Raw genomic sequence first — 53,816 nt, 5'->3', positions numbered from 1 at the left:
TACTTTCTGCATTAGTGGACATCATAGAAATCACCCGTTTTCTTTTTATTATATATCAAAAAGCCCTCTAAATCACCATAGGTTGGTGATTTAGAGGACTTTGTCTTCAGTCTGAAGCTGGCCATTAGCCAGCTTTTACTTTTTCTATTATTCTGCTTCTTCTGAAGAATCATCTTGATCATCAGATGCTTCTTCATTCTGATCGTCTTCATCGTCTTCATCGTCTTCATTGTCTTTAGAATCAAAAGCTGGTTCTAAGTGTCCTTCTTCCGCTAATTTATCGACAAATTCACGTACTTCAGGAGATGAGAAAGCTTTTTGTAATGCCTTAGCTGCTTCACTATCTTTATTTCCTTCACGAACTGAAAGAATAATAGCAAAAGTGTTTTCATCATCTTTTTCTAAGAACAAAGCATCTTCAGGTTTTAAATCAATTGAAGCAATATAAGTTGGGTAGTTGAAAACTAATTCAACGCCATCCTCATAAGCACCTGTTAAGTTTAATAAGTCAACACTTGTAAACTCGAAGTTATAAGGATTTTCAGTAATGTCATCTACTGTCGGGAAAAGACCTGCTTCATCATCTAATTCAATTAAGTCATTTTGTTCAAGGACGAATAATGCACGTGCCTCATTTGTTGGATCTGAAGGAATAGCCACTTCTGCGCCCTCTTCGATATCTTCCATTGACTCATAAACAGGTGAATAGAACCCAACAACAGCGTTATATACTGGTTGAATGGCTACTAAATCTGCTTCACGCTCTTCATTGAACATTTCCATAAATGGAAGGTGTTGTGCAAAACTTCCAAAAGCTTCATCATTAAACACTGCTTCATTGTATTGAATATTATCAGAAACCTCTACTAATTCAATAGAGTAAGGCTCTTCAATTACATCCGCTGCAATTTCAACGATATCAGTCATCGGTGGCATATGAGAAGCAATCTTTAATACATTATCTTCTTGTGCCGAAACGGATAGTAGACCGCTTAAAGCTAGTGACACTGATGCAAAAGTAACAAAGCTCTTAAATAAATTTTTATTAAACATCTAATTCCTCCTATTATCTCTTATCTAACTTACGCGCAATTTTTAAACCTAACCATTGTAGAATTTGAACAATGATTATGATTAGAATAATCGCAAAATACATGATATCCGTTTCATACCTCTGGTAACCATATCGGATAGCAAAATCTCCTATCCCACCGCCGCCAACTACCCCCATAATGGTCGAATAAGATAGAAAGGATACAAAAGCAGTGGTAAATCCAATAATTAAAGATGACCGTGCTTCAACAAATAGAAATTGAGTGACTAACTCCCAAGTATTCGCTCCAAGGGAATCAGCTAATTCCACCACGCCTTTAGGAATGTCATGCAAAGACTGTTCCACGAAGCGAGCATAAAGGGCAATGGCAATCAACATCATCGGAAAGGATGCTGCAATCGGATCGCCAGTTGCTCGCCCATAAACCATTCGAATAAGGGGTTGCATTGCGACAACAAGTAACAAAAAAGGAAAAGAACGAACAATATTTACAAATAGGTTTAAGCTAGAATTCAAAAAATAATCCTTTCTTGCTTTACCCATTCGCTGACCCGGACTAGTCAAAAATAAAAGAGTACCTAAAGGAAGACCTAACAAAATAGCTGCTGCTGAGGAGAAAAAAAGCATAATACTTGTTTCTTGAAGACTTTCCCATAATTTTGGCCAATATTCAATGACGCGCACTATTATTTCTTCCAACATCTTAGCTTAGGACCTCCTTCACTTTATCATAATAACTTCCTACTAGTTCTTGGTCACGGTCGGTCAAATTATCAACTATATCTATTAAACCACCTTTTTCCATAATTGCCACTCTGTCGCAAAGTTGCCTTACAAAACCCAATTCATGGGTCACCACTATAATTGTCATGTCGAATTGTTGATGTGCTGCTTTTAATATTTGAACAATTTCATTCGTTCGCATGACATCCAAAGCAGAGGTCGGCTCATCACAAAGCAAAATTTTTGGTTTAGTAATTAACGCTCTTGCAATACCAACTCTTTGTTTTTGCCCCCCCGACAACTGACCAGGATATTGATCTTTTTTATCAGCTAGACCAACAAAATCAAGAACAGAATCAAGAGACAGGGCATTTGAATATTTAAACAATTTAAGGGGTAAGGTGATATTTTCACCAACTGTTTTATTATTCAATAAATTAAAATGCTGAAAAATCATACCTACAGACTTACGATGGAGTCGCAGTTCTTCCTTGCTGAGTTGCAATAGATCTTGTCCATCAATTAATACCTTTCCTTTATCTGGTTTTTCTAAAAGATTAATAAACCTTAAAAGAGTCGATTTTCCAGCACCACTTTCTCCTACCAAACCAAAAATTTCCTTATTTTGGATCGTTAGGGAAATACCATCAACCGCTTTAACTTGTTTATTATTCAAATAGTAATGTTTAGCAACATCAAATAATTCGATCACAACCAATCACCACCTTTCTGCCACAAGTCATAAGAGCATTATAACATAACTTTTTGATATTTCACATTAAATGAAGATTAAAAGATATTGTGAAAATATAAATTGAAACGTTGGTATAAATGCTTTTATTTAACTTTTTATTGTGATTGGTTTAAATTTAATTTAAAAATGTGCACAAAAAAAGTAGTGGAGAAATATTCACTACTTTAAATATAAACTTATTATCTATATAGCTTACGATCGAATAAACGAGGGGCTGCTTGATAGACTAGGAATAGAATGATTGCCGAAGCAAAAGATGTTAATAAGGCACTCGCTCCATTCATGATAAATGAGAAGACTAAGGGTGACATCCCTTCAGGTGCATAAGATCCCCAATAAATATAGCCAGCCACAAAGTGCCAGAAGAAACGTGCAAATGTTCCAATGAAAGTTGCTAAAATTAAAGGCCAAGCTTTATTTTCAGACTGATAAAAACGCTCAGACATTAAGCCCGCAAAACCACCAAAAGCAAAAGCAAGGAGGTATTCAATTAATACCTGACTAACGCTTAAAAAATATACATTCCCTAGGGGGAAATGTAGCAAACCCCATAGAAAGCCGCAAAACAGCCCCCATTTAAATCCTCGTTTTAAGGATAAAATTGTCAATGGTACCATGCCTAAAGAAATCGTTAATGAAGCACCGAAATTTGTCGGTAATAAAGACAGGACCACTGCGATAGCAGCAAAAATAGCTGCTTCTACTAGAAGTAAAACATTTTTATTCTTTCCCATAAAAAAACTCCTTACATTTTTGCAAAGTAAAGAGAAAAGGCATAAAGTCCCTATTTCAAAGTAATTCCTACGCACGTTTGACCGTGATCAGGTTCAAGGGTCTGGAACAAGTCCACTCTCAGCTTCAAGGCTCCCCTTTACTTTACGATTATTTAACTGCCATTATTTTAGCATTCAAATGTTTGCTTGTAAATTAATTCTTTTCAATTTTCATTTTAAAAAAGCTAATATTTCTTGACCGTTTTTGAAATATAAATTGATGATTGCTTCTAATAATCTATCACTTAACGTCTTAAATCGATTCGCTCACTGATAAAATAGATAATTATTCCTCCAGCCAATAGAGATAAGCCTTCACTAACCATCATACTTACAAGTCGGGTTATAAAAGTTTCCCAAGGAGCTCCTAAAAAAACAACTAACAAGGCAATATTAACCATCGATATAGTCATGGATAGGCCAATAATTAAATATTTGAAAAACAGCGACTTATTAATTTCATCTTTCTTACTATCAATTAAAGGAAATAGTTTTTCAATGATAGAGCAAGCTAAATGTAAAAAAATAAAGCTAGTGAGCGAGCCAATGATCATATCCCAAATACCGTAAGAAAAATAATTGACAATAAAAACGCCTAAAGTAACTCCTAAAATATAACGTTTATTATAAAGGGCTAAAAAATTCAATCCCTCACTGATACGAATTCCCAATCCAAAGGAAAGAGGGGAAATTATCAAAGTCAACACAATGTAACAAGCAGCAACTAATGCTATTCGCGTTAAATCATTAGTAGTATATTTTTTTTTCATATTAGTCTCCTTTATAGAGCAGGCTCTAGTAATTACTATGACCAAAGGACTGAGGGTGGCTTGATCCACCGAAGAATCATAGTGTTCATAAAGAACAGACCGTAGTATATCATAAGTAGATTGCACAAGTAAAGACTCAGATTCCTAATAAAAAAGCCAAGAATCGGTCTATTTTCGACTAATTCTTGGATAAATTATTAGTAGTTTCTATTCAGCGATAATATCTCTTAACTTATCTTTTGCTCGTCTCAAAGCATTTTTGACTCGATTTTTATCAATGCCTAAATACTCAGCAATTTCTCTTGGTTTCATTGATAAATCACTATAACAGAAGATAATCTGTCTTTCAAAAAGACTTAGCTTAGCAAGATAACGTTCTTTTTCTTCATTGACAATAACTTGTAATTCGGGAGTAGTTGCTAATTGATAGTCATAGCTTAAGCTCTTATGACTAATACTATCACCAATTTCAAGCTGATCGCGTTCAGCGTCCATTCCAAAGCGAATGGTCTGAGCTTCTTTGGAATTGCGACGGAGTAAATTAATCAGGTAATTATACAATGATCTTTGAAAATAAGGGGCAAAATAACCACCATAAGCAGGATCATAATGTTGAATTACCCGATACATCAGGATAACTCCTTCTTGAATAATGTCTTCTGGTTCATAGCCATCCACTGGCATTTGATAAGCAAATTTTTTTAAGAGGGGAATAAAACGTTCAACTAGTAACATAAATGAAAACTCATCAGCGATATTTTCTTTCAAGCGCATAATCAACATTTCATTGGTCAAATGGTCAAACTCGTTCATTTCATCTCTCCATTATTCATTCTTGTCATCATCTAAGCGAAATCTTAGATCATCTAATAGCTTCAATTGGTCAAGCTTCCAAGGGCTCCGCCGCCTGATTAACTGTGAATAGTGGTCTTCAACTGTTTGTCGAACTTGTCTTTTATTAAATTGTAACTGCATATAAAGCTCATTAGCAGACATTCGCATGGCACCTTTTTGAAAAATTAGCCATTGCTCTGCCATATCGCTTGTCGCAACTACCACACGATTAAGAGGAGAAATCCAATGAGCTACTTCTCTTTCAATATAGGAATCAGCTGTTTCCCCTTCTTGTGTAAAAACAACTTCGACTTGATAGTGTTCATAAATTTGTGTTATTCCGGGAACAAATTGTGCATCAAAGACAACGATAATTTTGAGGTCTCGGTATTTTCGATATTCTGAAAGCTCAAATAATAATTGATCGCGCGCTTGATTTAACTGGTCCATTTTTTTAAGTTGGGTAAGTTCTGGCCATGCACCAATCATGTTATAACCGTCAACAAATAAAATTTCCTGACGTTTATATCGCATGATAATCCCTACTTTCCAATACGGTGGCGTGCTACTTCATACATCAAGACTGCACTTGCAACAGATGCATTCAGACTTTGCACATGCCCAACCATCGGAATAGTAACGATTCCATCTGCTGATTTTTTTACAAGTTCAGAAACCCCTTGACCTTCATTACCAATTACTAATGCAATTGGTCCATGTGAATCCCACTGACGCATATCTTCTCCAGCCATATCCGTCGCAAAGATCCATATTCCCTTTTCTTTTAACTGATCCATAACCTGTTTAATGTTAGCTACTCGGATCACTGGAACATGTTCAATGGCTCCAGTAGATATTTTTGCAACTACATTGGTTAATCCAACTGAACGTCTTTTAGGGATTATCACCCCATGAACGCCTGTAGCGTCTGCCGTTCTTAGAATAGAGCCCAAGTTATGTGGATCGACAATCCCATCTAAAATAAGAATAAAAGGATCCTCTCCTCTTGAAGCTGCTAACTGAAGAGCATCTTCTAGTTCAGCGTAATCAAAAGGAGGAATAGTTAGAACAACACCTTGATGATTTTCACCATCAACCATTTCATCTAGCTTCGACTTTGGCACTTCCTGGAATACAATTCCTTTAATTTTAGCCATTTTTATTATACTAGATATTACTTCTCCTGCAATCCCTATTTGAATAAATAATTTATTAACTTGCTTTTTTGTTTCTAAATAAGCTTGAACAGCATGTTTACCGTAGATCGATTCACTATTTTCAAAAGCTTTTGAGTCTACCAAAGGCTCTTTGAAAGAATTTATATTGGAGCGTTTTTTCTTATGAAAATCCGCTGTATGATTTTTCTTTCTCATTATTAGGCTCCTTCTTCATTAATATATTGAATCGCTAGTTGAATTAAATGATAGCAACGCTCTTCTTGTCCACTTAATTTAAGCCAACCCAATAATGCCTCAAATCCGCTAGCTTGACGGTAATCACCGATCGAAGCATTTTTAGCTTTTGTATTGGCCTTATGATTGCGCCCACGTTTATAGATTTGAATTTCTTCAGCTGTTAAGAAATCGTCTTGCTGAATCCAATGATGCATCACTTTCGCTTGCCCCTTAGCCGAAACATATTTGATGGCGGCTTTGTGCAATTTATTGGGATGCGTTTTTCCTAATTCAATCACATGCTTGCGTATCTCTACTTCAAAAACAGCATCTCCTACATAGGCTAAGGCTGCGCCATTTAGCAAAGAATACTTATCTGGTGTATTTTCATTTGTCACTTTTATCCTCTTTTCCACCTTGTTCCTTGCGGAGTATCATCTAATAAAATATTTTGCTCTTTCAACCAATCACGAATTTCATCCGCTCTTTGAAAGTTTTTCTCTTTACGCGCTTGATTTCTTTCCTCAATTAAATTTTCAATTTCGCTATCAAGGACTTCTGTCGAATTTAATTCCAAACCGAAGATCCCTAAAAGTTGATACATCAATTGATTGATTTCTTTTAACAATTGAAGCGCCACAGCTTCTTGATCAAGATAGCGATGAATTTGCTTACTCATTTCAAAAATAGCTGATAAAGCATTAGCCGTATTGAAGTCATCTTCCATCGCTTGATTAAAAGCATCCACGCCTTCTTTGATTGCTTCTCTTACTTCCTGTTCTCTATCAAGACTAGCTTGTCCACTTCCTAAATGATCCATTCGATAGGCTAAGCGATCCATCAGTTCTTTCAAACGTTCAACTTCACGACTTGCAGTAGCGATGGCATTAGCATCATAACGGATAGGACGACGGTATTGCACACTAGCTAAAAGATAGCGTATAACCATTGGATCGTATTCTTTAATAATATCCCTTAGAAGCACAAAATTACCTAATGATTTCGACATTTTCTCTCCATTGGATCCCATAGTTACAAACCCATTATGTAACCAATATTTAGCAAATGGATGAGAATAATCAGAATGGGCTTCGGACTGAGCGATTTCATTTTCATGATGAGGAAACTGTAAGTCTTGACCACCCCCATGAATATCAATCGTTTCACCCAAGTATTTCGTAGCCATTACCGAGCACTCAATATGCCATCCGGGTCTACCTTTACTCCATGGCGATTCCCAAGAAACCGCACTTTTTCCAGCTGCCTTCCATAAAGCAAAATCAATCGCATTTTCCTTTTTTTCACTCTCTTCATCAGTAATTCGTTGACTAGCGCCATCACGCAAATCGCTGATAGACTGGTCCGATAATTGGCCATACTTCTCAAATTTAGCTGTCCGATAATAGACGTCTCCTTGGCTTTCATAAGCATAGCCCTTATCGATTAAAACTTTAATAAAATCAATGATTTCTGGGATATTTTCCATAACACGCGGGTTATTGCTGGCGGGCTTAACATTAATCGCACGCATATCTTCTTTATAGGCAGCAATATACTTATCAGAAAGCTCTTTGGCTGTTAATCCTTCCTTTTCAGCTGCCTTAATAATTTTATCATCCACATCAGTAAAGTTACTGACAAAATTCACTTCATAACCGCGATACTCTAAATAACGACGAATAGTATCAAAAGCAACAGCAGAACGTGCATTACCAATATGAATATAGTTATATACTGTTGGCCCACAAAGATAAAAGCTCACTTTTCCTTCTTCTAGGGGAATAAAGTTTTCCTTTTGACGTGTTAAGGTATTAAATAATTGAATAGCCATCTTATGAACCCTCTTTCTATCATTAAACTTGAGGCTTATTATATCATTACTAGCACTTACTTTCGAATAAATATATTGGCATTTAATGAGTCCATAAAGAATTAAAAAAGCCGGAAATATTCCCGGCCAATAATTTATTGCACTTTTATGAGAAAATCATTTCAACAAGCTCTTCTGCTTCAACATTTCCTAAATATTTTTTAAGATCCATATTTTCTAGGGCCTTTAAAATACTTTGACGTTCAAATTTAACGCCAGTTATAGCATTTTCTACATCTTCAATTTCACCAAGTCCAAAGAAATCACCATAAATTTTGGTATCGGTAATCATGGCATCTTTAATGTTGAAGCGCATATCTACAAAACCGAAAGGGAATTTGTGAGAGGCTTGAATATCAAATTTTGGTGAGTGACCGTAGTTCCAATCCCAATTACCAAAACGCTCTTCACGAATTTGATAAACCTTTTCCCAGTCTTCTTTTGTCAAATGATATTCTTTAACATCTTCGCGTTTTTCAACATTAAAGATTTCTAATAAGACAAGGTCTCTGAATTGCTCAGTAGTTAACTCTTTATACTTATCATCCACATAAGGCTTTAAGTTTGTCACCCGTGAGCGTACTGACTTGACACCTTTAGATTCAAACTTTGCTTTGTTTGGTTTTAATGCATTATTGACTTCGTCTAAATCAGAATCGAATAAAATCGTTCCATGAGCTGTCATACGCCCACGTTTAGCATACATTGCATTACCAGAGAACTTCTTGCCATCTACTAGTAAATCATTTCGGCCTAACAATTCAGCTGAAGTGGCTCCCATCTTATGTAAAGCATCAATGACGGGTTGAGTAAATGCTTTAAAATCTCTAAATGTTCCATCATCATCTTTGATAAAGCAGAATGAGAAGTTTCCTAAATCATGGTAAACGGCTCCCCCACCTGACATACGGCGAACTACTCGAATATTATGTTCATCAACATAAGCTTGATTAATTTCTTCAAAAGTGTTTTGATTACGGCCAATAATAATCGAAGGTTCATTAATGTAGAAAAGTAAAATTGGCTCATCAACTAAGCGATTCTCTACTAAATAAGTTTCCAAAGCAATATTGACACTCGCATCATAGTTATTTTCATTATCTACGAAATACATAAGTAGCCTCCTTCAAATTTGTGCATATTTATTATGACATTCCATTATTTAAAGCTCAAGAAAAAGCTCTCAAACAAAAGTGGAAACCATCGGTTTCCACTTTGTATTCACTAAAGCGATAAAACTTGCTGAATATGGTCTAAGGCTTTTTTCTTGCCTAGTACTTCAATCATATCCGGCAATTCTGGACCATGCATTTGACCAGAAACCGCAATTCGGATTGGCATAAAGAGGGTTTTCCCTTTAATACCAGTTTCCTTTTGAATTTCCTTAGTCAATGGTTTGATATTGCTAGCTACAAAATCTTCATCTGACAAAGCCTGTAATTTGCTTTGCATAGCTTGAACGACTGTTGAAGCACTCTCAGCTTGCATAATTTCTTTTGCTTCCTCACTCAGCTCTAACTTATCATTGAAGAATAAGCTAGATGCTTCAACAATCTCAGCACCATAAGAAATTTGCTCATGGTATAAGCTAACTAGCTTTTTAACCCAGGCTAATTCTTCTGCATTAGGATCAGCACTTACTTTTCCTGCTTTTTGTAAATGAGGTAATGCATAGTCTACCACTGTCTCAAGATCTGCTGCTTTCATGTAAGTGTTGTTAATCCATTCTAATTTCTTCTTATCAAATGAAGCAGGAGAAGTTGATAGACGTTCTGGGTCAAATTGTTCCACTAACTCTTGTGGCGAGAAGATTTCTTCTTCACCTTTTGGTGACCAACCTAATAAGGCAATAAAGTTAAACAAAGCCTCTGGTAAATAACCTAAGTTACGGTATTGCTCAATAAATTGTAGGATTCCACCATCACGTTTAGATAACTTTTTATTAGTTTCGGCATTAATAATTAATGTCATATGACCAAATTCTGGATATTCCCAATCAAAAGCATCATAAATCATCATTTGTTTAGGGGTGTTCGCAATATGGTCATCTCCACGTAAAACATGAGTGATCTTCATCATATGATCATCCACAGTTACAGCAAAGTTATAAGTAGGCATACCGTCTCTCTTTTGAATTACCCAATCGCCTGAAATATTTTTCGATTCAAAGCTTACAGGCCCTTTTACAATATCATCAAATTGATAAGTAACATTTGCTGGTACTCTAAAACGAACAACAGGCTGACGGCCCTCAGCTTCAAAAGTTTCTTGTTCTTCCTTGGTTAAGTGGGCATGTTTTCCCCCATAATGAGGCATTTCTCCACGAGCCTTTTGTTCTTCTCTTTCTGCTTCTAACTCTTCTTCAGTCATATAGCATTTATAAGCCAAGTCACGAGCTAATAAGTCATCAATCAAGGGTTGATAGATATGCAAACGCTCTGATTGTCTGTAAGGACCATATTCACCAGGATTAACCGGGGATTCGTCCCAATCAATACCTAGCCAAGTTAGATTGTCTAATTGGCTTTGTTCACCATGTTCTAGATTACGTTTTGTATCTGTATCTTCTGTCCGAATGATAAACGTTCCATCTTGTGAACGTGCATATAGATAATTAAACAAAGCTGTTCTCGCATTCCCAATGTGTAAATCGCCCGTAGGGCTTGGTGCATAACGCACACGAATTTTATCGCTCATTGTATTTCTCCTTTAATTCCATCTAGTCTACAAAAGCTATTGTACTCCTTCATCTAATGAGATTCAAATGCTCTTAATTTTCAAAAATTTTAGCAAAAATCATTCTACCAGCAGCTGTTTGCAAAGATGAAGTAACTACTACATTTAAATGCTTATTAATATAATTTTGGCCATCCTCAACCACTACCATGGTGCCATCATCAAGATAGGCCACCCCTTGGCGGCGTTCGGTTCCTGCTTTTATAATTTGAACTTGCATTTCCTCACCAGGTAACACTTCTGGTTTTACCGCATTGGCTAACTCATTAATGTTCAAGACAGGAACATTTTGAAATTCTGAAACTTTATTTAAATTGTAATCATTGGTTACCAAGATCGCATTTAAATCTTTAGCTAGCCTTACTAATTTCGCATCAACTTCTTCGATATCCGCATAGTCTCCTTCAAAAAAATCAATATTTATTTTGGAAGACTTTTGTAAAAGGTTTAGAATATCTAACCCACGTCTACCTTTTGCCCTTTTTAAAGAATCAGAAGCATCTGCAATATGTTGCAATTCAGATAAGACAAATTTTGGAACTAATAAACTTCCTTCTATAAAGCCTGTTTGAACCACTTCTGCTATTCTTCCATCAATAATTACACTAGTGTCTAATATCTTCAATCTTTGACCTGCTTTGACTTCGCTTTGTTTAGGTTTTTTATTCAATTCAAAAGAAGCAGATTGTAGTTTTTGGCCAGATTTTGTAAAGAGATGTAAGACTTCATCTCGGCGATTGATCATCATTTGATAACCAATCATTCCCCCTAAAACAGTCAGAACAAGCGGCATTGTACTCGATAAGAAAGGGATATCTAAAGACCCAATCGGCAACGAAAGTAAATAACCGATTAATAATCCTAATAAAATGCCTAAAGCACCGAATAACAGATTTGGCGTTGACTGCTTTTCCAAAATAGATAGTAATTTATGAATTAATTGTTCAAAAAGCGGCGCAAGTAAAATACCTAATAACATAAAAATAAGTCCGAAAATCATACTATTCACAAAAGGATTGATTAATAATTGATGGTATAAGCGAAGACTACGCCAAATTTCTGCTCCTAAAGTATAGCCAAAACTTAAGCCAACAATCATTGATACACTAATCGTCATTTTTTTTATCATTTTTTCACCTCCTTTGTAAGAATTTTCAATTATTTAGGAAAAACGATTAAAATAGCTTGTTTGATCGTTTTAACTGGGATGACTTCAATCGATAGGTCCAGTTGTTTTAGATGCGATTGATTATTATAAGGGATAAAAACACGCTTAAAGCCTAATTTACTTGCTTCCTTAATTCGTTCTTCAATCTGATTGACTCTTCTAATTTCTCCAGTTAGACCAATCTCACCAATAAAGACATCATCTACTCTCACTTCTCGATTCCAATAGCTAGAAGCAATACTTACAGCTATGGCTAAATCAATGGCGGGTTCATCTAAGCGAACCCCTCCAGTCGTTTTAAAAAAAGCATCTTGGTTTTGAACTAAAAGACCACAATGTTTCTCCATGACTGCTAATAAGAGCGATATACGTTGGTACTCTATTCCTGATGCGGTGCGTTTAGCGTTACCAAACACCGTCAGAGTCATTAATGATTGGATTTCAGCTAATACCGTTCGCGTCCCTTCCATGGCAGCAACAACTGTGGATCCGGTAGCACCTTCTATCCTCTCCTCTAAGAATAACTCTGAGGGGTTGGTTACTTCTACTAAACCTGTATCAATCATTTCAAAGACGCCAATCTCATTGGTAGATCCGTATCGGTTTTTTACAGCCCTTAAGATTCTGAAGCGATTATGTTTTTCACCTTCAAAGTATAAAACCGCATCTACCATATGTTCCAACATTCTAGGTCCCGCTATATTGCCTTCTTTAGTTACATGGCCAACTATAAAAATAGCAATTTTATGGTCTTTGGCTATTCGCATCAAAATATTAGTCGCTGCCCGTAACTGAGAAACAGATCCCACTAAGCCTTGATTGTCTGGTGATACCATCGTTTGAATAGAATCGATGACTACGATTTCAGGATTCACTTCTTGAATTTGAGTCACAATATTACCCAAGTCCGTATCAGATAATAAATAAAAATCTTTACCACTTAATGCCAGTCTTTCAGCTCTGAGTTTAATTTGGGTTAAACTTTCTTCACCAGAAACATAAAGGACCCGCTGTTTCAAATTAGCCAAGCGAATGGATACCTGAAGTAATAAAGTCGATTTCCCAATTCCAGGATCGCCTCCAATTAAAACTAAACCACCTGGAACAATTCCCCCGCCTAATACTCGATCAAACTCTCCCATTTTTGTATTAATTCTTTCTTCAACTTGACTTGGAATTTGATCCAATTGAGTGGCTTTGCCGACCATTGATTGTGATGTATGAGTCAAAGTAGTTGAAGTAGTGGTTGTAGGGACCAATTGTTCTTCCATTTGATTCCAACTGCCACAATTTGGACATTTTCCTAACCACTTAGGTGACTCATAGCCACAAGCTAAACACTCATACATTACCTTATTTTTTGCCATTCAATCACTCCCTTAACCAGATGACCCAAAACCACCCTGTCGATCACTATTAACTACTTGATCGTCATCTACTTGTAGAAATTTAGAAAAAATTCCTTGAGCAATCCTTTCACCCTTATGAATGGTTCGATCCTTCAAGCCATAATTAATAAGTTGAATATATATATGTCCTTCATTTTTTTCATTATTATAATAATCTTGATCAATAATACCAATACCATTAGGTAGGGTTGTTTGGTGCTTATAACTTCCCGACGAGCGATTAACAATCTTCAAATATTCGTTTTCCATCATGTAGGCCTTTAAACCCGTTGGAACTAAAGTAGCCTGCCATAAGTCATCTTCCTTCATGGTTTCCTGACCCTTAATCATTAAAAAGGTATTATGTATTAAATAATAAACAGACTGTTTCCAAAAGGAAGGAAGTACAACCGTTTCGGCAGCTTCAATGTCATAGCCAGCTGAGTACTTGGTTTGCCGTTGAGGAATTCGAATCGCTTTATCCTTATACGAACGGATAACTTCAAAGCCCCGATTTTTCTTTTCCATTTTATTCACATCCTTTCATTCCCATGCTAAATAAGCCGTTTATATGAAAACGCTTAATAATATTATACGTGATTCTTTTAGATATATCTATCTTTAATAGTTTTAAATTTATCTTATTTCACTAGTCCCATATAGCTTTTTCATCAATCCAAACAGATACTGAAGCTTGATTAACTGGGAAAAATCCTTTTCCTTGCTCATCTAATTCTACTTTGCCTGAGTGATTATTTAGATAATCAACATAAATAGCTCCTGCATTCAATTCACCCATACTCATCTCTTTAAAACCTGCCTCACTATTTGTCATCACTACTGCTATCCCGTAGGGATGTTCTTGTGTTCCTAGACAAGTCCAGCCTACGGTATTTCGATGGTCAAAGTAATCCACTTGCTCTCCGTAAGTATGATATTTTCGCAAGTGTAGTAAAGGATCGATTTGCTCTTGATAGGATGGGGACTTCTCTCCATTTTGTACTCCATAATAATCGCCATAAAAGAGAGTAGGAAGTCCTTGCTGACGCAAAAGAATTAAAGCATAGGCATGTTGTATAAACCATTCTTCGACTTGAGACTCAAGAGATTGTCCTAGTTGTGTGTCGTGATTATTAACAAATGTTACACTGACTAATGGATTGTCCTTAACTAAGCTTCCTGCAAAAATTTTACTTAAATCATACTGATTACCCGCTTGACTGGCTTGGTATAAATTCATATGTAAGCCTACATCAAAGAGATCTAACTGATAATTAATCGATTCTAAATAATCTAATTTTTTTTCAAGATCAGGATTCCAATATTCACCAATTAAATAAAAATCATCACCTTGTGTAAAATTAATTTCTTCACAGAGTTCTTTTATATAGTGAGAATCAATATGTTTTAATGCATCGAAGCGTAAACCTTTAACTCCCGTTTCATTCACCATCCATTTTAACCACTGTTTGATATGTTCGTTTACTTCAGGATGAGAAAAATCAATATCAGCAAACATCAGATAATCATAATTACCATAGGTACTATCTACCGATTGATCATCAGCCCAACCTTTTTCGTCGCCTAAAATTAAATAAACACCCTCTTCATTATTAGTCGCATCATAATCAATGCCACTAAAATGGTACCAGTGCCATTCAAAATCTGAGTATTTATTCGCTCTACCTGGAAAATAGAAATGGGTCCAACCTTCAATTTCATAAGGATCAGAAATCATTTCTTGACGGTTTTCAGGATTCACTTTCATCACATGAAATTTTTCTTTACCATCTGCATAAGCCTTATGATTAATCACAAGATCAGCAATTGGTAGAATATCTTTTTGTTTGAGTAATTGAATAGCCTTCAATAAGTCTTCCTTTTTACCATACTTAGTGCGCACATTTCCTGCTTGATCAAACTCGCCCAAATCCCAAAGATCATAGACTCCATATCCCACATCATTAATAGAAGTGGCTTTACAAAAAGGAGGAAGCCAGATATGATCCACACCTATTTCATACAAGTGATCTACATCATTTTGTAAGTTTATCCAATGTTTTCCTTCATTAGGCAGATACCATTCAAAATACTGCATCAATAAGTTATTTTTTTCCACTGTACTCTCTCCTTTATATACTCTTCCATTAAAACACAGGACTTAAAAATAGTCACAAATAAGCTCTTAGAGATTCTCATTTAAAATTTAAATTTACCTAATTGCGATATGATTACAAATTTTTTAGTTTTGTTTTTCGATAGGTTTCCCTTATAATTTATGCTATCATAAACAAGAATTTACGGAGTAATGCTCCATTGAGGAGGAAAACCATGCATTCATTTCAAGACAAAATAAATCGTCTTGCAGCCTTCTTATCCCTTATAACCATCCTATTAAGTCTAAGCTTAACTTTCTACTTAAACCATCTTTCTACAAAAGAAAATACCAGTCCAGAGAAAGTTACAACATCCAATCAAGCACTAATTAAAAAAAAATTACCGAGTGTAAAAAATGAAACCATTAATGAAGAAACAGCTACAGAAGAAGAAAAAATGCTGGCCCTTGAATTAAATAAATATGGTTCCAAAACAGCTTCCATTCAAGATGTTCAAGAATCGATTGCTGATATTATAAGAACAGATTATCAAGGAAATATTATGAGTGCTCAACAAGATATTGTACAAGCCATCAATGAGAACCAGATGAGTATTGAAAGAGAAGGAACCCTCTTTCTCCCTGATCAGCCTTCCTTCGCTAGTAAAAACTCTTATTTACAAATGGATGTTCCATTAATTTTACAAAAGTCACCCCTTTATTCAGACATCGATTATGGCGCTAGTCAACAAGATACTTTAGGTGACAATGGTTGTGCAATCGTATCTTTAGCCATGGTATATTCTTATCTATCCAACCGATTGGTTGAGCCAGAAGAAGTGCTTGAATGGTCCGGTCACGATTATTTTTTCGAAAATGAGGGTACCTCCTGGACTATATTTTCAGATTATGCAACCGATCATGGATTTAATTTTTATAATCATGGTAATAATTTTTACTCTGCTATGGAAGCTGTTCAAAAAGGCCAAGTGGTGATTGCATCTGTCAAACCTGGTTTCTTTACCGATGTAGGTCACATTATCGTAATTCGTGGCTATGAACCTGGCTATGTCTATGTCAATGATCCCAATGATAATCCTGAAAAAATGTATAGTTTCCAGCCCATTAATGAGCAAATTTTGCTAGATGAAGGATTAAACTACTGGTCTTTTTATAATGATTAAATTTAATTTCATAGAAATAAACCGTTAGGAGTTTTCAATCTTTATGAATAATTACAAACTTGCTTCCAAAGGTGCAGTGATTGGAATTACAGTTTATTTATTACTGACAACAATCAAGTTAACTACCGCTTCAATCTTTAAAGCAAATTCTTTACAAGCTGATGGTCTGAATAACTTATCAGACATTATTGCCTCTTCTGCTGTGTGGATTGGATTATATTTAGCAAAGAAGCCTGCTGATCATAACCATAAATTTGGACATGAAAAATACGAAATTATATCCAGTTTCATTGTCTCTTTGCTAATGTTCACAATTGGCTTTCAAGTAATTCTTTCAGGAATGAGTCAACTTTTTTCCAAAGACTATTCACAAACAAGCCAACAAGTTCTTCTTACTACACTTCTTTCAATCGTAATTCTGACTTTAACGAAGTCCTATTTAAAAAAATTAGCCACCCAATCAAATTCTGTCGGTTTAAAAGCTACTGCTAAGGATATGCAAGGTGACTTACTTATTTCAATAGCAACTCTTATCGGAAGTTTATGTGTCAGCTGGGGCTTTCCTATTATCGATACGTTTCTTTCAATTACAGTGGGCATTATTATTATACTGTCTGCCTTTGAAGTCTTTAAAGAATCGACTTTTACTTTATCAGATGGATTTGACCCTGAAACATTATTAATTTATGAAAAATGTATTCTCTCCCACCCTGATGTGATTGCTATTAATTCCATTCGCGCAAGAATGGCTACACAACTGATCTATTTAGATGTTACCATTGCTTTAGATCCGAGTATGTCCGTCTATCAATCACATTGTATTACAGAAGAAATCGAAGCTATCTTACAAGATCAATTTCAAATTAAAGATATTGACATTCATGTTGAACCCTATGAATAAATTAAAGCGGCTGGAACAAAAGGGCTTCTCAGCCGCCTCAAAATTTTCAGCGAGCCTAGATTGGAAAGTGACTTTCCAATCTAGGCTCGCTACTTTGCGTATTTACGTAGATTATTGACCACAAATATCAGCTTGACTTCGATCTTCACCTTATCTTTATCGCAAAGGGAGTGGCGAGTAAAATCTAACTTCGCTTTTTCTTTTACGTTTACAAACGCTTCTCAATCGTAACGAGGGCTTCCAGGAAGGTGTCGGCTTGATCGAAAGACATGGTTTATATTTTTAAAGAAAAAGTCCGATTAACGATTGTCTCGTTGACCGGACTTTCTTTAATTATTCAAGGCTTTTGTCCCAGCCCCTTTATTTTTTGTAAAATTATGCTCGCGTTCTTTCTATTATGACAGCATTTCCTTGTCCGCCACCTATACATAAGGTCGCTAATCCTCTTTCCACATTACGTATCTTCATTTCGTGAATCAGGGTGACAAGAATTCTCGCTCCACTACAGCCAATTGGATGCCCTAAAGCAATAGCTCCTCCATTAACATTAATGATTTCGTCCTTAATTCCTAATTCTCGATTGACTACTAAAGATTGGACTGCGAATGCTTCATTTCCTTCGATTAAATCCATATCTTCAATGGTTAAACCGACATTATTTAAAGCATTTTGAGTAGCTGGAATAGGTCCTGTTCCCATTAAAGAGGGTTCAACGCCTGCTTTACCTATTGAACGAATACTAGCCATTATTTCTAGTCCTAACTCTTTCGCTTTACGCTTAGACATTAGGAGTAAGACAGCAGCACCATCATTAATAGTTGAGGAATTGCCTGCAGTCACAGTCCCATTCTCTTTAAAAACTGGCTTCAATTTTTCTAAGTCGGCAAGAGTTTGTCCCATGCGAATATTTTCATCCTCTTCAAAAACAACTTCTTGACCACGCTTCATTTGGACAATAGGAATAATTTCTTGCTTAAACCGACCAGAAGAATAAGCTTTTTCAGCTTTCTTTTGACTGCTTAACGCAAATTCATCTTGTTCTTCGCGACTGATTTGATATTTTTCAGCCAAGTTTTCAGCGGTTACTCCCATGTGATAACCTTCAAAAGCATCAGTCAAACCATCAAAAACTAAAGTATCCACTACCCTATCATTGCCTAGCTTGGAGCCCCAGCGATGATTGGAAAGAATATGAGGGGCTTGACTCATATTTTCACAACCCCCCGCCACCACAATTTCATTTTCACCTGTCATAATAGACTGGCTAGCTAACATAACAGCTTTCATTCCGGATCCGCAAACTTGATTGATAGTTGTAGCAGGTGTTTTGAAACTAATACCAGATTGAATAGCTATTTGACGAGCAACGTTTTGACCTAAACCTGCGGACAAGACATTTCCCATGAAAACTTCATCAACTAAAGAAGGATCGAGAGTGATATTATCAAGCATCCTTTTGAGTAACTGACTAGTCATTTCCACTGCCGAAACATCTTTCAAACTGCCGCCAAATCTTCCTATAGCTGTTCGATTTGCTGAAACAATCACTACTTCCTCTAAATTCATAAAATCCTCCTAAATTTCTTACTGCGAATAAAATTAGCTAAATAACCTTTGCAACCATGACTTTGACTTAATTGATTCGTTTTGTTCATCATCTTCATCCGAAGAGGATTGAGCTACTTTATCTTCTATTCCCAGATGTTCAATAGTCTCTATTAAATGATTATTCTTCTTTTCTGTCAAGAGCATTAGCTGCTGTTGCTGGTCGACTAATTGCAGTAAATCATTAATTTGTTTATTTTTTTCTTTTAGTTCATTAATAAGAACATTTCTTTCTTTTTCATCCTTCAACCATTTTTCTTTCAGTTGTTCTTTGACAGTCTTTTCAATATAAGTTCTAATGGCTTGTTGCTGTTTTTTTAGATCCGTATCATCTGACATCAGATTTTTTTTTATAGTATTTGAAGAGCCTTTTTCTTTTACTTCTTCGTTTTCACTTGACTTTTCGTTTTTTGAGTCACGTTCATTTTCAAGGACAATTGAGATTTGCTTCGCCAGTTCAGGATCATAAGAAAAATCACGCTTGAGTTCTGTCAAATGATCTAGAGATTCAGTATTTTCCTCACCTGGTTTATTTTTTATACTTTCTTCATAATTCTGACTTTTTTCTTTTGTCACTTCATTTTTATTTTCGGCTTTGGCTTTGACTGTTTCTTCTATTTGAGTGTCAAATGTATCTGTCATAAAAGATTTTAATAGCTTTTGCTGTTCTTTTGTAAAAACCAATCTGTTTTCTTCATTATACACTTTCTCCTCATTAGGAATCTTTTTTGCATGATAATAGATCAATTGTCGAGTAACTTCTAATTCATCAGCAAATTCCTGGGCTGTTAAATATTCTTCCATATTATCTCCTCGTATTCTATCTTTCAAATCACTACTCTTTGTCAAATAACAAAAGAACCTTTTACTATATTATACAGTAAAAGGTTCTTTTTGATAGGATAAACTTGAAAATTTATTATACTCTTTTTTAAAAAGTAGTTTGACAGTATCTCTTGCACCTGCTCTATTTTTAGCAATAATTACTTCTACCGTATTATCTGGTAAATCGTCCTTGTGTCCTTCGTCTGCATCACCATTTTGCTGGTGATAATCCTCACGGTAAAGAAAAGCGACAATATCTGCATCTTGTTCAATTGAACCCGACTCGCGAATATCACTTAAAATAGGTCGCTTATTTTGCCTTTGTTCCAGACCACGAGAAAGTTGTGATAAGGCAATTACTGGAACCGATAATTCCTTAGAAAGTTTCTTTAACTGACGCGAAATTTCTGAGACTTCTTGTTGGCGGTTTTCTCTTCCATTTCCATCAATAAGTTGTAAATAGTCAATGACGATTAAACCTAAATCAGGATTTTCTTGTTTTAGACGACGACACTTAGCCCTAATTTCTGAAACACGTATACCAGCTGAGTCATCAATATAAATAGGAGCTTCTCTTAATATATCAGTTGCTACCGTGAAACTTTTCCATTCATCATCCGTCAATTGCCCTGTTCGTAGATTCGATGCATGTATACTTCCTTCTGCACAAATCATCCGATATACCATGTCTAATGCACCCATCTCTAAGGAGAAAATTACAACTGGAACCTTAGATTTAGTTGCGACATTCTGTGCTATATTTAAGGCAAATGCTGTTTTACCAACAGAAGGTCTAGCGGCAATAATAACTAACTGATCGGGTTGAAAACCACTAGTTAATTTGTCCAGCTCATGATAACCAGTAGGAAGACCAACAACATCGCGTTTTTCCTCTGCTAATTTTACGATATTATCAAAAGCCTCGGCTATCAATTGCCTCATCATTTGAGGTCTATTACTCTGAGAGCCTTCTCCTATTGATAAAATTAACTTTTCACTTTGATCGATGATCTCTTCTATTGCATGTTCTTCATCATAAGCAACTTGAGAAATTTTCGATGATGCATGAATGAGTTGTCGCAATATAGATTTTTCTTTAACAATTCTGGCATAATTTTCAATATTAGCAGTGGTCGGAGTGAAACCTGTTAGTTCAACAATATATTCATAGCCTCCGACATTTTCTAATTGATCCAAAGCATCTAATTGATTCTTTAACATCAAATGGTCTAAGGTATTGTCGCGATCAAAAACTCTCTCCATAGCTGCAAAAATTTGCTGATGGGCTACTTTATAAAAGTCCTGCTCTTGTAAAAGTGTTTGAACAGTTGCTAATTTCTTTGGATCTAATAAAAGACCACCTAAGACAGATCTTTCTGCTTCAATATTTTGAGGTGCTTGCATCTGATTCATTTGCGAAATATCCATCGTCTCACCTCTTTATATTTTATCTAAACTGCTTCGACTTTTACACGAATAGTTGCTATTACTTCGGTGTGCAATTTAACCGGAACATTGTGGAAACCTAAGGATGAAAGGTTATTTTCTAACTCAATTTTACGTTTATCTACTTCTATGTCGTATTGTTTCTTTAATTCTTGTGCTATTTGTTTAGAAGGGATGGTTCCAAATAAACGACCATCTTCACCTGATTTAGCTGAAATGATAACGATGGTTTCTTCTTTTTCAATTTGTACTTTTAAATCTTTTGCCTCTTGCAATGCTTCCGCTTCCAACTTTGCTTGAGCTTTCTTTTGTGCTTTGAATTCACTCATTGCTTTAGCATCAGCTACTTTTGCTAAACCATTTTTAATTAAGTAATTATTAGCATAACCATCTGAAACATTTATAATCTGACCCTTTTTACCTTGCTTACGAACATCTTCTAACAAAATGACTTTCATTTTTAGTCCTCCTTAACATTAATTACCTTAATTAATTGTTCTTCTACTTCTTGGATTGTTTGGTCTTTTATCTGTGTTGCTGCGTTAGATAAATGACCTCCACCTCCAAGCTTTTCCATAATAACTTGGACATTTATTTTACCCAAGCTTCTAGCTGAAATACCTATTTCGTTCTCATGGCGTTTATAAATAACAAATGAAGCTTCAATTTGATCAATTCCTAACAAATCATCAGCTGTTTGAGAAGCTAAGACATTGTCCACTACTATATCTTCATCCGTTACTGTTACCGCAAAGACCTTATCGATTATTTCAGTATTCTCAATCAAGCGATTTTTAATTTTAATGCTTTCTAAACTTTCTTTTAACAGATGCTTAATTTTTATATTATCTGCACCCATAGACTTTAAATATGCCGCTGCTTCAAAAGTTCTCGACCCGGTCCTTAAAGAAAATTGATTGGTATCAATAATTATACCAGCTAGCATAACTGTTGCAAGCATTTCATCAATTGCATTTTCCTTTTCATCCATCACACTAAAGTATTCCGTGAGTAATTCGACCGCTGATGAAGCCGAAGGTTCTAAATAACTTAGCACACAATTTTTGGGGAATTCTTCTGCCTGGCGATGGTGATCAATAATAACAATATCGTAGTCAAAAAAGATAGACTCAGCTTGTGAAATCATCGCTCGATGATGGTCTACCAAAATTAGTAGAGTTTTTTCATTTAAGTAGTTATCTAAATCTGCTTCTTCAATGAAAACTTCTTCATCAGACTTCTCGAAGTACTCATTATTAATAATCCCTTTTATATCTTGGTTGAGTTCATCTCTATCAATCAGAATTTTGGCTTGGCGATCAAAAGATTTTACAATTTGTCTGACAGCTAAGGCTGAACCAATTGAATCTAAGTCTGGTGACTGATGTCCACTAATTAAAATTCGATCATAAGTCAATACCGTACTTTTAAGCGCCTGGAAAAACATTTTACTGCGTATATCCGAACGGTTTTCTGTAAAACTAGTCTTTGCGCCATAGAACCTTGCTTTTCCTTCTATTTCACGAATAACAACTTGGTCTCCGCCACGACCTAGTGCTAAGTCTAGGTTGGATTTAACCTGCTTGGAAACTTCAATTATATTTTGTTGAGTATTTCGACTATAAGAAAAAGCGAGAGAAAGCGATATAGGAATTTTTCGACTGGTATAATACTCTTTAATAGCTTCAATGGATTCAAACTTTTCTTTTTCGAGTTCATTTAAAGAACTCTCATTCAACAAAAGTAGAAACTGATCTTCATCAGTTTGCTTTAAGTAAATTTGATAATGATCTGCCCAGCGATTAAGACGACTGATTAAATCAGATTCAAATTTTGCACTTGCTTCATCATCCATCGCATAAATGAGATCATCAAAATCATCTAATAATAAAGATCCCATTACTAGAATGGATTCACCGATTACTTTTTGAATTTCGATATCTTGTGTAATGTCATAAAGATAAAGTGCTTTATATTCATGATGATGTAAGGCTCGGTAATAACCATTAGTTAAAGACACTTCTTGCCATTGACTCATATTACTTTGTCCAAGAATTTGTGTCAATTTCCCATCCACTTTTTCAATTTTTTCACCAATAATATCCTGTTCAAAAATCTTCTTAATAGCTGGGTTAGTCCACGTTACTCTTTCTTCTTGATCATAGAGTATTACTCCTATTGGAGCATTATATAGGGCATATTCTTGCGCTAAAGAAGCATTTTCTGACATATGACTCGCCATCTTCGTTAAATCCTTAATAAAACCTTTAATATTAAAGGTAAAAAATAGAATGATGATACTAAGGAAAATTAGTAATAATACACCTATACGCCACTCTAATTTAAAGGCTACTCCAATTAAAACTATATAAATTAATAAAATAGAATAAATCTGCCAAGAAATTTGAAGCGAATGGAAGTAATCAAAAAATTCTTTTAGTTTTATTTTTTTAAACACAGTACACCTCGTAGTATTAATATCACTTATTTTATCATATTTAAGTGAAATGTTCTATCTACTAATTAATTACTTAATGTTTCACGTGAAACAAAAAAACCACCCAAAGGGTGGTCAAATATTATTCTTGAACGGTAAATGGTAATAAAGCCATGATCCGTGCGCGTTTAATTGCATTAGTCAATGTACGTTGATGCTTTGCGCAAGTACCTGTTACACGACGAGGTAAAATTTTGCCTTTTTCTGAAATAAATCTTTTTAAAAGATCTGTATCTTTGTAATCAATATAATCGATATGATTAGCGCAGAAATGACAAACTTTTTTTCTACGTCTTCCTCCACGACGTTGTGCCATGCATTTTCCTCCTCTACATTATTCTAAAATGGTAGATCATCTTCAGAAATATCCACCTTCTGACTGTCACCAAATGGATTACTATTTTGACTGAAGTCTTGATTAAAACTAAAATCATTACTATTCGTTTGATTTGGTTGAGCTTTAAACTGATTCGTTTGATTTGGTTGTTTGTATGATTGATTACCATCGGAAACTGGACGTTGTTCAGTCACTGATTTTGGTTCTAATAAGTGAAAGTTACTTACAACAACTTCAGTAACATATACTCTCTGTCCTTGTTGATTATCATAACTTCTTGTTTGGATACGACCTTCGACTCCAATTTGAGAACCTTTACGGGTAAAGTTAGCTAAATTCTCAGCAGCTTTACGCCAAATCACACAATTAATAAAATCTGCTTCACGCTCACCTTGTTGATTGGTAAAACTGCGATTTACAGCTAGTGTAAAACTTCCAACTGGAGTTCCTGAAGAAGTATAGCGTAAATCAATTTCCTTGGTTAAACGCCCAACTAATTGTACGGTATTCATAATTTTCCTCCTACAAGTGTTTCACGTGAAACATAGTGATTATTCTTCTACTTTTGTAATCATATGGCGTAAGATATCACGGTTGATTCGTGCTAGACGATCGAACTCGTTGATCCCTTTAGCATCATCAGCGGTTAAAGTAATTAAGTGGTAAACACCTTCACGATAATCGTTGATCTCGTATGCTAAACGTTTCTTAGCCCAGTCTTTTGATTCGACAACTTCTGATCCTTGATCGACTAAGATTTGATCGAAACGAGCAATTAATTCTTTCTTTGCTTCGTCGGTCATATCTGGACGAATAATATAAAGGATTTCATATTTAGTTGGTTGACTCATGACTGCACCTCCTTTTGGTCTAATGGCTCCATAGAGCAAGGAGTTAAGCTATTAAGCTATTAACTCACATTTAATAATTTTATCACTCTATTTTTAAGAAATCAATCTAATTTTTCTATTCCTCTGAATTTTCTATTGAATTATCAGATTCCGACATATCTTCTTCTGTATTTTCTTCATTTTTTTCAATGACAACAATTTTATCAACGATAGAATCATCATCTAATCGAATAACCTTAACTCCCAAGGTATCTCTTGAAGCGGTTGAAATCGAATCGATATGAACACGAATGACGACTCCTTCATTGGTCATGATTAGTAAATCTTCATCACCATCAACAGTGACTAAACCAGCTAATTTACCACTCTTTTGAGAGATATTAGATGTTTTTACACCTTTACCGCCTCGGTTTTTAATAGCATATTGGTTAGATTCAGTTCGCTTACTGTAACCATTTTCTGTCACTACAAGAACTTGCTTATCATCATCTAAAATAGCAGCACCAATAACATAATCTCCTGAACGGAGTCTCATACCTCTGACACCTGAGGCTGTCCGACCCATATCACGGACATCATTTTCATTAAAGCTAACGGCATAACCATTATTAGAACCAATGATAATATTTTTTTGTCCATCAGTAATTAATACATTCACTAACTGATCATTTTCTCTTAATTTAATAGCAATTAAACCATTGGTACGAATGTTATAGTATTCACTTACTAAAGTACGCTTAACGGTCCCATTTTTAGTAACAAACAAGAGATGAGTGTCTTCATCATCAGCTTCTCTACGAATATTAACTATATCTCTTACATACTCTTCTTTATCTAAGTTTAAGAGGTTAATAATAGGTAAGCCCTTCGAAGTTCTTCCATATTGAGGCATATCGTAACCCTTAGCGCGATAAACCTTACCAAAATTAGTGAAAAAGAGGAGGGTATCATGGGTGGAGGCAGAAACTAAGCTTTGAATGGAATCCTCGTCACTCACTCCCATTCCTTTAACCCCTCTACCACCTCGATTTTGAACACGGAACTCATCTTCAGTCATACGCTTAATATAACCAGAAGTGGTTAAAGCAATCAAAATATCTTCCTCATCAATTAAATCTTCATCTTCAAGAGACTGAATTTCACCCAATTTGATTTCAGTTCTTCTTGGATCATTATATTTCTTAAGTATTTCTCTTAATTCATCATGAATAATTTCATAAATTCTTTCTTGAGAAGAAAGTATTTCAGTCAAGCGAACAATCAATTCTTGTAAATCTTTTAGCTCGGCATCGATTTTTTCTCGTTCTAATCCAGTTAAGCGAACCAATCGCATATCTAAAATAGATTGTGCTTGAATTTGCGAAAATTCAAAACGATTAATCAATTCTTGCTTAGCTGTTTCTGAATCGTGGGAAGAACGAATAATAGCAATAATCTCATCAATGACATCTAAGGCTTTTTGTAGACCTTGTAAGATGTGAGCCCGATCTTCTGCTTTTCCTTTTTCAAATTTAGTCCGTCGCGTAATCACTTCAACTTGATGGGCTAAATATTTTTCAAGAATTTCTTTTAAATTTAGTATTTTAGGAACTCCGAAATCAATCGCTAGCATATTAATACCAAAGTTAGTCTGTAAAGGAGTATGTTTATATAAGTTATTTAGAATAACATGAGCAGAAGCGTCTCGACGTGCTTCAACTACAATCCGCATACCTTCACGACCAGACTCATCAGCAATATAGGAGATACCATCAATTCGCTTATCACGACCCAATTCAGCAATTCTTTCAACTAATTTAGCTTTATTTACACCATAAGGTAATTCTTTAATAATAATTCGCTCACGGTCTTGATTATTACCAAAGTATTCAATTTCAACTTTACCGCGAATTGTGATTTTTCCTTTACCTGTCCGATAAGCTTGGCGAATACCTGATTTTCCAACAATAATTCCACCAGTAGGAAAATCAGGACCCGGTAAAGCTTCCATCAATTCATCCACAGTCGCTTCTGGATTACGCATAAGAATTTGTAAAGCGTCAATGACTTCTTCTAAATTATGCGGTGGTATATTAGTTGTCATACCAACTGCAATACCAGAAACTCCATTAACTAAAAGGTTAGGGAAACGACTTGGTAATACAACCGGTTCTTTTTCTTCTTGAGAATAATTTTCTTGGAAATCAATTGTATCTTTATTAATATCTCTTAACATTTCTAGAGTGATTTTAGCCATTCTAGCTTCAGTATACCGCATTGCAGCTGCACCATCACCATCGACTGAACCAAAGTTACCGTGGCCATCAACTAACATTTGGCGGTAGGAGAAGGGTTGCGCCATCCTTACCATGGCTTCATAGATTGCAGAGTCACCGTGAGGGTGATACTTACCCATAACATCCCCAACAATTCTGGCTGACTTCTTATGTGGTTTATCAGGTGTAACACCTAATTCATTCATACCATATAGAATACGACGATGAACAGGTTTTAATCCATCACGAACATCTGGTAGGGCTCTTGCGACAATTACTGACATAGCATAGTCCAAAAATGAATTACGCATTTCATCAGGTAAATTGATTTCTTCAAAAGATTGTTTGCTAACATCAAAATGATCTTCCGTCATGACTAACTCCTTTCAAGGGTAATTCTATACATCCAAGTTACGTACATAGACTGCATTTGTTTCAATAAAGACACGACGGGGTTCTACTTCTTCTCCCATCAACATAGACATCACTGCATCCGCTTCTACTGCATCATCAACAGTCACTCGCTGTATCCGACGATTTTCAGGATTCATCGTTGTTTCCCAAAGTTGATCTTCATTCATTTCTCCAAGACCCTTATACCTTTGTAATGAATACCTAGTATTTGGATTTTCTTTTTCCCATTGGAGTAATTGCTCATGTGTATCTAAATAAATCTCTTTTTTACCAACTTTTAATTTATAGAGTGGCGGAAGTGCAATATAAACATAGCCTGCATCAATCAAAGGACGCATATAGCGGAAAATAAGCGTTAATAATAACGTACGAATATGCGCACCATCGACATCTGCATCGGTCATAATGATTAGTTTATGATAACGGGCTTTGCTCACATCAAATTCTGCTCCAAAACCAGTGCCCATGGCAGTAAATAGCGAGCGAATTTCAATGTTACTCAATATACGCTCCATTGAGGCCTTTTCAACATTTAAGATTTTCCCTCTAATTGGTAAAATAGCCTGATACATTCTTGAACGGCCTTGTTTAGCCGAACCACCTGCTGAATCTCCCTCGACAATAAATAGTTCGCATTTTTCTGCGTCTTTAGAAGAACAATCCGCTAATTTACCAGGTAAGTTTGCGATTTCTAAACCGGATTTACGACGGGTCATCTCCCTAGCTCGCTTGGCAGCCATTCGTGCTTTTGAAGCTAGAATTCCTTTATCTAAAATCAAACGTGCAACTTTAGGATTTTCCAATAAAAATGTTTCAAAATGTTGAGAGAAAAGGCGATCTGTTACAGTTCGTACTTCAGAATTCCCTAATTTTGTCTTAGTTTGACCTTCAAATTGAGGATCTGGATGTTTAACCGAAATAACAGCTGTCAGACCTTCACGAGTATCCTCTCCAGATAAGTTATCATCACCATCTTTAAGTAAGTTATTTTTACGACCATAGTCATTAATAACCCGTGTTAAAGCTGTTTTAAAACCTGATTCATGTGTTCCTCCTTCATAAGTGTGAATATTATTAGCAAAAGACAGTAAATTTAATTGGTAAGCATCTGTATATTGTAGAGCGATTTCAACAGCAATACCATCTTGTTCACCTTCAATATAGATAGGTTCATCAAAAATTAATCCCTTGTCTTCATTAAGATAAGAAACGTATGATTTAATTCCACCATCAAATAAATAACTATCATCAGCTTCGCGATCCATCCGTCGATCTTGTAAAGAAATGCGTAAACCTTTATTTAAGAAAGCTAGCTCATGGATACGCTCATTTAATATTTCGTACTTAAAATCCGTTGTTTCGGTAAAGATTGACGGATCCGGTACAAAATTAACTTTAGTACCTGTTTCCGTTGCTTCTCCAACCACCTTTAACTCAGATACAATAGCTCCTCTTTCAAACTTAATTTGATGAACTTTTCCATTACGTGAAACCTCCACCGATAGTTCGCTTGATAAAGCATTCACAACAGAGGCTCCTACACCATGGAGACCACCTGAAACTTTATAACCGCCACCACCAAACTTGCCACCCGCATGCAAAACGGTGTAAACCGTTTCAACAGCAGGTCTGCCTGTTTTAGACTGAATATCGATCGGGATTCCACGACCATCATCTGTTACCGAAATAGAACCATTCGCTTCTATGACTACTTCAATTTGACTACAATAGCCAGCTAAAGCTTCATCAATAGAATTATCAACAATTTCCCAAACTAAATGATGTAATCCAGTACTCGCAGTAGATCCGATATACATTCCTGGTCGTTTACGGACAGCTTCCAATCCTTCTAATACTTGGATTTGTTCAGCATCATATTGGGGTTGAGTTACATTTTTCTTGTCGTTATTTTCTGCCATTTGTATCCTCCTATTGAACTTTACCTTTACTTATATGTCTTATTGAAGAATTTTTTAGCTCTTGAATATGAATATTTTCAATACTAGCTGTGGTTAAAATTGTTTGAACTTTCCCTTCGATTTTACTCATCAAAATAAATTGACGATGATCATCTAACTCGGACAGAACATCATCTAATAAAAGAACTGGATAATCTTGATCAATTGTATAAAATAAATCCAATTCAGCTAACTTTAAACTAAGAACAACTGTTCGTTGTTGGCCTTGTGAGGCAAATTGCTGAGCTGAATTTCCATTAATATTAAAAATTAAATCGTCTCGATGAGGTCCATATATGGTAGCTCCTTGATGGATTTCCCTTTGAATAGACAATTTGAACAATTCACTCATTTGATCTTTAATTAAATCAATCTTCTCATAATCAAGTTTAGAAGAGGAAGACTTATAGACCATTGATAAGCTATCTCTTTCATTAGAAAGTTCATAATGAATCGGGTGAGCCATTGCTTCTAAATCTTTAACAAATTGCAAACGATATTTAATTACTTGGCTTCCTGCATCAATTAGCTGATCAGTTAAGATGTCTAAATAAACTGGATCATAAGTATGTTTTTCACGCGCTTGCTTTAAATAAGCATTTCTTTGTTTAAGTAAGCGATGATATTCTAATAAATTTTGTAGGTAGATGGGATGGGTTTGACCGAGTTCTGTATCTAAAAACTTTCTTCTTAGACTTGGAGAACCCTTAACTAATTGCATGTCTTCAGGAGAAAAGAGGATAACATTTAATTTACCTATAAATTGAGAAAGTCTCTTTTGATCGAGGTGATTGTATTTAGCAATCTTACCCTTATCATTTAATATGATTTCTAAAGGAAATTGAGAGTTTTTAGTGGTTATTTGGCCGACTATCTTTGCATAATCTTCTTCCCAACTAATCATTTCTTGATCATGATTGGTTCGATGACTTTTAGCCAAAGACAACAAAAAAATGGCCTCAAGGATGTTAGTTTTTCCTTGGGCATTTTCACCAGCTAAAATAGTTAGACCGTCATGAAAATCAATCGAAAGCTCTTTATAGTTCCTAAAATTGGTTAAATTTAATTCTTTTATTTTCATAAGCTATCTTATTGATCTACGACATCTACTATTAATTCATCCTGAACAAACTCCACACGGTCTCCAGGATATAATTTTTTTCCTCGTCGATTTTCTGATTCGCCATTTAAATAGACAGTAAATTCACCTAAGTACCATTTAGCCATTCCACCACTGGATATTAAATCTACTATTTTTAATAATTGGCCGAGTGTTACATGGTCACTATCTATTTTGACTTTTTTATGTTCCATTTGGCCACCTCATTAGTAATTTATTAGATTCATTATACTACTAAATAGCTTAAATCTCAAATTTTTGGCGAAAAAATGCCATTTTAAATAAATTTGACCTTCAGAGTATAAAAAGCTTATTTAAGTTAAATTAGGCTTAAATGCTAAATAATGGCAAAAAATAAGCAGGTCGTTTATTAGACCCGCTAAAAAGTTTTAATGTGTACGAACTGGTGTTAATAATTGCAGTAAATCATTGTGGGGTAATTCACTCTTTACACTTGGTGTTATAAGCATTGGACGAACTGCTGAATTAAATTGAATGGTAATTTCTATATCGCCAAAAGATCTTAAAGCTTCTTTCATATAGTCAGGGTTGAATGAAATCTGAAGCTCTTCACCATTTGAGGAAACAAATTGAATTTCTTCTGCCACATTCCCTATTTCATTTCCTTTTACAAATAACTCGATATGGTCTGTTTGAATATCTAATTGGACAATATTATTTTTTCCTTCATGTGACATTAAAGAGGCCCGTTCAATTGCTTGCAGAAAATCAGCCGCATTTAAGATGATTTCTGTTTCAGATGAATTAGGAATTAACCGATCAGTAGCAGGGTAATTACCCTCCAGTAAGCGTGAATAAATTGTTATATTTTCGAAAGTAAAAATAATTTGTTGATTCGATATAGTCATCATTAAATCAGCATTATCAGGAACTATTCTAGCCAATTCAATCATTGTTTTTTTAGGAACAGTGATTGCTTCTAAATGATGCGAATTCTCAGTTAATTTTAAAGGAATTTCTCTTTGGCTTAAACGATGGCTATCTGTTGCCACTCCCACTAAGTAATCTTTTTCTAGCATTAAGTGAAGTCCTGTTAAAATTGGACGTGATTCTTGATTAGAAGCTGCAAAAATAGTCTGATGAATCATATTTTTAAAAGTAAGTGTTGGAAGTTGAATTTGATGATCTAGGTCAATAATAGGCAAACGAGGATACTCATTTCCATCAATACCAACAATTTGGAATTTTGCATTACCAGATTGAATAGTTGCTTTAAATTGATCATCTACACTCACTATTACCTCATCTTGTGGTAATTTTTTAATAATTTCATTTAATAAACGTGCAGGTAATACAATTTGGCCTGTTTCTTCAATTTGTAAATTAGCTAAGGGTTCATCAACTGCAATATGACTTTCGATAGATATATCAGCATCGCTACCTATTAAAGTCATTCCATTACTATCTAAAGATAATTTAATTCCATATAGAATGTTAATGGTTGTTTTAGAAGGAATAGCTCTTTGAACATTATTTATTTGTTGAGTAAAAGCAGATCGGTTAATTGTAAATTTCATAATTTTCTCCTTTATAAATAATTATTATATATCTAAGTAATAATAGTAGGGCTTGTTGATAGAGTGTATAAGTGATAAAGAGTTCTACAAACTAGGCTTTAGCATTGTTGATGACTATGTGTAAAGATGATTTTTTACAGTAGACTTATCCACATTCTTTATTCTAGCATCTGTTTGATTGTTGCAATTTCATGTTTGAGGGTAGTATTACTTTTAAGATCTTCAGAGATTTTTTCATAAGCATGGATAACCGTCGTATGGTTTTTATTACCGAAAGCTTCACCAATTTTAGGAAAAGATAGTTCTGTTAATTCACGTGTAAGATACATAGCAATTTGACGAGCAGTAACGATTTCTTTGTTCCTTTTCTTTCCTTTAATTTGTTCAGTGGATATTTTATAAAATTGACTACAAGTAGAAATGATAGATTCGGCATCAATTACCTTTTCTTTTTGCTCTCCAAAAATAGAAGAGAGAGCTTCTGCGGCTAAATGACTTGTAATTTCTTTGCCCTCTATAGCTGCATAGGCAAAAACTCTCATTAAAGCTCCTTCTAATTCACGTATGTTTGTATCTACATTATTAGCGATATATGTGAGAGTTTCAGAATCAATATCCAATCGATTATTTGCAGCCTTTTTTCTAAGGATAGCGATACGAGTTTCCAAATCAGGAGGGGTAATGTCGGTTGATAATCCCCATTTGAATCGTGAAATAAGCCTTTCCTCGAGATTATCAATATTATTTGGTAAACGGTCTGAAGTTAAAATAATTTGTTTATTATTATTATAAAGTTCGTTAAAGGTATGGAAAAATTCTTCTTGAGTGGCATCTTTTTTCGATAAAAATTGAATATCATCGATCAATAAGACATCTATTTCACGATACATTTCCCTAAATTTTTTTTGAGAACCGTTTTGAATACTGGTAATAAAATCATTAACAAAAGATTCACTGGTTGCATATTTAATTTTAGTAGAAGGGTTTTTACGTAGGATATCGTTACCTATAGCTTGCATTAAATGAGTTTTTCCTAAACCTACACCACCATAAATTAAAAAGGGATTGTAAGTTTTTCCTGGACCATCACTCACTGCCAGGGCAGCTCCTGCAGCCATTTTATTATCTTCACCAATCACAAAGTTTTCAAAGGTATAAGAAGGATTTAATTTTGAGTCAGAAAAGCTTGGAAGACTATCTGTCTCTCCTTGCTTATCAATCGATTTCGAAAGCATGGGTTCATTTTGCTTGCTTTGATAAATTATAAATTGAGGTTCATATTCAATACCATATCGTTCACGACTATATTGCAATATATAGTTTACCAAATGATTTTCCCAATATTTTTTAGTCATCGGATTAGGAACTGCAATCGTAATTGATTGATTACCAATTCGAGTAGGGATTGAAGGTTCAACCCAGGATCGATAGGAAGAAGTGGACAGGATTTCTTTTAAATAATCTTGAACTCCTTGCCAAAAAAGATCTTTTTCATCCATTCATTTCACCTCGAATAAGTTAATATAGTTAAGATTATTGTATCATATTTAGAGTTTTCCACAAGTTGAGAATGTGTAAAAAGCTCTATCCACATACTCACATTTAAGTTATCCACATGTTAATTAAATGTGTGGATAAAAAAATAGTTTAGTAAACATTAAGTAGATTTGTGCAAAAGAAAAAAATAACAATTCCTATGTCATCAACTTTCTTAAAGGTTTAAATAATGTTTTCAACAGAGTTTGTGGATAAAATAATATTTATTGACAAGCTTAGAAAATGTGGATAATTTTATCCTCTAGTTTGTTAAAAGAAGTTTATTTTTTTAGGGTTTGTTTAAAAACTGTGGATAAGTTGTTGACAATTGTTAAGATTTTACATCGATTGAGATATTTAATAGAATATTAAAAAACACTTGACTTTAAAGGAGTCATTCTTATAAACTATTCTAGTATTGTTTATATTTAGCAACAAGGAGGTGTATTGCATGACTAAGAGAACATACCAACCTAAAAAACGTCAACGTAGTAAAGAACACGGTTTTCGTAAACGCATGTCAACAAAAAATGGACGTCGTGTATTAAGCAAGCGCCGCTTAAAAGGACGCAAAAAGTTAACTGCATAATTTTGAGGCTTCCAAGTGAGGCCTTTTTTTTATAAAATAAAGAGAGAGATTCCAATTATTCTTATTTTTGATATAATATTATGAGGACTCTAAAACATCGGAGTGATAGTCTAATGAAAAAAGAATATCGAGTAAAAAGTGATAAGGATTTTCAAAGAGTCTTTCATCAAGGAAACTCTACAGCAAACCGTCAACTGGTTATTTATACCTATTCAAAACCAGGTCAAAAACATTTTCGTGTCGGTTTATCAGTAAGTAAAAAGTTAGGTAATGCAGTTTTTAGAAATCAAATAAAACGCTATTTAAGACAAGCCTTGCATGAGGTGGAAGATATGGTTATTCCTGAAGTTGATTTTCTATTGATTGCTCGTAAGGATATTTGTGATAAGGATTTAAAGCAAATAAAGAAATCGATTATTCACGTTATGAAGAAAGCTAAAATTATCCAACCATTATTTAAACTAGAAAAATCTGGAGGTCGTAATGAGCAATAAAAAAGTAAATAAAATTTTAAAACTTTCACTGCTATCAGCTATTGTAGTGGTATTATCTGCTTGTGCAAATATTAATGAACCGATTACTAACGATTCATCAAATCTTTTGGATCAATTTGTTCTCTATCCCTTCTCTCAATTTATTGTTTGGCTAAGTGGTTTAATGGGTCATAATTTTGGTTTAGGTATTATTAGTTTAACCCTTTTAATTCGTCTTTTGCTAACCCCTTTGACATTAATGCAGATGAAATCTCAAAATAAAATAATGGAGTTACAACCGGAAATTGAAGCCATTAAAGCTAAGTACCCTCATAAAGATCGTCACTCAATGGAATTACTTCAAGCTGAGCAACAAGAATTGTTTGATGAAAAAGGAGTTAATCAATTCGCAGGTTGCTTACCAACTTTAATTCAATTACCAATTTTGATGGCCTTGTATCAAGTGATTTCGCGAACAGAGCTTATAAGACAAGGACAGTTTCTTTGGGTTGATTTAGGACAACCAGACCCTTACTTTATTTTCCCTCTTTTAGCGGCTCTATTCACATTTTTATCTACTTACCTAAGTAGTAAAGCAAATCCTCAACAAAATGTTTCAATGAAAATTATGATGATAACTATGCCAATTATGATTTTCTCTATATCTTTTGCTTTACCTAGTGCAGTTTCACTTTATTGGTTTATATCGAATTTAATTACTGTAATTATTATTTTAATTTTTAACAATCCATATAAAATGATTAAAGAACGCCAAGAACGCATTGCTCATGAAAAAGAAAAAGAGCGTCAATTGCGTAAGGCCTTGAAAAAAGTTAAAAGTCGTAAATAAATTAAAAGGAGTGATGATATGTTAGATCATAATATGACTGTTAGGGCTGAAAATGTCGAATTAGCTATTGAAAAAGGGTTAAAACAATTGCGAATTAGTCGAGAAGAAGCCGATATCCGTATTATAAGTGAAGGAAAAAAAGGTTTCTTTGGCTTCGGTAAGCAAGAAGCAGTAGTTCATATTGAAGCTAAGACTGATCTATCATTAAAAGAATTAACCAATCAATTAGAAAAAAAAGTTGGAATGGAACATAAGGATAAAACAGGTCAAAAACATAAAGAAACAGTAAATAAAACTAAAGATTATATCCGTCAAAATAATCAAAAACACAGTGAGCCTGTTAAAGAAGAGGTTCACGATCAAAGAAAAACTGACAATGTTGTTTTAGAAAAAGAATCTTCCATTGAAAAACAAGCAGAAGATAAAAAATCTGTTCAAAAATCTGAAACAGTCGAGCCAAAAGTGAGTGAAAAAGTTTCAAATGAAAACCAAACGTCTGAAACAGAGGTTGCACAAAGTGAATCTACAATAGAAGAAGAGTATCAAGCGGCTTGCCATTACCTCGAAGAAGTTATTCGTTTATATGGTGCAGAATCGCACATTGAATACGAATTAAGAGGTAATCAGTTAGTTTTTAATATTGAAACGGACAAATCAGGTTTAGTCATTGGTAAACATGGAAAAATTATCAATTCCTTACAGACTTTAGTTCAGGTTTTATTGCATAGACGTGATCGTAAACGAATCTCAGTTTTATTAAATGTTGGGGATTACCGTGACCGTCGTTTAAATGTACTTGAACAAATGGCAGAAAGAACTGCTGAGCAAGTTTTAACTACCAAACAAACAGTCATCCTAGATCCGTTACCTGCTTATGAACGCAAACAAATTCATGCTTATCTTGGACAATATGAGCATATTGCAACCCACTCTGAAGGTAAAGATCCTAATCGATATTTAGTGGTAGATTACGTCCCATAATATTAATTACGTCCCTAAGCTCTGCTTAGGGATTTTTTCTCTCAAACCTTTTTTATAAATGTTTAGTCATAATTGAAAATTATCATGAATAAATCAATGGACTTATTTTTAAAACGAAGCACTAGTAAAATTATATTAGAAGGTTATAAAAATTATGATATAATATAGCTTGTTTTAGGAGGTGACGGATTTGAGTCTGTCTGGCAGAAAGATATTTTGGCTTTTGTTAATTGTTATTACTTTATCAGCTTGTAAACAAGAACCTATGATTAAATTGAGTAAAGAAAACCAAATGAAGATAGAGAAGAAACAAGCAGAAAATAAAGAAACACAGCTAGATCAAATAAATAATAAGAAAGCCAATACATCCGACCAAGTAGTTATTGATCCTAACTCGTGGATTAAAGAAGGAGAAGATGTAAACTATAATTTAGAAAATTTTCTTCCTTATAATGCTAATCAAGTAAAAATCCTTTCCAATGGTAAAACTAGCTATGTTGAATATATGGATCAAACAAGCCAACAGATGCAAGTGAGAGAGACGCTAGCTGATGAAAAAAACATTGAACTCTATCGTTGGAATACTGAAGTGATTGAACTATACGGAAAATTTGAAAAAGAGCGTCGATTTACTAATTATTTAAAAAACTCAATAGAAGCTAATCAATTAGAAAAAGGTCTAATCATTTTACAATCTCCTTTAAAAGTAGGAACTGAATGGTTATATGACGGTAACATTCCTTCAAAAATCGTCGGCTTATATAAAGAAGTGAATATCGGTGATCAAATCTATCAAGAAGTGATTGAAGTTGTGACTCAATTTGAAGAGGGCGAAAGACATCAGCTATTTGCTGCTAATAAAGGGATTATTGCTCAGTGGCAAGAAAATAAAGAGGAATATTATCTCGCAGAATCGATTACAGATAATGTAATGTTAGTAAGCAAAATGGATTGGTACATGCCTCAATCTTCAACAGAAGAACCTTTTATTCAAAAAGAGACAGTTGACTTTGCTTGGCAAACAAACGATACCCTAGCAACAGCTTTTCAGCGCTTTTATTACGATAAACAATGGATTACTCCCGAAATACAAGTGGTTGATATTTATGAGTCCAATGGAATAGCCCATCTCAATTTTTCAAGCGGTGTTGTTGCTAGTTTAAACCGACATCCAGCAGGTGAAAAAGCGGTAGCAATTGCCATGATGGTGAATATTGCTGACTATTACTCTGTTAATCAAGTGAGTTTAGAAGTGTTTGGAAATGGTATGCTACTCAATGCCATATCTTATCCTCCTAATGGAATTCATCAAATAGATCCCAAATGGGTCAAGCAAGAAGATAGTAGTAATACGCAAACGCCTTTGAGTAGTGAAGAATTAACCTTAGAATAAGTGAAGATCACCATTCTTAATTAGAGGAATGGTGTTTTTATTAAGGCAAATGTTTTGGAGAGCTTATGTTAAAAAAAAGCTAGACACTCTCTTTTAAATATAATTTAGCTAAACAGTTTCACACCTATCTTGCAAGAAGAATAACGATTTGATACAATTACTACGATAAATAGACAGGCAGTCAAAGTGCTTTCGAATGACCTAAAAAACTTAGGTATCTTTCGTTGAGCACTTTTTTTATGATTAAAGGGGGTATTAAGTATGTATATTTTAGACACAATTGCAGCTATCTCAACCGCAATTGGCGAGGGAGCTATTGGAATAGTACGTATGAGTGGTCCGGATGCTTTGCCAATAATAAAAAAAATATTTAAAGGCAAAGACTTGAGTCAGGTTGAAAGTCATACCATCCATTATGGTCATATAGTAGATAAGGATCAAAAAGTCTTAGATGAAGTAATGGTCACTATCTTAAAAGGACCAAAAACCTATACACGTGAAGACATAGTAGAAATCAATTGTCATGGTGGTATCGTAGCTATGCAGCGAATCCTGGAAAGTTGTTTATTAGAAGGTGCGCGCATGGCTGAACCAGGTGAATTTACAAAGCGCGCTTTTCTAAATGGTCGCATTGATTTGTCACAAGCAGAAGCTTTGATGGATTTAATTCAAGCTAAAACAGGTAAAGCTATGGACGCTTCTCTAAACCAATTAAAAGGAACCCTATCTCAGCAAATTAGACAATTGCGCCAAGAAATGCTTGAAAGTTTAGCTCAAATTGAAGTAACGATTGATTATCCGGAATATGATGATGTTGAAGAGATGTCTAGTCAAACTCTTATAGAAACAGCACAATATGTAAAAAATAAAATAAATCAAATTTTGAAAAAAGCTCAAAATAGCCGTCTTTTCCGTGAAGGAATACGAACAGCTATTATAGGTAAACCAAATGTTGGTAAGTCGAGTTTACTAAATTACTTAACTGGATTTGACAAAGCAATCGTGACTGATATCGCTGGAACAACTCGAGATACTATTGAAGAATACATCAATGTCAAAGGAGTCCCCCTACATTTAATCGATACAGCAGGCATTCGCCAAACTGATGAATTGGTAGAGCAAATTGGTGTGGCTAAAAGTCGCAAAATTATGGAAGAATCTGATTTAGTCATTTTGATTTTAAATCAATCTGAAGCTTTGACAGAAATTGACAAAGAACTTTTATCTTTGACAAAGGATCAAAAGCGAATCATTTTATTAAATAAAACCGATTTGCCGAGTCAAATTGATTTTACAAAGTTGACAAATGTAGTAAATAAAGAGGAAATCATCCCAATTTCAATCTTAAAAGATCAAGGATTAAATCTACTAGAAGAAAGAATTGAAAATTTGTTTTATACGGGAAATTTAGAGTCGAATGATATTAATTATTTACTCAATTCACGTCATACTAATTTACTAAAGCAAGCAATTCAAGCGCTTGACGAAGTTGTGAATGCTTGTCAAGCAGACGTACCTGTTGATTTGGTACAAATAGATTTTACTAGAGCCTGGGATCTTTTGGGCGAAATAACAGGTGATAGCGTACAAGATGAATTATTAGATAAGTTATTTAGTCAATTCTGTTTAGGAAAGTAGGAAAGCTATAATGCAACAATTATCTACAATTTGTTATCTGGATAATGGAAAACAGTTATTATTGCTCCACCGTAATAAAAGAGAAAATGATATCCATAAAGGAAAATGGGTTAGCGTCGGTGGAAAATTTGAAGCAGGAGAAAGTCCTCAAGAGTGTGCAATTCGTGAAATTTATGAAGAAACGGGTCTAAGGGCCAAAAGCTTAATCCCCTTAGGTTTCATAACTTTTCCAGATTTTACCCATGATGATAGAGATTGGTATTCTTTTGTCTATAGAGTGACAGATTTTGAAGGAGACCTATTAAAGGACTGTGACGAAGGGACTTTAGAGTGGGTGGATTATGACGATGTCTTGGACAAACCAATTTGGGAAGGGGATTATCTCTTTTTACAATGGGTCTTAGAAAACAAACCTTATTTTTGGGCTAAATTTGCTTATGATAAAAAGGGTGACTTAATCGACCATCAGGTTGAATTTATGAAAAACAGAGGTGAAATATAATGCAAACATATGAAGCGGGTCAATATGATGTAATTGTTGTAGGAGCCGGGCATGCAGGTTCGGAAGCAGCTTTAGCTTCAGCTCGACTAGGTGCTCAAACACTTTTAATTACGATGAATCTAGAAATGGTAGCCTTTATGCCATGTAATCCATCAATTGGTGGACCTGCTAAGGGGGTCGTTGTACGTGAAATTGATGCACTGGGTGGAGAAATGGGACGTAATATAGATAGGACTTATATCCAAATGCGTCTTTTAAACACCGGTAAAGGACCAGCAGTTCAAGCACTCAGAGCTCAAGCAGATAAGCAACATTACTCCAATACAATGAAGCAAGTCTTAGAAGAAACAGATAATTTAGACCTCAAACAAGGACTTGTTGAAAGACTTTTAATTGAAGAAAATCAATGTCGCGGTATTATTACCAATTCGGGGGCTATTTATCGTGCTAAATCTGTAGTTCTAACGGCAGGTACTTCTTCACGAGGAAAAATTATTATTGGAGATTTAGCCTATTCTTCCGGTCCTAATAACACCCTACCTTCTGTTAAACTGTCTGAACATTTAATGGAATTAGGGATTGAATTAACTCGTTTTAAAACTGGAACACCTCCACGAGTGCATTATGACTCAGTCCATTTTGACAAAACAGAAGAACAGCCTGGCGATATTAAAGCGAATCATTTTTCTTATTTGACAGATGATAAAGATTATTTGCAAGATCAAATATCTTGTTGGTTGACACATACCAATGGTCAAACGCATAATATAATTAGAAATAATTTGCATAAAGCACCTATGTTTTCGGGAATAGTTGAAGGAGTAGGGGCTAGGTATTGCCCATCAATAGAAGACAAAATAGTTCGTTTTAGTGACAAACCACGCCATCAAGTGTTTATCGAACCTGAAGGTCGTAATACTAAAGAAATGTATGTCCAAGGCTTGTCAACTTCTTTACCAGAAGATGTCCAACTAGAGATGCTCCATTCAGTAGAAGGTTTAGAAGAAGCAAAATTGATGCGAGCAGGGTATGCTATTGAATATGATGTAGTGGTACCCCATCAATTAACGCTATCCTTAGAAGTGCGAGATTTACCTGGCTTATTCACTGCCGGTCAAATGAATGGAACGAGTGGTTATGAAGAAGCAGCAGGACAAGGAATTGTTGCAGGAATCAATGCTTGCCATAAGGCTTTTGACAAAGACCCTTTTATTATAACGCGTTCAGAAGGCTACATTGGTGTTATGATTGATGACCTTGTAACAAAAGGAACGACTGAACCTTATCGTTTGCTAACTTCTCGGGCTGAATACCGTTTATTACTACGTCATGATAATGCAGATTTCCGTTTGACAGAAAAAGCCTATAAAATTGGATTGGTGGATGAAGCACGTTATCAGCATTTTAAAACGAAAGAAGCTGCTGTAAAAGCAGAACTTGATCGCTTAGCGTCTATTCGTATTAAGCCAAGTACAGAGGGTTTAGCAGAGTATTTTGAAAGAATCAATTCAACGCCACTTAAAGATGGAATTTTAGCTAGTGAACTTTTAAAAAGACCGGAAATTAAATATTTTGAATTGATTAAAGCTTTACCTATTTTAACGACTGAAGTTAATCGACAAGTAGGAGAACAAGTTGAAATTCAAATCAAATATGCAGGCTACATTAATAAAGCTAACCATAAGGTCGATCGTGTTAAAGCTATGGAAGAAAAAATAATTCCTGAAAACCTAGATTACGATGCAGTGGATAGCTTAGCAACTGAAGCAAGAGAAAGATTAAAATTAATTCGACCTTCTAACATTGGACAGGCTAGTCGAATTTCAGGTGTCAATCCGGCTGATATTGCCATTCTTTCAATCTATATTCAACAGGGTAAAATTGCAAAAATTGAATCTCATCAATAATCAACTAAAAATTACCAAAAAGATAAAGATCTTCTTCTCAATTAGCAAGCTAATTAAGAAGGGATCTTTTTAAAATGAAAAAAGCAGAAACTATAAATTTAAGTAATTTAATTATCTTTCGAAATTTATTGAAGGATAGATGTTGCTATTGAGTAGTTATTTTAGTAAAGTAAAGTTGCTGTGAAACATTGTTTCACAATTACCAAAATGAGAGGGATTATATGGAAGAAAATCAGTTTAAAAAGAAATTGCAAGATCAAGGATTATCAATTAGTCCCGATCAACTACTACAGTTTTCCACTTATTATCAGTGGTTAATTGAATGGAATCAAAAAGTTAATCTGACAGCTATTACTGATAAAGAAGGAGTTTATCTTAAACACTTCTATGATTCTTTAATGCCGCTGTGGCATTTACCTTTAGCGAACTATTATTTGAAGATGTGTGATGTAGGAGCGGGAGCAGGTTTTCCAAGCTTACCAATCAAAATTATTCATCCTGAAATTGAACTGACGATTATCGATTCTTTAAATAAACGTATTCAGTTTTTAAAAGATTTAAGTTCCAATTTAAAACTTGAACAAATAGAGTTTCTCCATGGCAGGGCTGAAGATGTGGGCCAAGATTCAAATTATCGTGAACAATTTGATTTAGTGACTGCTCGGGCAGTAGCTCCTTTAAATGTTTTAGCTGAGTTCTGTCTTCCTTTACTAAAAAAAGGTGGAAAATTTATAGTTTTAAAAGGCAGCCATGAACAAACAAATACGGAATTAAAAGAAGCTGAAAAGGCGATTAAAACATTAGGAGCAAAGTTAGAACAAGTGGTGCAAACTTATCTGCCTGAAGATGAAGGTGAGAGAACACTATTATTAATAGAAAAAACATTAGATACTCCCAATAAATACCCGCGTAAAGCAGGTAAGCCAAGCAAACAGCCTATAAGATAAAAGGAGGAAGCATATGGGAAAAATGATTGCAATCGGCAACCAAAAAGGCGGAGTTGGTAAAACAACTACAACTGTTAATTTGGGTGCAGCATTAGCCTTTATGGGGAAAAAGGTACTGGTTATTGACTCCGATTCTCAAGGAAATGCTACTTCCGGTTTAGGAATTGAAAGAGGCGATGTGACTTATAGCTTATATGAAGTGCTGGTCGATCGAGTACCTATTCAGGATAGTATCTTAACCACTTCTAGAGAAAATCTAGATATTATCCCATCAACTATTTCTTTAGCAGCTGCTGAAATTGAATTAGTAAATTTTAAAGACCGCGAATTTCGCTTAAAAGAAGCTGTAGAATCAATAAAGCAAGATTATGATTATCTTTTAGTAGATTGTCCACCGTCCTTAGGGCAATTATCTATTAATGCCTTTACAGCATCTGATACAATTTTGATTCCGGTTCAAGCAGAATATTATGCCTTAGAAGGTTTAAGTCAATTATTAAATACAATCCGCTTAGTTCAAAAGTCATTAAATCCTCAATTCAGAATTGAAGGTGTATTAATAACTATGCTAGATGCGCGCACGAACTTGGGCTATGAAGTAGTTGATGAAGTACGTAAATACTTCCAAGAGAAAGTATATGATACGGTAATTTCACGAAACATTCGTTTGTCAGAGGCTCCATCTTATGGTTTGTCAGTAATTGATTATGACCCAAAATCTAGAGGAGCCATCATGTATAAAGAATTGGCAGAGGAAGTGATCAATAATGGCCAATAAACCAAAAAAAGGTGGACTAGGTCGTGGAATGGAAGCTCTCTTTAGTTCAGCTTATGAAGAAGTACCTAACAATCACGAAATGGTCACCGAAATTAAATTAGAAGATATTCGTCCAAATCCCTACCAACCTAGAAAACACTTTGATCTCAATGCTTTGAATGAGTTAGCGGAATCGATTCGTCAAACGGGTGTTTTCCAACCTATTATTATTAGAAAATCCTCTATTAAAGGATATGAAATTATTGCAGGAGAGCGTAGGGTACGTGCTTCTAAATTGGCAGGCAAAACAACCATTCCAGCAATTGTTAGAGAACTTGATGAAGAAGCAATGATTGAGATTGCTGTAATAGAGAACTTGCAAAGAGAAGATTTGAGTCCTTTAGAAGAAGCAGAAGCATATGATATGCTAATGGAACGTTTAAAACTAACGCAAGCAGAAGTTGCTGAACGTATTGGGAAAAGTCGCCCTTATATAGCCAATTATATTCGTTTACTTCAATTGCCAGATCCAATTAAACAGTTAGTAAATGAAGAAAAACTATCCATGGGCCAAGCACGCACCATTTTAGGGTTAAAAGATAAGAGTCAGATGGAGAATTTAGCTAAAAAAGTTGTTAAAGAACAGCTTACAGTGCGTCAGTTAGAAGAAGTAGTACAAAAATATAATCAATCATTACCAAAAATGACGAAAAAGGGACGAACCGAAAATAAATCACCACTTTGGTTAGCAATTGAAAATCAAATGGAAGAAAAGTTTGGGACACCCGCTAAAATTGTTTCAAAAGGAAACAAGGGAAAAATTGAATTAGAATTCGTCAACGATTCAGATTTGACAAGAATTCTAGACTTACTTAACATTCAAGTTTAAATAGTGACAAATAGGAGGGTCAAAATGGATCCAAAAGCTTACGATAAGTTCGATATAGTAGAAATGAAAAAGCCACATGCTTGTCAAACTAATCGCTGGCAAATTATACGAATGGGTATGGATATTCGTATACGTTGTGAAAATTGTCAGCATATTGTTACCATGACACGCCGTGACTTTGAAAAGAAGATGAAAAAAATTCTTAAAAAACATCAAGAAGTAAACCTTTAGAAAGAGAGTGAAATTATGGCATTAACAGCAGGAATTGTGGGACTACCAAATGTGGGCAAATCAACTTTATTTAATGCAATTACTAAAGCTGGAGTGGAAGCGGCAAATTATCCTTTCGCTACTATTGATCCTAACGTAGGGGTTGTGGAAGTCCCTGATGAACGTTTGACAGAGATTACTCGCCTTGTCAAACCAAAAAAAACCATCCCGACTACAATAGAATTCACCGATATCGCAGGGATAGTAAAAGGAGCGAGTAAAGGGGAAGGGCTGGGTAATAAATTCTTAGCCAATATCCGCCAAGTAGATGCCATTTGTCACGTTGTGCGTTGTTTTGAAGACTCTAATATTACTCACGTTTCAGGTAAAGTTGATCCGATTGAAGATATTGAAACCATTAACTTAGAGCTGATTTTGGCAGATTTAGAAACCATTGAAAAACGAATTACTAAAGTTGAAAAGTTAGCACGTACTAAAGACAAAGAGGCTGTTGCTGAGCATGAAGTACTTTTAAAATTAAAAGAGGCTTTGGAACACAACCAATTAGCTAATAGTTTGGAGTTTTACGATGAACAATTACCTTACGTCAATAACTTGTTCTTGTTAACACGTAAGAAAATGCTTTATGTTGCCAATATAGGTGAAGAAGAAGTTAGCAATCCAGAAGGAAACCCGTTCTTAGCAAAAGTTTGTGAATTAGCTGACCAGCAAGGCGCAGAAGTTGTTCCTGTTTCCGCTCGTTTAGAAGAAGAGATTGCAGAACTAGATGATGAAGAAAAGACCAGTTTCTTAGAAGATTACGGTTTAAAAACTTCAGGTCTTGACCGCTTAATTCAATCAGTTTATAAATTGCTTGGTTTGGGAACTTATTTTACAGCCGGTGAAAAAGAAGTTCGAGCTTGGACTTTTAAAGTAGGAATGAAGGCACCACAAGCAGCCGGTGTGATTCACTCAGATTTTGAACGCGGATTTATTCGTGCAGAGACCATGGCTTATGATGATTTAGTGAAGTATGGCTCTGAGCAAGCAGTAAAAGAAAAAGGCCTCTATCGCTCAGAAGGTAAGGAGTATATAGTTAAAGATGGAGACATTATGCTCTTTCGCTTTAATGTATAGGAGGAAATTCAATGAAAGATCAGCAAGAAGAAAAAGTTGTAGAAGAAGTCTCAAATAGCCAACCACTTGAAAATCAAGTGGCAGTTGAAAGTCAAGAAAGCTCGATATTAACTGGGGTACCACAAGAAAAGGTGGACCAGTTAACCAAACGTAATCTAAAATTTATGCTAGACATTGATCGCTACTTAAAAGAAGAACAAATATCACAAGCAAATTGTCAAGTAGTTTATTTGGAAATGGTAGATACACTTTTAGAAGGGCAAAAAGATGGTCATACTGCTAAACATATTTATGGAACGCCTAGTGAAACTAGTCAGATTATTATTAGTAAAGCAGTAAAAGAGCATGAAGAAAAAGAGAAGTCACCGGATTGGCAAATTGCTGTCGATGGTGGGTTAATGTTAGGGGCTATTTTCACCCTAATAACGGGTGTATTTGGTTTAAGTGGGAGTTCAAATGTTCAAGAAAATTTCTATATGGGTATCCTAACAGTTATCCTCAATTATGCTATCGGTGGTTATGCGATGATGCGAACAGCAAAAGTCTTACCAGACTTGGATGCTCCTAAAGGGCAAAAGGGTTATGGGCGCTATTTCATGGCATCTACAATTGCAATGATGGCTTGGATTGGTTTAATTATGTTAAGTCAAGCCTTTATACCGCCGGTAATTAACCCAATTTTACCGCCTATGGGCTATATCATACTGGGTGTAATTACTTTGGTCTTACGTTATTACTTAAAGAGAAAGTGGAAAATAGTTGGTGGACTCTTTTAAGGGCATGCTGTTTGATAAAAAGACGAACATTAAATACTTCTCATAATCTAACATCTGCAAAAAACTTGTTTCATTCCCACTAACATGTTAAATTAGTTGGAAATTATCGTCGAATCGCTTGTAGAGAATCAAAAACATATAGGAGGAAAATAATGTCATCTTGGGAAACAAAATTTGCGCGTGAAGGTTACACATTTGATGATGTCTTGTTAGTTCCAGCTCATAGTGAGGTATTACCAAATGATGTCGATTTATCAGTCCAATTAGCCCCTAATTTAAAACTAAATATTCCCATCTTATCAGCCAGTATGGATACCGTAACGGATGGGAACATGGCGATTGCTATAGCCAGACAGGGAGGATTAGGTGTTGTCCATAAGAATATGTCTATTGAAGATCAAGCAAACGAAGTACGAAAAGTAAAACGTTCGGAAAATGGCGTTATCTTGGACCCATTTTATTTAACTCCTGAGAATCTATTGCAAGAAGCAGAAGATTTAATGAGTCATTACCGCATATCAGGTGTTCCAATTGTAAAAAGTGAAGACGATTTGACACTTGTAGGTATTATTACAAATCGTGACATGCGTTTCATTGAAAATTATCAAGATAATATTGGCTCTCACATGACTCATGAGAATCTGGTAACAGCAGCCATTGGCACTTCACTAGAAGAAGCTGAAAAGATTCTTTATAAAAATCGGATTGAAAAATTACCACTAGTAGATGATGAAGGACGTCTTTCAGGTCTAATTACTATAAAAGATATTGAGAAAGTCATTCAATATCCTCAAGCTGCTAAAGATCAACATGGTAGACTATTAGTGGCGGCAGCCATTGGAATAACTAGTGATACATTTGAAAGGGCAGAAGCCTTAATTAAAGAACAAGTTGATGCGATTGTAATTGATACCGCTCACGGGCATTCTGAAGGCGTGATTCGTAAAGTCAAAGAAATCAGAGAGGCTTACCCAGATGTAACCATTATTGCTGGTAACGTAGCAACAGCCGAAGCGACACGCGCTTTATTTGAAATTGGTGTTGATATTGTAAAAGTGGGTATCGGACCTGGTTCAATTTGTACAACTCGTGTAGTAGCCGGAGTAGGAGTTCCTCAACTAACTGCTATCTATGAATGTGCTTCAGCAGCAAAAGAATTTGGTAAAACCATTATTGCTGATGGCGGCATTAAGTATTCAGGTGATATTGTTAAGGCGCTTGCAGCGGGTGGGCATGCGGCTATGCTCGGCTCTATGTTAGCAGGAACAGATGAATCACCAGGTGAAATGGAAATTTATCAAGGTAGAAAATACAAATCTTATCGTGGCATGGGCTCTTTAGCTGCTATGCGTTCAGGATCAAGTGATCGTTACTTCCAATCAAAATCAGAAGCCAACAAAATGGTTCCTGAAGGTATTGAAGGACGTGTTGCATATAAAGGTGCCGTTGAAGATGTTATCTTCCAAATGGTTGGAGGTTTAAGATCTGGTATGGGTTATACCGGTTCAGCTAACCTTAAAGAATTGCGTGAGGAAGCACAATTTGTAAGAATGTCTGGTGCAGGACTGATTGAATCTCACCCACATGACATTAATATCACCAAGGAAGCACCAAACTATTCAAGATAAAGATAAACTGAAGTATCAAAGCCTACTGCAATAGACTTTGATACTTTTTTATTAATTTCTATCATTTTTTACTTAAAAAAGACAAGTAAAATTAAAAGCTGCTAACAATTGAATAACTCTGTATCTAAATTAGGAAAAGCTTATTTTAATAGGAAAGTGAGAACTACCTTTTTTTATTCAGTTGGGTATAATAGAAAAAGCAACTTTTAAATGAGCATAAAGAGTGAGGAGTGGAGCCTAACATTGCTTATAAACGGTATTAAAAGGATACTTGTCTTAGGATTACTTATGAATAACTTTCTATCAACTGATGGTTATGCTGTGACTACATCGAAAGATTCAAATCCCACTGATGAGGCTTCCTTGCAAGAAATGGATACTCTGCCGGAAGAAAGTATAGCTGAAAATCTGGTAAACGCGATGCCTGTTTTTGAGGAAGTAAAGGGGGCCTATATTGTAGACGGCCTCAATGGGCAAATCCTTTATAAGCATGAAGTGGACCAGCTAGTTGAAGTGGGTTCTTTTAGTCAATTACTTTTATTATATAGGGTGTATCAAGCCATTGATCAAGGTCAGTTGGACAGTGATCAAGAGGTATGGATATCGGACGAGGTTTACGCTTTGAGTCAAGATTATAATTTGCCGAATGTTCCTTTAAGACAAGACTTGTCTTATTCCTTAAAAGATTTAATGGAAGCTGTTAGTTTAAATGCTGCCAGAGGAGCGGCCTTAGCCTTAGCAGAAGAATTAACTGGATCCGAAGCAGAAACACTTAAGCAAATGAAAGAACAGTTAAATGAATGGGGAGAAGAAGATTTTGATTTAATAAATGTGACTGGAGTGAGTGATCGTTATCAAGTGGGTGATTCTGAAAGCATTTATCAAGGGCGAACTAACAAAATGACTGCTCAAACAGTTGCTACCATAGCCTATCATCTGATTAATGAATACCCTGAATGCATGGAAGCTAGTCAGATTTATCAAAAGCTTTTTCAAGAAGATACGAGCGATGAGTTTGAAATGACCAATCCCAATCTGCTAATTGAAAGTGCTAATTCACTTTATGCTATGGAGAATGTTGATGGTTTGACTGCCAGTAAATCAGAAGAAGATGGTTATAATTTAGTTGCAACGACAGAAAAGAATGATTTACGTCTAATAGTAGTGGTATTAGGTGTCAGTGAAAACGAAAAGCTTTATCAAGTTAGTAGAGAATTGATTGAAAGGGCCCAAAATATCTTCCGCATTGAAACAGTTATTGAAGAAAATTCATTAGCTACTCACCTAGACTCCATTAAAGTGGAAAATGGCAAAGTTAATAAGTTACAATTAATGTATGGATCAAACTTACAATTAGTGGTACCTATTATTGATACGGCCCCACGACTGGTTTATCAATTTACAGCTAATCAAGAAGTGACCAATTATCACGTTAAAGCGCCTGTTAAAGCAGGCAAGGTTGTAGGAAAAATGCAAGTCGATATAGCTGATTATCGTCTACCTATTCTAAAGTCCGGTAGAGGAAATTATGTGCCAGTAAAAGTAGCAGAAGATATCGAAGAAGCCAATATCTTAGAAAAAACTTGGCGAAATGTTCAAAATACTGGCGAAAATACTTGGAATGCTGTTCGAAAATTCTTTACGGATTTATTTAATTAAATAAGGGAGGTAAAATTATGGAAAATAAAGAAACGGCGATTTTTGCAGGAGGTTGTTTTTGGTGCATGGTTCATCCATTTGATGAAAGAGATGGTGTTATCTCTGTAGCTTCTGGCTATACGGGTGGAGATAGTGTGAATCCTACCTATGAAGAAGTCTGCTCAGGACAAACGGGTCATGCAGAAGCTGTCAAAATCGAATACGATCCTAGTAAAATAAGCTATCAAGAACTTCTAAAAATTTATTGGTCTTCAGTCGATCCGACTGATAAAGATGGACAGTTCGGTGATCGAGGCTCCTCTTACCGACCAGAAATTTTTTATAGTACCCAAGCCCAAAAGGAAGAAGCCGAACAATCGAAAGCAGAACTTGAAGCGTCACAAGTTTTCAAAAAGCCGATTGTTGTGCCAATCAGTCCAGCCCAAACATTTTACCTTGCAGAGGACTATCACCAAGACTTTCACCGCAAAGAACCGGATCATTATCAAAATTTCTACCGTGGTTCCGGGCGTAAAAAATTTGTTGAAGAGGTTAAAGATAAATTGAATTAAGATAGTAAATGCTAAGCTAAGCTTGACATTTAAAAGATTTCTATTTATCATTCTTAATGATTCTAAACAAAAGACGGAGGTGGGAAAATGGCTCAAAAGAAAGCGTCACTAGCTTGTAGTGAATGTGGAAACCGTAATTATCAAATGATACCAACTCAAGCGGGCCAAACCACTCGATTAGAAATTAAGAAATTCTGCAAGAATTGTAATAAACACACGATTCATAGAGAAACCAAATAGAAAAGAGGAATATAATGAGTTACATTAAAGGCATTGCCCAAGAAATGAAAAAAGTAACTTGGCCTACAGCTAAGCAAGTAAATAAATTTACTTGGACCGTAATTATGATGATTATTTTCTTTGGATTATACTTTGCTTTAACAGATTTTGTATTTGGCAATTTCATCGACTGGTTAATTAGTCTAGGCGCATAATCATAAAAATATTTATTATCTGCTTAAGCATGTTATAATAGAATACAAATAAAACCTACACCCTTGTAGGTTTTTTATTTTACAAGAAATTAATTAAAGGAGATTTAACTATGGAATCTAATAAGGAATGGTACGTTTTGCATACTTATTCTGGTTATGAGAATAAAGTAAAAGAGAATATTATGATGCGAGCAGAAAGTATGAATATGGAAGACTTTATCTTCAATGTGGTAGTACCTGAAGAAGAGGTAACCGAAATGCAAGATGGAGAGAAGAAAACAAAGATTCAAAAGACCTTCCCAGGTTATGTGTTAGTTGAAATGGTGATGTCTGATGAGTCTTGGTTTATTGTTCGTAATACGCCAGGCGTGACTGGATTTGTAGGCTCACATGGCGCAGGATCTAAGCCGGCACCTCTTTTACCTGAGGAAATGGAAGCGATCTTGGGGGATAAGCCTGCTCAGAAAGTTCAATTAGAAGTTGAAGTGGGCGATTTAGTTGAAATTATCGATGGCGCTTTCTCAGGAATGACTGGAGAAATCGAAGAAATCAGTGAAGAAAATCAAAAACTTAAAGTAGTTATTGAAATGTTTGGTCGTGAAACAGTAGCCGAATTGGACTTTATGCAAGTGCGCAAAGATAATCTTTAATTAGGTGGTTTCATGAAACAAAAGACTGACCACCACATCCTCTATTTTCGTTTAGCCATGGTGATGTATCTCTTGGTTTTGTGCTTACAGTTGGTTTTTGATGCCAGTTTTATCGAATCCATCAGCTTGAACCAAGTCTTAGAGGAAGTTCCTCATGTTTTGCTTCCTGTAGAATTCACTTTTTATCTCTGGCCAATCATTATTCTATGGGAAGCGTTTGGTTTATTTGCGGGACAACGGAGACAGGCTTTTACAACTTTTGATCAGAGTTATTCACTGTTAGTGGCTCCCAAATTAGTTGAATTATCTTTTTACCATACAGTCTATCTTTTGATATGGTCGCAACAATTATATTTATTTACCTTCATCCTTATGGTGCTCTATTTGAGACGGATTATTTCTTTTATGAAATTAATTTCATATAAAAGCTCCCTGAACGAACCAAGTTGGCTATTAAAGCTTCCCATTGGTCTTCATACCGGTTGGTTGATCAGTATGACGGCCCATATTTTTTATAGCTATTTAGTGAGTAAAGGATTAAACAGTCATAATGGGTGGATGATAGCACTTGCTTGTCTTTTAATTCTTGCTATTGCAGCCGGAAGTAGCTACTTGTATGCACGTTATGGTAACCAGGCAATTATGCCGGCTGTTTTAATCTTTCAATTAGGGCTACTCTATCATCATTATCCTCGTTCATCCTTTGGATTAAGACATAACTTCTTTTATCTTGTGATTGCGGTTGTATTTATTCTGACCTTAGCCGTATACATACGTTACTTGCGTTATCAAATAAAGCAAAAGACTTTTTAGATTTTTATAGGAGGAAAACTATGAACTGGCCTTTCAATCAATCGATGCAGTTGACGCAGAAACAAGCAGGCAAAAAACCATTTAGGGTTATTGCTTTTACTGCGCTTATAAATCTTGTCAGTTTACTACTTGCTTCACTTATTTCAGTTTTTTTAATTGGTCCATTAATCTATATGAAATTTGGTGATTCCTTTTTAACCGAAGATGTAGGTCAAGCACTGTTAAACGAGCCATTAATGGTTTATTTAGAACTATTTTTAACGATTATTACTATTATTACAACGGTCCTTTTGGCTAAATGGTTGCAAGGACGCAGACTTAACTCCTTTGGCTTTTATAAAGATAATTTCCTAAAAAAATATGGGATGGGCGTCGTAATTGCTGCCGCCTTAATGTTCTTTATTTTTTTAGTTAATCTTTTGATGGGGACGATCTCTGTCCAAATGAACCCTCAGGCCGATGGAGTGGCATTTATCCTCTTATTAGTCGGCTTTATGATCCAAGGAATGTCTGAAGAAATCCTCTTGAGAGGTTACTTGATGAATGGCTTGGCAGTCGCTTGGGGAGTTCCTCTTGCCATTTTGATAAACTCCATTTTCTTTAGTTTGTTGCATTATGGCAATCCAGGAGTTACAGTTTTAGCCTTAGTTAACATTGCCTTAGCCGGTATTTTCTTTTCCTTATTATTCTATATTACTGATAATATGTGGTTAACAGGAGCTGCTCATTCCTTTTGGAATTTTATAATGGGTGTGGTCTTTGGGGTCCAAGTGAGTGGATTGGTATTACCGGGTACACTATTACTAACTAAATCCAAAGCTGAGGCCAGTTTGATCAATGGTGGAGACTTTGGATTTGAGGGGGGTCTTGTGGTTACGGTTATTTTAGTAGCTGCTTGTATTTACTTAATCAATAAATGTCCGAAACAAGAAAAAGCTATTTAAAAACTTCTGTCAACCGTAAATGAAAATGTCCTGAAATTTTAAAAATTTGCGGGATAAAACTA

Annotated in this window: 54 protein-coding genes and 1 riboswitch; of the genes, 24 read left to right on the top strand and 30 right to left on the bottom strand. The window is 35.1% G+C overall.

What is annotated here, in order from left to right; translation table 11 throughout:
• Nucleotides 1-147 precede the first annotated feature (147 nt).
• The 16 genes from ACQV2P_RS05705 to ACQV2P_RS05630 form a co-directional block, all read right to left on the bottom strand.
• Nucleotides 148-1,053: a MetQ/NlpA family ABC transporter substrate-binding protein gene (locus ACQV2P_RS05705; protein ID WP_428894732.1), complete on the bottom strand. Its 906-nt coding sequence runs from the start codon at nucleotides 1,051-1,053 to the stop codon at nucleotides 148-150.
• Nucleotides 1,054-1,066: 13 nt separating this feature from the next.
• Nucleotides 1,067-1,756, bottom strand: coding sequence for a methionine ABC transporter permease (locus ACQV2P_RS05700; protein WP_428873072.1), 690 nt, complete (start codon nucleotides 1,754-1,756; stop codon nucleotides 1,067-1,069).
• 1 nt (nucleotide 1,757) lies between these two features.
• Complete coding sequence (locus tag ACQV2P_RS05695; protein WP_428891956.1) at nucleotides 1,758-2,489, bottom strand: methionine ABC transporter ATP-binding protein; 732 nt, start codon at nucleotides 2,487-2,489, stop codon at nucleotides 1,758-1,760.
• Between the two features lie 221 nt (nucleotides 2,490-2,710).
• Nucleotides 2,711-3,265 (bottom strand): energy-coupled thiamine transporter ThiT, encoded by a 555-nt coding sequence (gene thiT / locus ACQV2P_RS05690; protein ID WP_428891955.1) that lies wholly within the window; start codon nucleotides 3,263-3,265, stop codon nucleotides 2,711-2,713.
• 47 nt (nucleotides 3,266-3,312) lie between these two features.
• Nucleotides 3,313-3,412, bottom strand: a riboswitch (TPP riboswitch).
• Nucleotides 3,413-3,549: 137 nt separating this feature from the next.
• Nucleotides 3,550-4,074 carry a QueT transporter family protein gene (locus ACQV2P_RS05685; protein ID WP_428873069.1) on the bottom strand — a complete coding sequence of 175 codons (525 nt, stop codon included), beginning with the start codon at nucleotides 4,072-4,074 and terminating at the stop codon, nucleotides 3,550-3,552.
• A 207-nt stretch (nucleotides 4,075-4,281) separates the two neighbouring features.
• Nucleotides 4,282-4,887, bottom strand: a complete 606-nt coding sequence (locus tag ACQV2P_RS05680; protein WP_428873068.1) for a sigma-70 family RNA polymerase sigma factor — start codon at nucleotides 4,885-4,887, stop codon at nucleotides 4,282-4,284.
• A gap of 12 nt (nucleotides 4,888-4,899) precedes the next feature.
• Nucleotides 4,900-5,442, bottom strand: a complete 543-nt coding sequence (locus ACQV2P_RS05675; protein ID WP_428873067.1) for an NYN domain-containing protein — start codon at nucleotides 5,440-5,442, stop codon at nucleotides 4,900-4,902.
• 8 nt (nucleotides 5,443-5,450) lie between these two features.
• Nucleotides 5,451-6,281 carry a 23S rRNA (guanosine(2251)-2'-O)-methyltransferase RlmB gene (gene rlmB / locus ACQV2P_RS05670; protein WP_428873066.1) on the bottom strand — a complete coding sequence of 277 codons (831 nt, stop codon included), beginning with the start codon at nucleotides 6,279-6,281 and terminating at the stop codon, nucleotides 5,451-5,453.
• Between the two features lie 2 nt (nucleotides 6,282-6,283).
• Nucleotides 6,284-6,700: a Mini-ribonuclease 3 gene (locus ACQV2P_RS05665; RefSeq protein WP_428873065.1), complete on the bottom strand. Its 417-nt coding sequence runs from the start codon at nucleotides 6,698-6,700 to the stop codon at nucleotides 6,284-6,286.
• Between the two features lie 2 nt (nucleotides 6,701-6,702).
• Complete coding sequence (cysS, locus tag ACQV2P_RS05660) at nucleotides 6,703-8,133, bottom strand: cysteine--tRNA ligase (protein WP_428873064.1); 1,431 nt, start codon at nucleotides 8,131-8,133, stop codon at nucleotides 6,703-6,705.
• A gap of 145 nt (nucleotides 8,134-8,278) precedes the next feature.
• The gene (locus ACQV2P_RS05655) at nucleotides 8,279-9,286 is read right to left on the bottom strand and encodes a lipoate--protein ligase (protein ID WP_428873063.1); all 1,008 of its coding nucleotides are present in this window, start codon (nucleotides 9,284-9,286) and stop codon (nucleotides 8,279-8,281) included.
• A gap of 110 nt (nucleotides 9,287-9,396) precedes the next feature.
• Nucleotides 9,397-10,869: a glutamate--tRNA ligase gene (gene gltX / locus ACQV2P_RS05650; RefSeq protein WP_428873062.1), complete on the bottom strand. Its 1,473-nt coding sequence runs from the start codon at nucleotides 10,867-10,869 to the stop codon at nucleotides 9,397-9,399.
• Nucleotides 10,870-10,942: 73 nt separating this feature from the next.
• Complete coding sequence (locus ACQV2P_RS05645) at nucleotides 10,943-12,037, bottom strand: PIN/TRAM domain-containing protein (RefSeq protein WP_428873061.1); 1,095 nt, start codon at nucleotides 12,035-12,037, stop codon at nucleotides 10,943-10,945.
• 29 nt (nucleotides 12,038-12,066) lie between these two features.
• Complete coding sequence (radA, locus tag ACQV2P_RS05640; RefSeq protein WP_428894731.1) at nucleotides 12,067-13,443, bottom strand: DNA repair protein RadA; 1,377 nt, start codon at nucleotides 13,441-13,443, stop codon at nucleotides 12,067-12,069.
• Nucleotides 13,444-13,455: 12 nt separating this feature from the next.
• A complete protein-coding gene (locus ACQV2P_RS05635; protein WP_428873059.1) occupies nucleotides 13,456-13,992 on the bottom strand; it encodes a dUTP diphosphatase in 537 nt (178 codons plus the stop codon).
• 121 nt (nucleotides 13,993-14,113) lie between these two features.
• Complete coding sequence (locus ACQV2P_RS05630) at nucleotides 14,114-15,583, bottom strand: alpha-amylase (RefSeq protein ID WP_428873058.1); 1,470 nt, start codon at nucleotides 15,581-15,583, stop codon at nucleotides 14,114-14,116.
• A gap of 212 nt (nucleotides 15,584-15,795) precedes the next feature.
• Here ACQV2P_RS05630 and ACQV2P_RS05625 point away from each other — a divergent pair, with 212 nt between their 5' ends.
• Both ACQV2P_RS05625 and ACQV2P_RS05620 read left to right on the top strand, forming a co-directional pair.
• A complete protein-coding gene (locus ACQV2P_RS05625; protein ID WP_428876222.1) occupies nucleotides 15,796-16,743 on the top strand; it encodes a C39 family peptidase in 948 nt (315 codons plus the stop codon).
• A gap of 43 nt (nucleotides 16,744-16,786) precedes the next feature.
• On the top strand, nucleotides 16,787-17,644 hold the full coding sequence (locus tag ACQV2P_RS05620; RefSeq protein ID WP_428885072.1) for a cation diffusion facilitator family transporter: 858 nt from the start codon (nucleotides 16,787-16,789) through the stop codon (nucleotides 17,642-17,644).
• 375 nt (nucleotides 17,645-18,019) lie between these two features.
• On the opposite strand, the gene ACQV2P_RS05615 is transcribed toward ACQV2P_RS05620, so the two are convergent.
• The 14 genes from ACQV2P_RS05615 to dnaA all read right to left on the bottom strand — a co-directional run bounded on the left by ACQV2P_RS05615 (nucleotide 18,020) and on the right by dnaA (nucleotide 33,989).
• Nucleotides 18,020-19,210, bottom strand: coding sequence for an acetyl-CoA C-acetyltransferase (locus ACQV2P_RS05615; RefSeq protein WP_428875071.1), 1,191 nt, complete (start codon nucleotides 19,208-19,210; stop codon nucleotides 18,020-18,022).
• Between the two features lie 33 nt (nucleotides 19,211-19,243).
• Nucleotides 19,244-20,053: a hypothetical protein gene (locus ACQV2P_RS05610; protein ID WP_428894730.1), complete on the bottom strand. Its 810-nt coding sequence runs from the start codon at nucleotides 20,051-20,053 to the stop codon at nucleotides 19,244-19,246.
• A gap of 69 nt (nucleotides 20,054-20,122) precedes the next feature.
• On the bottom strand, nucleotides 20,123-21,502 hold the full coding sequence (gene dnaB, locus ACQV2P_RS05605) for a replicative DNA helicase (protein ID WP_428876220.1): 1,380 nt from the start codon (nucleotides 21,500-21,502) through the stop codon (nucleotides 20,123-20,125).
• A gap of 23 nt (nucleotides 21,503-21,525) precedes the next feature.
• Complete coding sequence (gene rplI / locus ACQV2P_RS05600; RefSeq protein WP_428873052.1) at nucleotides 21,526-21,978, bottom strand: 50S ribosomal protein L9; 453 nt, start codon at nucleotides 21,976-21,978, stop codon at nucleotides 21,526-21,528.
• A gap of 2 nt (nucleotides 21,979-21,980) precedes the next feature.
• Nucleotides 21,981-23,978: a DHH family phosphoesterase gene (locus tag ACQV2P_RS05595; protein WP_428873051.1), complete on the bottom strand. Its 1,998-nt coding sequence runs from the start codon at nucleotides 23,976-23,978 to the stop codon at nucleotides 21,981-21,983.
• A gap of 121 nt (nucleotides 23,979-24,099) precedes the next feature.
• On the bottom strand, nucleotides 24,100-24,333 hold the full coding sequence (gene rpsR / locus ACQV2P_RS05590; RefSeq protein WP_428873050.1) for a 30S ribosomal protein S18: 234 nt from the start codon (nucleotides 24,331-24,333) through the stop codon (nucleotides 24,100-24,102).
• A gap of 23 nt (nucleotides 24,334-24,356) precedes the next feature.
• Complete coding sequence (ssb, locus tag ACQV2P_RS05585; protein WP_428873160.1) at nucleotides 24,357-24,869, bottom strand: single-stranded DNA-binding protein; 513 nt, start codon at nucleotides 24,867-24,869, stop codon at nucleotides 24,357-24,359.
• A 36-nt stretch (nucleotides 24,870-24,905) separates the two neighbouring features.
• A complete protein-coding gene (gene rpsF, locus ACQV2P_RS05580) occupies nucleotides 24,906-25,205 on the bottom strand; it encodes a 30S ribosomal protein S6 (RefSeq protein WP_428875074.1) in 300 nt (99 codons plus the stop codon).
• Nucleotides 25,206-25,320: 115 nt separating this feature from the next.
• Nucleotides 25,321-27,834, bottom strand: coding sequence for a DNA gyrase subunit A (gyrA, locus tag ACQV2P_RS05575; protein ID WP_428885070.1), 2,514 nt, complete (start codon nucleotides 27,832-27,834; stop codon nucleotides 25,321-25,323).
• Between the two features lie 24 nt (nucleotides 27,835-27,858).
• Complete coding sequence (gene gyrB / locus ACQV2P_RS05570; protein ID WP_428885069.1) at nucleotides 27,859-29,793, bottom strand: DNA topoisomerase (ATP-hydrolyzing) subunit B; 1,935 nt, start codon at nucleotides 29,791-29,793, stop codon at nucleotides 27,859-27,861.
• A 10-nt stretch (nucleotides 29,794-29,803) separates the two neighbouring features.
• Nucleotides 29,804-30,913, bottom strand: a complete 1,110-nt coding sequence (gene recF, locus ACQV2P_RS05565) for a DNA replication/repair protein RecF (protein ID WP_428873046.1) — start codon at nucleotides 30,911-30,913, stop codon at nucleotides 29,804-29,806.
• 8 nt (nucleotides 30,914-30,921) lie between these two features.
• Nucleotides 30,922-31,146, bottom strand: a complete 225-nt coding sequence (yaaA, locus tag ACQV2P_RS05560) for a S4 domain-containing protein YaaA (protein ID WP_428873045.1) — start codon at nucleotides 31,144-31,146, stop codon at nucleotides 30,922-30,924.
• Nucleotides 31,147-31,341: 195 nt separating this feature from the next.
• Nucleotides 31,342-32,490, bottom strand: a complete 1,149-nt coding sequence (dnaN, locus tag ACQV2P_RS05555) for a DNA polymerase III subunit beta (protein ID WP_428894729.1) — start codon at nucleotides 32,488-32,490, stop codon at nucleotides 31,342-31,344.
• 158 nt (nucleotides 32,491-32,648) lie between these two features.
• Nucleotides 32,649-33,989 (bottom strand): chromosomal replication initiator protein DnaA, encoded by a 1,341-nt coding sequence (dnaA, locus tag ACQV2P_RS05550; protein ID WP_428873043.1) that lies wholly within the window; start codon nucleotides 33,987-33,989, stop codon nucleotides 32,649-32,651.
• A gap of 488 nt (nucleotides 33,990-34,477) precedes the next feature.
• Here dnaA and rpmH point away from each other — a divergent pair, with 488 nt between their 5' ends.
• The 22 genes from rpmH (at nucleotide 34,478) to ACQV2P_RS05440 (ending at nucleotide 53,754) form a co-directional block, all read left to right on the top strand.
• Nucleotides 34,478-34,615: a 50S ribosomal protein L34 gene (gene rpmH, locus ACQV2P_RS05545; RefSeq protein ID WP_258436956.1), complete on the top strand. Its 138-nt coding sequence runs from the start codon at nucleotides 34,478-34,480 to the stop codon at nucleotides 34,613-34,615.
• Nucleotides 34,616-34,728: 113 nt separating this feature from the next.
• Complete coding sequence (gene rnpA, locus ACQV2P_RS05540; protein ID WP_428873042.1) at nucleotides 34,729-35,109, top strand: ribonuclease P protein component; 381 nt, start codon at nucleotides 34,729-34,731, stop codon at nucleotides 35,107-35,109.
• A complete protein-coding gene (gene yidC, locus ACQV2P_RS05535; RefSeq protein ID WP_428881933.1) occupies nucleotides 35,099-35,938 on the top strand; it encodes a membrane protein insertase YidC in 840 nt (279 codons plus the stop codon). The genes rnpA and yidC overlap by 11 nt, the downstream gene beginning before the upstream one ends.
• An 18-nt stretch (nucleotides 35,939-35,956) precedes the next feature.
• Nucleotides 35,957-36,919 (top strand): RNA-binding cell elongation regulator Jag/EloR, encoded by a 963-nt coding sequence (jag, locus tag ACQV2P_RS05530; RefSeq protein WP_428894728.1) that lies wholly within the window; start codon nucleotides 35,957-35,959, stop codon nucleotides 36,917-36,919.
• Nucleotides 36,920-37,109: 190 nt separating this feature from the next.
• Nucleotides 37,110-38,312: a hypothetical protein gene (locus ACQV2P_RS05525; protein WP_428894727.1), complete on the top strand. Its 1,203-nt coding sequence runs from the start codon at nucleotides 37,110-37,112 to the stop codon at nucleotides 38,310-38,312.
• Nucleotides 38,313-38,573: 261 nt separating this feature from the next.
• Nucleotides 38,574-39,950 (top strand): tRNA uridine-5-carboxymethylaminomethyl(34) synthesis GTPase MnmE, encoded by a 1,377-nt coding sequence (mnmE, locus tag ACQV2P_RS05520; protein WP_428873038.1) that lies wholly within the window; start codon nucleotides 38,574-38,576, stop codon nucleotides 39,948-39,950.
• Nucleotides 39,951-39,960: 10 nt separating this feature from the next.
• Nucleotides 39,961-40,452, top strand: a complete 492-nt coding sequence (locus ACQV2P_RS05515; RefSeq protein ID WP_428894726.1) for an NUDIX hydrolase — start codon at nucleotides 39,961-39,963, stop codon at nucleotides 40,450-40,452.
• Nucleotides 40,452-42,359 carry a tRNA uridine-5-carboxymethylaminomethyl(34) synthesis enzyme MnmG gene (mnmG, locus tag ACQV2P_RS05510; protein ID WP_428876488.1) on the top strand — a complete coding sequence of 636 codons (1,908 nt, stop codon included), beginning with the start codon at nucleotides 40,452-40,454 and terminating at the stop codon, nucleotides 42,357-42,359. Before ACQV2P_RS05515 ends, mnmG begins: the two co-directional genes overlap by 1 nt.
• 221 nt (nucleotides 42,360-42,580) lie before the next feature.
• Entirely contained in the window at nucleotides 42,581-43,306 is a 726-nt protein-coding gene (gene rsmG / locus ACQV2P_RS05505) for a 16S rRNA (guanine(527)-N(7))-methyltransferase RsmG (RefSeq protein ID WP_428894725.1), read from the top strand.
• A gap of 13 nt (nucleotides 43,307-43,319) precedes the next feature.
• The gene (locus ACQV2P_RS05500; RefSeq protein WP_428873033.1) at nucleotides 43,320-44,084 is read left to right on the top strand and encodes a ParA family protein; all 765 of its coding nucleotides are present in this window, start codon (nucleotides 43,320-43,322) and stop codon (nucleotides 44,082-44,084) included.
• Nucleotides 44,074-44,952, top strand: coding sequence for a ParB/RepB/Spo0J family partition protein (locus ACQV2P_RS05495; RefSeq protein ID WP_428894724.1), 879 nt, complete (start codon nucleotides 44,074-44,076; stop codon nucleotides 44,950-44,952). The genes ACQV2P_RS05500 and ACQV2P_RS05495 overlap by 11 nt, the downstream gene beginning before the upstream one ends.
• A 24-nt stretch (nucleotides 44,953-44,976) precedes the next feature.
• Complete coding sequence (locus ACQV2P_RS05490) at nucleotides 44,977-45,183, top strand: DUF951 domain-containing protein (RefSeq protein ID WP_428873029.1); 207 nt, start codon at nucleotides 44,977-44,979, stop codon at nucleotides 45,181-45,183.
• A gap of 15 nt (nucleotides 45,184-45,198) precedes the next feature.
• The gene (gene ychF, locus ACQV2P_RS05485; protein ID WP_428894723.1) at nucleotides 45,199-46,299 is read left to right on the top strand and encodes a redox-regulated ATPase YchF; all 1,101 of its coding nucleotides are present in this window, start codon (nucleotides 45,199-45,201) and stop codon (nucleotides 46,297-46,299) included.
• 11 nt (nucleotides 46,300-46,310) lie between these two features.
• Complete coding sequence (locus tag ACQV2P_RS05480; protein WP_428873025.1) at nucleotides 46,311-47,075, top strand: DUF1129 domain-containing protein; 765 nt, start codon at nucleotides 46,311-46,313, stop codon at nucleotides 47,073-47,075.
• 152 nt (nucleotides 47,076-47,227) lie between these two features.
• Nucleotides 47,228-48,703 carry an IMP dehydrogenase gene (guaB, locus tag ACQV2P_RS05475; RefSeq protein WP_428875083.1) on the top strand — a complete coding sequence of 492 codons (1,476 nt, stop codon included), beginning with the start codon at nucleotides 47,228-47,230 and terminating at the stop codon, nucleotides 48,701-48,703.
• A 288-nt stretch (nucleotides 48,704-48,991) separates the two neighbouring features.
• Nucleotides 48,992-50,362: a D-alanyl-D-alanine carboxypeptidase gene (locus ACQV2P_RS05470; RefSeq protein WP_428873022.1), complete on the top strand. Its 1,371-nt coding sequence runs from the start codon at nucleotides 48,992-48,994 to the stop codon at nucleotides 50,360-50,362.
• A 17-nt stretch (nucleotides 50,363-50,379) separates the two neighbouring features.
• Nucleotides 50,380-50,913, top strand: a complete 534-nt coding sequence (msrA, locus tag ACQV2P_RS05465) for a peptide-methionine (S)-S-oxide reductase MsrA (RefSeq protein WP_428876487.1) — start codon at nucleotides 50,380-50,382, stop codon at nucleotides 50,911-50,913.
• A gap of 87 nt (nucleotides 50,914-51,000) precedes the next feature.
• Complete coding sequence (rpmG, locus tag ACQV2P_RS05460) at nucleotides 51,001-51,153, top strand: 50S ribosomal protein L33 (protein WP_258436941.1); 153 nt, start codon at nucleotides 51,001-51,003, stop codon at nucleotides 51,151-51,153.
• Nucleotides 51,154-51,167: 14 nt separating this feature from the next.
• Nucleotides 51,168-51,347 (top strand): preprotein translocase subunit SecE, encoded by a 180-nt coding sequence (gene secE, locus ACQV2P_RS05455; protein WP_090289890.1) that lies wholly within the window; start codon nucleotides 51,168-51,170, stop codon nucleotides 51,345-51,347.
• 110 nt (nucleotides 51,348-51,457) lie between these two features.
• Entirely contained in the window at nucleotides 51,458-51,997 is a 540-nt protein-coding gene (nusG, locus tag ACQV2P_RS05450) for a transcription termination/antitermination protein NusG (protein WP_428873018.1), read from the top strand.
• Between the two features lie 12 nt (nucleotides 51,998-52,009).
• Nucleotides 52,010-52,810: a hypothetical protein gene (locus ACQV2P_RS05445; RefSeq protein ID WP_428876486.1), complete on the top strand. Its 801-nt coding sequence runs from the start codon at nucleotides 52,010-52,012 to the stop codon at nucleotides 52,808-52,810.
• 20 nt (nucleotides 52,811-52,830) lie between these two features.
• Nucleotides 52,831-53,754, top strand: a complete 924-nt coding sequence (locus tag ACQV2P_RS05440) for a lysostaphin resistance A-like protein (protein ID WP_428894722.1) — start codon at nucleotides 52,831-52,833, stop codon at nucleotides 53,752-53,754.
• Nucleotides 53,755-53,816 lie beyond the last annotated feature (62 nt).

The sequence above is a fragment of the Facklamia sp. P12932 genome (assembly GCF_050409545.1).
GTDB lineage: Bacteria > Bacillota > Bacilli > Lactobacillales > Aerococcaceae > Facklamia.
The sequence above is the reverse complement of the archived record's forward strand: the minus strand, read 5'-3'. Positions and strand labels throughout refer to the sequence as shown.

Bases quoted from the DNA above. Each gene is read 5' to 3' on its own strand.
- ACQV2P_RS05705 (WP_428894732.1), bottom strand. From the start codon at position 1,053: ATGTTTAATAAAAATTTATTTAAGAGCTTTGTTACTTTTGCATCAGTG.
- ACQV2P_RS05700 (WP_428873072.1), bottom strand. From the start codon at position 1,756: ATGTTGGAAGAAATAATAGTGCGCGTCATTGAATATTGGCCAAAATTA.
- thiT (WP_428891955.1), bottom strand. From the start codon at position 3,265: ATGGGAAAGAATAAAAATGTTTTACTTCTAGTAGAAGCAGCTATTTTT.
- ACQV2P_RS05685 (WP_428873069.1), bottom strand. From the start codon at position 4,074: ATGAAAAAAAAATATACTACTAATGATTTAACGCGAATAGCATTAGTT.
- ACQV2P_RS05680 (WP_428873068.1), bottom strand. From the start codon at position 4,887: ATGAACGAGTTTGACCATTTGACCAATGAAATGTTGATTATGCGCTTG.
- ACQV2P_RS05675 (WP_428873067.1), bottom strand. From the start codon at position 5,442: ATGCGATATAAACGTCAGGAAATTTTATTTGTTGACGGTTATAACATG.
- rlmB (WP_428873066.1), bottom strand. From the start codon at position 6,281: ATGAGAAAGAAAAATCATACAGCGGATTTTCATAAGAAAAAACGCTCC.
- cysS (WP_428873064.1), bottom strand. From the start codon at position 8,133: ATGGCTATTCAATTATTTAATACCTTAACACGTCAAAAGGAAAACTTT.
- ACQV2P_RS05655 (WP_428873063.1), bottom strand. From the start codon at position 9,286: ATGTATTTCGTAGATAATGAAAATAACTATGATGCGAGTGTCAATATT.
- gltX (WP_428873062.1), bottom strand. From the start codon at position 10,869: ATGAGCGATAAAATTCGTGTGCGTTATGCACCAAGCCCTACGGGCGAT.
- ACQV2P_RS05645 (WP_428873061.1), bottom strand. From the start codon at position 12,037: ATGATAAAAAAAATGACGATTAGTGTATCAATGATTGTTGGCTTAAGT.
- radA (WP_428894731.1), bottom strand. From the start codon at position 13,443: ATGGCAAAAAATAAGGTAATGTATGAGTGTTTAGCTTGTGGCTATGAG.
- ACQV2P_RS05635 (WP_428873059.1), bottom strand. From the start codon at position 13,992: ATGGAAAAGAAAAATCGGGGCTTTGAAGTTATCCGTTCGTATAAGGAT.
- ACQV2P_RS05625 (WP_428876222.1), top strand. From the start codon at position 15,796: ATGCATTCATTTCAAGACAAAATAAATCGTCTTGCAGCCTTCTTATCC.
- ACQV2P_RS05620 (WP_428885072.1), top strand. From the start codon at position 16,787: ATGAATAATTACAAACTTGCTTCCAAAGGTGCAGTGATTGGAATTACA.
- ACQV2P_RS05615 (WP_428875071.1), bottom strand. From the start codon at position 19,210: ATGAATTTAGAGGAAGTAGTGATTGTTTCAGCAAATCGAACAGCTATA.
- ACQV2P_RS05610 (WP_428894730.1), bottom strand. From the start codon at position 20,053: ATGGAAGAATATTTAACAGCCCAGGAATTTGCTGATGAATTAGAAGTT.
- dnaB (WP_428876220.1), bottom strand. From the start codon at position 21,502: ATGGATATTTCGCAAATGAATCAGATGCAAGCACCTCAAAATATTGAA.
- rplI (WP_428873052.1), bottom strand. From the start codon at position 21,978: ATGAAAGTCATTTTGTTAGAAGATGTTCGTAAGCAAGGTAAAAAGGGT.
- rpsR (WP_428873050.1), bottom strand. From the start codon at position 24,333: ATGGCACAACGTCGTGGAGGAAGACGTAGAAAAAAAGTTTGTCATTTC.
- rpsF (WP_428875074.1), bottom strand. From the start codon at position 25,205: ATGAGTCAACCAACTAAATATGAAATCCTTTATATTATTCGTCCAGAT.
- gyrA (WP_428885070.1), bottom strand. From the start codon at position 27,834: ATGACGGAAGATCATTTTGATGTTAGCAAACAATCTTTTGAAGAAATC.
- gyrB (WP_428885069.1), bottom strand. From the start codon at position 29,793: ATGGCAGAAAATAACGACAAGAAAAATGTAACTCAACCCCAATATGAT.
- recF (WP_428873046.1), bottom strand. From the start codon at position 30,913: ATGAAAATAAAAGAATTAAATTTAACCAATTTTAGGAACTATAAAGAG.
- yaaA (WP_428873045.1), bottom strand. From the start codon at position 31,146: ATGGAACATAAAAAAGTCAAAATAGATAGTGACCATGTAACACTCGGC.
- dnaN (WP_428894729.1), bottom strand. From the start codon at position 32,490: ATGAAATTTACAATTAACCGATCTGCTTTTACTCAACAAATAAATAAT.
- dnaA (WP_428873043.1), bottom strand. From the start codon at position 33,989: ATGGATGAAAAAGATCTTTTTTGGCAAGGAGTTCAAGATTATTTAAAA.
- rpmH (WP_258436956.1), top strand. From the start codon at position 34,478: ATGACTAAGAGAACATACCAACCTAAAAAACGTCAACGTAGTAAAGAA.
- rnpA (WP_428873042.1), top strand. From the start codon at position 34,729: ATGAAAAAAGAATATCGAGTAAAAAGTGATAAGGATTTTCAAAGAGTC.
- yidC (WP_428881933.1), top strand. From the start codon at position 35,099: ATGAGCAATAAAAAAGTAAATAAAATTTTAAAACTTTCACTGCTATCA.
- jag (WP_428894728.1), top strand. From the start codon at position 35,957: ATGTTAGATCATAATATGACTGTTAGGGCTGAAAATGTCGAATTAGCT.
- mnmE (WP_428873038.1), top strand. From the start codon at position 38,574: ATGTATATTTTAGACACAATTGCAGCTATCTCAACCGCAATTGGCGAG.
- ACQV2P_RS05515 (WP_428894726.1), top strand. From the start codon at position 39,961: ATGCAACAATTATCTACAATTTGTTATCTGGATAATGGAAAACAGTTA.
- mnmG (WP_428876488.1), top strand. From the start codon at position 40,452: ATGCAAACATATGAAGCGGGTCAATATGATGTAATTGTTGTAGGAGCC.
- rsmG (WP_428894725.1), top strand. From the start codon at position 42,581: ATGGAAGAAAATCAGTTTAAAAAGAAATTGCAAGATCAAGGATTATCA.
- ACQV2P_RS05500 (WP_428873033.1), top strand. From the start codon at position 43,320: ATGGGAAAAATGATTGCAATCGGCAACCAAAAAGGCGGAGTTGGTAAA.
- ACQV2P_RS05495 (WP_428894724.1), top strand. From the start codon at position 44,074: ATGGCCAATAAACCAAAAAAAGGTGGACTAGGTCGTGGAATGGAAGCT.
- ACQV2P_RS05490 (WP_428873029.1), top strand. From the start codon at position 44,977: ATGGATCCAAAAGCTTACGATAAGTTCGATATAGTAGAAATGAAAAAG.
- ychF (WP_428894723.1), top strand. From the start codon at position 45,199: ATGGCATTAACAGCAGGAATTGTGGGACTACCAAATGTGGGCAAATCA.
- ACQV2P_RS05480 (WP_428873025.1), top strand. From the start codon at position 46,311: ATGAAAGATCAGCAAGAAGAAAAAGTTGTAGAAGAAGTCTCAAATAGC.
- guaB (WP_428875083.1), top strand. From the start codon at position 47,228: ATGTCATCTTGGGAAACAAAATTTGCGCGTGAAGGTTACACATTTGAT.
- ACQV2P_RS05470 (WP_428873022.1), top strand. From the start codon at position 48,992: ATGAATAACTTTCTATCAACTGATGGTTATGCTGTGACTACATCGAAA.
- msrA (WP_428876487.1), top strand. From the start codon at position 50,380: ATGGAAAATAAAGAAACGGCGATTTTTGCAGGAGGTTGTTTTTGGTGC.
- rpmG (WP_258436941.1), top strand. From the start codon at position 51,001: ATGGCTCAAAAGAAAGCGTCACTAGCTTGTAGTGAATGTGGAAACCGT.
- secE (WP_090289890.1), top strand. From the start codon at position 51,168: ATGAGTTACATTAAAGGCATTGCCCAAGAAATGAAAAAAGTAACTTGG.
- nusG (WP_428873018.1), top strand. From the start codon at position 51,458: ATGGAATCTAATAAGGAATGGTACGTTTTGCATACTTATTCTGGTTAT.
- ACQV2P_RS05445 (WP_428876486.1), top strand. From the start codon at position 52,010: ATGAAACAAAAGACTGACCACCACATCCTCTATTTTCGTTTAGCCATG.
- ACQV2P_RS05440 (WP_428894722.1), top strand. From the start codon at position 52,831: ATGAACTGGCCTTTCAATCAATCGATGCAGTTGACGCAGAAACAAGCA.